Here is a 57,671-nt window from a genome sequence, read left to right on the forward strand (position 1 = left end):
GGTCTTGTCCGACCGGTGGGTCCGCGGCGTGATGTACGCCTCGGTGCCGATGATCGGCTTGACGCCACCGGCCTTCGCGGCCTTCCAGAACTCGAACGCGCCGAACATGTTGCCGTGGTCGGTGACCGCGACGGCCGGCATGCCCTGCGCGGCGGTCTCGGCGACCAGGTCGCTCAGCCGGGCGGCACCGTCGAGCATCGAGTACTCGCTGTGCACGTGCAGGTGGACGAAGGAGTCGGAATCCGACACGGGACCTCCGGTTACGACGGGGACTGCTGCGGGGCGGGACAACTCTAACCGCCGGCACCGACGTCCCCCGCGTGTCCGGCGTGCCCGCCGACCGGCGTCCGGCGGCGCCGCATCGCGAGCGGGCGGGACACGCCGCGCGTGTTCCGCCGCTCGGGCGGAACACGTCGGGCGAGGGCACCGAGCGCGACAGATCTGGCCCGCTCGGCAGCCGACGCGGGACGCCACCCGATGGCGGACGGGAGGCACGCGGCGGGCCCGCCACGCGCCTCCAGTCCCGACGTACGCCGCTCCAGGCCCGAACGAGCGGGCAGGACACGCCGCGCGTGTTCCGCCGAGCGGGCGGAACACGTCGGGCGAGGGCACCGAGCGTGACAGATCTGGCCCGCTCGGCGCGCCGCCGCCGGCCTACGCCGAGGCGGCGCGGATGCGGTCGAGCGCCTGCTGCAGGTCGTCCGGGTACTCGGCCCGGAACTCCACCCACGCGCCCGTCCGCGGGTGCTCGAACCCGAGCCGCACCGCGTCGAGCCACTGCCGCGTCAACCCGAGCTCGGACGCCAGCACCGGATCGGCGCCGTACATCGTGTCGCCGACGAGCGGGTGCTTCGTCGCCGCCATGTGCACGCGGATCTGGTGCGTCCGCCCGGTCTCCAGGTGCACCTCGAGCAGGCTCGCCGACCGGAAGGCCTCGAGCGTCTCGTAGTGCGTCACGCTCGGCTTGCCGTCGGCCGTGACCGCGAACTTCCAGTCGCTCGACGGGTGCCGTCCGATGGGTGCGTCGATGGTCCCCGAGGTCGGGTCCGGGTGCCCCTGCGCCAGCGCGTGGTAGACCTTCTCGACGGTGCGCTCCTTGAACGCCCGCTTGAGGTGCGTGTACGCGAGCTCCGTCTTCGCGACGACCATCAGGCCCGAGGTCCCGACGTCGAGCCGGTGCACGATCCCCGCCCGCTCGGCGGCGCCGGAGGTCGCGATGGTGAAGCCGGCCGCGGCGAGCCCACCGGGCACCGTCGGCCCGTCCCACCCGGGCGACGGGTGCGCGGCGACGCCGATCGGCTTGTCGACGACGACGATGTCCTCGTCGTCGTGCACGATCCGCATGCCCGGGACCTCGACCGGCACGATGCGCGGGGGCTCCTTCGGGGACCACTCGACCTCGAGCCAGGAGTCGGCGTGCAGCCGGTCGGACTTGCCGACCTCGACGCCGTCCACACGGACGCCGCCGGCCGCGACGACCTCGGCCGCGAAGGATCGCGAGAACCCGAGGAGCTTCGCGATGGCCGCGTCGACCCGCTCACCGGCGAGGCCGTCGGGCACGGGCAGGGAACGCTGCTCGCTCACGTCGCGTCGTGCCCGAGGACGTCACGACCGTCGCGCGGCGCGCGCGGGTCGGGCTCCGCCACCACCGGACGGGAGGCGCGGGACGGCTCCGCCCCGTCGGCGACCGAGGAGCGGGCCGCCGCGTCCGCAGCGCGCTGCTGCTTCGCCGAGAGGGCACGGGTGCCGTCGAGGTTCACGCCGACGATGACGAGCAGGACGAAGACGACCATGCTCACGCAGATGAACGAGTCGGCGATGTTGTAGATCGCCGGCATCATCCACGGCGTCGAGATGAAGTCCACCACGTGACCGCGTCCGAAGCCCGGTTCGCGGAAGAGCCGGTCGAGCAGGTTGCCGAGCGCCCCGCCGAGGAGCATGCCGAGCACGATCGCCCACCACATGGACCGGATGCGACGGGCGAACACGATGATGCCGACGACGACCGCGGTCGACACGATCGAGAACACCCAGGTCATGTTGACCGCGAAGGAGAACGCGGCGCCGGGGTTCCGGACGTAGAGCAGCTGGAGCGCGTCACCGAGGACGGGGACCACCTGTCCGTAGGGCAGGTGCGCGACGACGAGCGCCTTGACGCCCTGGTCGAGCGCCACCACGACGACAGCGGCGAAGGCCAGTGCCGCGATCGCGCGGACACTGACCTTCGCCGTTGGTGCTGGTCGGACCAACGTCAGTTGCCGAAGCCCTGCGCCGATGCCGGCGCGGGCGTGAGGCCGGACTCCTGCGAGCCGGACCCGTCGAGCTCGGCGAGCTGACCCTGGATGTAGCTCTTGAGCTGCGCACGGTAGTCGCGCTCGAACGTGCGGAGCTCGTCGATCTTGCCCTCGAGCTGACGCTGCTCGCCCTCGAGCACGGCAACGCGCTGGCGGTTGGTGTTCTCGGTGTCGGCGATGATCTGGCGCTGCTTGGCCTCGGCCTCGGAGACCAGGCGAGCTGCCTGTGCGGTGCCCTCGGCGATGAGCGCGTCGCGCTTCTCGATGCCCTCGCGGACGTGCTCCTCGTGCAGACGACGAGCGAGCGTGAGGAGGTTCGTGGTGCCCTCGGTGTCCTCGTCGGCCGGGACGGTCGACGGCGCCGGAGCGGCGGCGGCGACCGGCGCGGGCTCCGGAGCAGCGGCGACGGGGGCCGGCTCGGGCTCGGGGGACGACTCGGGCTGCTGCTCGACGGACTGCTCGGCGGCGGCCGGCTTCGGCGCCGACTCGGCGGCCTGCAGGCGCTGGCGGAGCTCGTCGTTCTCGGCCGTCAGGCGGCGGAGCTCGACGACGACCTCGTCCAGGAAGTCGTCGACCTCGTCCTGGTCGTAGCCCTCGCGGAACTTCGTCGGCTGGAACCGCTTGTTGACTACGTCTTCCGGCGTCAAAGCCATTGCCGTCACCTCAATAGAACTGCTGAACGTGTGGAACCACTTGCGTCGCGACCGAACCTACCAGCCACCACGAGCGGTGCGGATGCCCGCCGGAGCGGACATCGATCCCGACCACCGTACACCGCGGCCGGAGGGGAACCGCGACGTTCGCCGCGGCGTGGCGCGTGTCGCGGTGGGCGCGGGCTCAGAACCCGCGTGCGAGACCGCCGACGATCACCCGGAGGATGATCACGACGAGCATGACGATCGTCCAGCCGAAGTCGAGCGCGACCGGCCCGAGCCGCAGGGGCGGGAGCAGCCGTCGGACGAACCGGATCGGCGGGTCGGTCAGGGTGTAGACGACGTCGGCGAGGACCAGCAGGGCGCCGCGTGGACGCCATCCGCGGCTGTACGCCTGCACGATGTCGAACGCGAACCGGCCCCACATCACGAAGAAGTAGAGCAGGAGGGCGAAGGAGAGGATCCCGAAGACCAGTGACACGATGGGGCTCGCTCGGCTCGGGTGCGTCCGCCGTCACGGCGACCGCACGGGGCGGGGTGAACCGGGGTACGGCTCAGGACTGGGCGAAGAAGGACGCCTCGATGTCGGACTCTACCTCAGCAGGCTCACCGCTCACCGCGACGTGGGCCGGCGACAGCAGGAAGACCTTGTTCGTCACGCGCTCGATCTTGCCGTACAGGCCGAGCGACAGGCCCGACGCGAAGTCGATCATGCGGCGGGCGTCGGACTCGGTCATCTGCGAGAGGTTGATGATGACGGGGATGCCGTCGCGGAAGCTCTCGGCGATGGACTGGGCGTCCTTGTACTCGCGCGGGTGGACGGTGAGGATCTCGTTCATTTCCTGGACCGGGGTCGCCTTCTGTGCGGTCGTGTGCGAGCGGCGGAGCGGGGTGACCTGGGCGCCGCGCTGGTGGGTGTGCGTCTTGGGCTCGGCGGGGACCGCTGCGGGAGCTGCTGCCGCCGGGGCAGCGGCGGCGGGCGCAGCGACGGCCGGAGCCTGCGCGGCCGGAGCTGCAGCGGGAGCCGCGGCAGGGGCGGCGGCCTGGCGCGTCGGCGCGGCCTGCTGCTGCTGCTCGTCCTCGTACAGTTCCTCGTCGGCGAGGCCGAGGTAGACCATCGTCTTCTTGAGCGGGTTCGCCATGGTTCCTCCGGAGGTCGGTGCTCGTGGGTGCCCTGCAACGAGGCTAGGGCGCGGCCGGCCGGTTTCCCGTGATTGCGGTCCCGATCCGCAGGTGTGTCGCGCCCTCCGCGATCGCCTCGGCGTGGTCCCCGCTCATGCCGGCCGAGATGTCGGTCGCGTCGGGGGCGATCGCCGCGACCCGGTCGGAGACGTCGCGGAGCCGCGCGAAGGCCCGTCGGGGCTCCTCGTCGAGGGGCGCGACCGCCATCACGCCGCGGAGTCGGATCGTGCCGGTGCGCAGGACCCGTTCGACCATCGCCTCGACCGCGTCGGGCTGGACGCCACCACGATCGGGGTCGTCGGTCAGGTTGACCTGCACGAAACCGTCGACCACCCGGGGATCCGGCTCGGTCTCGGTCGGCGCGAAGGCATCGACGACGGAGTCGCGGTCGAGCGACTGCACGACGTCGGCGTAGCGGCGCACCTGCCGCGCCTTCTTCGACTGCAGCTGACCGACGAAGTGCCACGTCAGGTCGAGGTCGGCCAGCTCGGCGGCCTTGGCCTGCGCCTCCTGGTGCCGGTTCTCCCCCACGTCGGTGACCCCGAGTGCGGCGAGCTCGCGGACCAGCGACGCCGGGTGGTACTTCGTCACGACGACGAGCGTGAGGTCGTCGGCCGAGCGCCCGGCGGACCGGGCGGCGTCGGCGACGGACGCGCGGACGGACGCGAGACGCGCCTCCAGTCCGTCGCGGTCGACGGTCTGGAGGCGCGCATCACCTGCCATGGATCGGCTTACTTCAGGAAGTCGGGGACGTCGAGCTCGTCGTCGTCGTCGAACGCCGGGTCGGCGGCACGACGCACGGGCGCCTCGTGCTCCTGCGTCGACCAGGACGGCGCGCTGGTCGCGGTGTCCTCGATCGCGCCGGTACCGGCCGACGACGCCGCGGACGACGCGCCGGAGTCCGCCTCGACCCAGCTGGAGCGACGCTCCTTCTGCTGCGCGCCCGGCTCGCCGCCGTCGAAGCCCGCGGCGATGACGGTCACGCGGACCTCGTCGCCGAGGGTGTCGTCGATGACGGCACCGAAGATGATGTTCGCCTCGGGGTGGACGGCCTCCTGCACCAGGCGGGCGGCGTCGTTGATCTCGAAGATGCCGAGGTTCGACCCACCCTGGATCGACAGGAGCACACCGTGCGCGCCGTCGATCGAGGCCTCGAGCAGCGGCGACGCGACGGCGAGCTCGGCCGCCTTGATCGCACGGTCCGCCCCGCGGGACGAGCCGATGCCCATGAGGGCCGAACCGGCACCCTGCATGACGCTCTTGACGTCCGCGAAGTCGAGGTTGATGAGACCGGGGGTGGTGATGAGGTCGGTGATGCCCTGCACACCGGCGAGCAGCACCTGGTCGGCGGTCGCGAAGGCCTCGACCATCGAGATGCCACGGTCGCTGATCTCGAGCAGGCGGTCGTTCGGCACGACGATGAGCGTGTCGACCTCGTCCTTGAGTCCGGCGACGCCGTTCTCGGCCTGGGACTGCCGACGCTTGCCCTCGAAGCTGAACGGCTTCGTGACGACGCCGATGGTGAGCGCACCGATCGACTTCGCGATCCGTGCGACGACGGGCGCACCGCCGGTGCCGGTGCCGCCGCCCTCACCCGCGGTGACGAAGACCATGTCGGCACCCGCGAGGGCCTCCTCGATCTCCTCGGCGTGGTCCTCGGCGGCACGACGGCCGACCTCGGGGTCCGCGCCGGCGCCGAGGCCCCGGGTGATCTCACGACCGACGTCGAGCTTGACGTCGGCGTCGCTGAGCAGCAGCGCCTGCGCGTCGGTGTTGATCGCGATGAACTCGACCCCACGGAGGCCCAGCTCGATCATGCGGTTCACGGCGTTCACGCCGCCGCCGCCGACACCGACGACCTTGATGACGGCGAGGTAGTTGTGGTTCGTGGTCACGTCAGTCGGGCCTCCGGTCGAACCCTCAACCTCTACTTGAAGTTCAGGGGCAATGCTGGTAGTTGCGGTGCTTCCACGACGCTACGGGTGCGCTCCGCGGGCTGTCGCCCCGCCACGCCGCGTGTCGCGGATCGCGTCGCCGAGATTCCCGCCGCGAGCGGCTCGGCGGTGGTCGTCGGACCCTCCGCTCGTCACTGCGCCGGTCGGACGATGCCGTTGTCCGGTGCCGAGACGTCGAACTCGACCTCGGTGTCGGGATCGCGCGACGCGTGGTCCGCGACGAGGGCCGCGAGCAGCGATGCCTTCGCGTCGGAGGCGTCCGGGCTGCCCCAGACCACGGTCGACCCGTCGTCGAGCGTGAGCGTGACGTCGTCGGCAGTGGTCGCCCGGAGGTCCGTGACCTGCCGACGGACCGTCGACGGCAGCGACAGCACGACCTCGGTCATCGTCCGGAACACCGGCGAGCCGAGCTCGGCGCGCTGCACGTCGGCGACCGGCACGCCCTCCGGACGGTCCGGCGACGACTGCACCACGATGCCCGCCGGGTCGACCAGGTCGAACGAGTCCCCCGAACGGACGGCGACGACGGGTGTCCGCTCCGTGACGGTCACGACGAGGGTGTGCGGCGGGACCTCCTCGGTGACGTAGCTCTCGATCAGCGGGAAGCCGGCGATGTCGCGCTTGACCTCGCCGAAGTCGATGCGGGCCAGCGGGGTGCCCACCTGGTCGGAGAGCGCCTGGCGGAGCGCGGTCGCGTCGACCCGCTCGGTGCCGCGGACCTCGATCGTGCGCAGGGCCATCAGCGGCGAGTAGACGGCGACCAGGATCGACGCGCCGAAGACCACCACGACGGTGCCCGCGGTGATCCAGGCAGCACGGCGGTGTCGTGCACGCCGGGTGAAGCGCCGCACCTCGGCCCGCTCGAGCAGCCGACGGCGACGTCTCGCCACCCGTGCCTCGCGCGCGGTCTCGGCAGCGCGGACGCCGGCACCGATCGGAGACCCGTGCTCGTCGTCGGCCGTCGGGCGGGCAGCACCGGGCGCGTCGATCACGTCGGTGACGGTGGCCGCACCGGTCGCGTCGTCCGGGGTCGACTCCTGGGTCGTCGGGTCGGTCGTGGTCGCGCCCGCACCGCGGGGCGCGGTGTCCGCACCGGTGCGCGACGCGGCGCCGCCGTCCCGGGCAGCGGCGGACGTCCTGCCCGCGTGCTCCTCGTCCGGGGTGTACTCGCGCAGGCGCTCGGCCACGCTCGACCAGCCGGCACCGAGGCGGCGGCCGGCGGCGTTGGCGAGGGCGCCCGCGCGCTCGCGCTGCCCCTGCGCAGACGCCGGCTTCGACGAGGGTCTCGACGTCGCGCGGTGCTCGTCGGGGCTCGGCGCGGCGGTGGAGGCGACCGGCTCGTCGGCGGGAGGTGGCGGGGCGGTGGCGGGGCGCGCCTCCCGGCCGTCCGCCGCCGCTCCGCGTGCCGGTCGACGCGACGTCAGGGGACCACGGCGCTGCCGCGGTGCGCGGGCACCGTCGGCCGGGGCCTCCGGTTCCTCCGGACGCCCGTCGAAGCCCTCGGGACGCTTCACTGCGCGCGGTCCCCGTCGCCGTCGTGCCGCAGCGCACCGAGCACCTGCGGGATGATCCGGTACACGTCGCCGCAGCTGAGCGTCATGACGATGTCGCCGTCGCGGGCGACCTCGGCCGCGCGTGCAGCGGCGTCGTCCCAGTCCGGCAGGAACTCGACCCTGGACTGGTCCACGAAGCGCTCCTGCACGAGGGCACCCGTGACGCCGGGCTCCGGGTCCTCGCGGGCGCCGTAGACGTCGAGCACGACCGTGTGGTCGGCCAGCTCCTCGTAGACGCGGGCGAAGTCGCCGGCCATGAGCCGCGTGCGCGAGTACAGGTGCGGCTGGTGGATCGCGATGATCCGACCGTCGCCGACGACGTTGCGTGCTGCGCGGAGCGCGGCCGCGACCTCCGTGGGGTGGTGCGCGTAGTCGTCGTACACCGAGACCCCGCGCTCGACACCGTGCAGCTCGAAGCGACGCTCGGTGCCGCCGAACGCCTCGATACCCCGGATCGCGTCGGCGGGCGCGACACCCAACCCGGTGAGCACCGCGAAGGCGCCCACCGCGTTGACGGCGTTGTGGCGGCCGGGCACCCGGAGCGTCATGTGGTGGTGTTCCCCGCCGGCGCGCAGGTCGACCTCGACGCTCGCCGCCTCGACGATGCGCTCGATGCGGACGTCAGCGTCGGCGGCCTCGCCGAAGGTGACGACCTCGGGTGCGTGCTCGCGGGCCCGCACGCCCTCGGTGACGCGCTTCGCGCCCGCGTCGTCGCTCGACACGACGATGCGCTCGCTCGCCTTCGCGGCGAACTCGACGAAGGCGTCGATGAAGGCCTGCTCGCTGCCGTAGTGGTCGAGGTGGTCGGCGTCCACGTTCGTGATGAGCGCGACCGCGACGTCGTAGAGCAGGAAGGACCCGTCGGACTCGTCCGCCTCGACGACGAACAGGTCGCTGGCGCCGGGGGCCGAACTCGTGCCGAGCGACTGGATGACGCCGCCGTTGACGAAGCTCGGGTCGAGGCCGAGTTCGACCATGGCGGTCACGATCATGCCCGTCGAGGTGGTCTTGCCGTGCGCGCCGGCGACCGCGACGAGGCGGTGCTCGGCGATCAGCGCGGCGAGGGCCTGGGACCGGTGCAGCACCGGGAGCCCGCGACGCTGCGCCTCGAGGAGCTCGGGGTTGTCCGGCCACAGCGCGCTCGTGACCACCACGGTGTCGGCATCGGCGAGGTTCGCGGCGTCGTGGCCGATGTGCACCTCGGCGCCGAGGTCGCGCATCGTGCCGGTCGTCGCGGTCTCGCGGGAGTCGCTGCCCGTGACCCGGTGCCCGGCGGCCAGGAACATCCGCGCGATGCCGCTCATCCCGGAGCCGCCGATGCCGACGAAGTGGACCGTGCCGAGGTCGTCCGGGATCGGCTGGGTCAGGTCCGGCTTGATGGTCATCGTTCCTCCGTGGTGCTGGTGCTGGTGCGCTGCGCGGCCTCGCGCACGAGGGCCGTCATCCGGTCCGCCCCGTCGCGGTGTCCGACGCTGCCGGCTCGGACGGCCATGTCGGCGATCCGCGCACGGTCACGCAGGATCGGCAGCAGCTGGAACGTCACCCACTCGTCCGTGAACGCCGCGTCGTCGACGAGCACCGCTCCCCCGGCGCCGACGACGTCCGCCGCGTTGTGCCGCTGCTCGCCGTTGCCGACCGGGTACGGGACGAGCACGCTCGGCAACCCGACGGCCGTCAGCTCGCACACCATGCCGGCACCCGAGCGGGACACGACGAAGTCGGACGCGGCGTAGGCCAGGTCCATGCGGTCGCAGTACGGCAGGACGTGGTACCCGTCGAGGTCGCTCGGTCCGATGTCGGACTTGCCGCCGACGACGTGCAGGACCTGCCACCCGGCGTCGACGATCGCCGTCGCCGAGCGGTTCACCGTCGTGTTGATGCTCCGCGCACCGGACGAGCCGCCCGTGACGAGCAGCACCGGGCGGTCCGCGTCGAGGCCGAACTCGGCCAGGCCCTCGGCCCGCGCGGCACGGCGGTCGAGCGTCTCGACCTCCCTGCGGAGCGGCATCCCGACCACGCGTCCGTGGCGCAGGTGGGTGTTCGAGAACGTCAGGCCCACGTGCCGGGTCAGCAGGGCGGCGAGCCGGTTCGCGAGCCCGGGCTTGGCGTTCTGCTCGTGCACGACGATCGGCGTCCCGGTCCGCTTCGCAGCGATGTAGGCCGGCGCCGCCGCGTAGCCGCCGACGCCCAGGACGACCTCGACGTCGTGCTCGCGGATGAAGCGCTCGGTGCGTCGGACCGCACCGAGGAAGCCGGCGGGGAACCGGAGCGCCCGGGCGTCGAGCCGGCGCGGGAAGGGCAGGCGCGGGATCGTCAACAGCTCGTAACCGCGCATCGGCACGAGTCGCGACTCGAGCCCCTCGGCGGTGCCGAGGACGAGCACGCGGGCGTCCGGGTCCTGCTCGGTCAGCCGGTCGGCGACCGCGAGCAGCGGGTTGACGTGTCCGGCGGTGCCACCGCCGGCGAAGAGGTAGGTGCTCACCGGAGCACTCCGTTCTGTGGTGCGGAGCCGGCGCGCGGTGCCGCGGTCCGGCCCTTGCCGGGCAGTTCGCGGGCGAAGGACAGCACCACGCCGATCGCCACGAGGGTCATGATGAGGGCCGATCCACCGGCCGAGATGAGCGGCAGCGGCACGCCGAGGACCGGCAGCAGGCCGAGCACCACCGCGATGTTGACGAGCGCCTGCCCGATGATCCAGGCCAGGATCGCGCCGGTGACCGTCCGGACGAACGGGTCGTCCGACTGGCGGATGACCTTGATCATGCTGACCGCGAGGACGATGAACAGCGCCAGCACGACCACGGCGCCGATGAGCCCGAGTTCCTCGCCGATGATCGCGAAGATGTAGTCGTTGTCCGCCTCGGGCAGCCACGACCACTTCGCCTTCGAGTTGCCCAGGCCGACGCCGAACACGCCACCGGACGCCAGGGCCCACATGCCGTGCACGGGCTGCCAGCAGAGGTCCTGGTACTGGTTCGAGTCGGTGCATCCGGAGAGCCACGCGTTGATGCGGTACTGCCGCGAGGCCGACGCCATCGTGACGAACGGCAGCACGACGGCGACAACCCCGAGGATGACGAGCAGGTGCTTCGCCCGCGCGCCCCCGATGAAGAGCGCACCGAGCAGCAGGACCAGCATGATCATCGCGGTTCCCTGGTCACCGCCGAGCAGCACCATCCCGAGCGGCAGCACCGTTGCGATGCCGACCGGCACGAACAGTTCCTTCCACTCCCGCAGCCGGTCACGCTTCACGTAGATGATCGCGCCGACGGCCAGGGCGATGCCGAGCTTGACGGCCTCGGACGGCTGGGCGCTGAACGAGCCGAGCTTGATCCAGTTCCGGTTGCCCTGGATCTCGATGCCGAGCGGCGTGTAGACGAGCAGCTGCAGGACCAGCGCCGCGGCGAGGATCCGCATCGCCCACTTCCGCCAGAGCCGCGCGGGGACGCGGCTCGCGACGAGCATGAGCGGGACGCCGAGCACGGCGTACAGCCCCTGCTTGGACGCTGCGCCGAAGAAGTCGTGGGTGGCGGCGTACTGCTCGACGCTCGACGACGACAGCACCATCACGACGCCGAACACGACGAGGAAGAGCGTGACACCCAGGATCGTGTAGAAGGTGCTCGACTCGGCGACGAAGACGTTCTTGACCGCGACGACGGCGCCCCGCGCACGGCGCTGCGAACCGGCGTGCTCGCCGCCCGCGGACGCGGTTCCCGTGTGTCCGGTGCTGCCCGTCGTGCGGCCGCCGCTACGGCCGCTCGGGAGATCCGTGGTCGCCATCGGCTGTGCCTCCCAGGTGTTCGTGGACCGCCGCCGCGAACCGGCGCCCCCGGTCCGCGTACGAACCGAACTGGTCGAACGACGCCGCCGCGGGGGCGAGGAGGACCGTGTCGCCCGGTCGTGCGACCGATGCGGCATGCCGGACCGCCTCGGGCATGACGTGATCAGTCTCCGTCGCCTCGACCTGCAGGACCGGGACCGTCGGCGCGTGTCGCGCGAATGCCTCGAGCACCGGTGTCCGGTCCGTCCCGATGACGACGACCGCTCGGGCCGTGGGGCCGAAGCGCTCGACGAGGCCGTCGATGTCGACGCCCTTGAACTGCCCGCCGACGATCCAGACGACGGTCTCGAACGATGCCAGCGATGCCGTGGCGGCGTGCGGGTTGGTCGCCTTCGAGTCGTCGACCCAGGCGACGCCGTCCGCCGTCGCGACGTGCTCGGTCCGGTGGTGGTCGGCGCGGAAGCCCTGCACGGCAGCGCGGATGTGCGCGGGCTCGACGGCGGCAGCACGCGCGAGGGCGGCCGCGGCGAGGACGTTCATGGTCATGTGCGGACTCGCGAGCCCGGCCTGGTCGAGGTCCGCCACGGTGGCGAACTCGAGCGCGCTGTTGCGCCGGTCCTCGGTGAAGGCGCGGTCGCAGAGCACGTCGTCCACGATCCCGACGTCGCCCGGCGCGGGGACCCCGGGCGTGAAGCCCACGGCACGGCACCCCTCGACCACGTCGGCACCCTCGACCATGCGACGGGTCGCCTCGTCCGAGGTGTTGTAGACGCAGGCCGTCACGGTGCGCTCGTAGACCTTGGCCTTCGCCGCGCGGTACGCCTCGGCGGAGCCGTGCCACTCGAGGTGGTCGTCCGCGATGTTGAGGCAGGTGCTCGCGAGCGGCACGACGGCACCGTCGCCCGAGGTGGGCATGTAGTGCAGCTGGTGGCTCGAGAGCTCGACGACCAGCACGTCGAAGCCCTCCGGGTCGCGGACGACGTCGAGCACCGGTACGCCGATGTTCCCGCAGGCGACCGCGCGGAGCCCGGCGGCCGCGAACATCGCGGTCGTCAGCTGCGTGGTCGTGGTCTTGCCGTTCGTCCCCGTGATGGTCACCCACGGTGCGGCGATCGGGCCACGGACGACCTTGTCGCGCACGCGCCAGGCGAGCTCGATGTCCCCCCACACGGTGCTGTGCTCGACCGCCCAGCGGACCGTGGCGTTGTGGGGCGGCAGACCGGGCGACACGACGACGACGTCCGGGGCCTGGGCCACGAGGGCGGCCGGCACGGTGTCGAGCGACGTGCGCTCGAACCGGGCGCCGATCACGTCGAGCAGCTCCACGGTGTCGGCGGGTCCGTCCGGCGCGAGGACGACCACGTCGCTGCCGAGCTCCACGAGCGTGTCGGCGACGGAGAAGCCGGTCGAGCCGAGGCCGAGCACGGCGACCCGAAGCCCCTTCCAGCCCTCGGCGTACCAGCTGTCGAGTCCTTCGAGACGGGCGTCAGCCGACACGGGCGATCCACTCCAGGTAGAAGAGCCCGACACCGGCCGCGACGCAGAGCCCCGCGATGATCCAGAACCGGACGACGACGGTCACCTCGGCCCACCCCTTCAGCTCGAAGTGGTGGTGCAGCGGGCTCATCCGGAAGATGCGCTTGCCGTGGGTGATCTTGAAGTAGGCGCGCTGCAGGATGACCGAGCCGGTCACGATGAAGAACAGCCCACCGATGAGGATCAGCAGGAGCTCGGTGCGGCTGAGGATCGCCAGGCCGGCCAGCGCTCCGCCGAGGCCGAGCGAGCCGGTGTCGCCGAGGAAGATCTGCGCCGGCGAGGTGTTGTACCAGAGGAACCCGATCAGGCCACCGCAGACCGCGGCCGCGACGACCGCGAGGTCGAGCGGGTCGGACGTGCTGTAGCAGGCGTGCGCGGTGCTCTCGTCGAGTCGGACGCCGCCGCAGATCTGGTTCGACTGCCAGAAGCCGATGATGACGTACGACCCGATCGCCAGGATGCTCGAGCCGGTGGCGAGGCCGTCCAGCCCGTCGGCGACGTTCACGCCGTTCGACGTGGACACCGTCAGCAGCACGATCCACGCGAGGTACAGGATCGTCCCGATGACGGTTCCGAGGACCATGAAGTCCAACCACGGGACGTCGCGGATCGCGGAGATCATCGTCGATGCCGGGGGCTTGCCGTTGCCGGTCGGCACGACGAGGGCGATCGTCGCGAACACGACGCCGACGATGACCTGCCCCAGGACCTTCGCCCAGCCGCCGAGCCCGAGGCTCCGCTGCCGACGGACCTTGAGGAAGTCGTCGATGAACCCGACGAACCCGAGCCCGACCATGAGGAAGAGCACGAGCAGTCCGGACAGCGTGACCGAGTCGCGGCCCACCAGGTGTCCGACGAAGTAGCCGAGCACCGCGCCGATGATCAGGACGATGCCGCCCATGGTCGCGGTGCCGCGCTTCGTGTGGTGCGACTGCGGGCCGTCGTCACGGATGAACTGTCCCCAGCCGAGGCGGTGGAACAGCTTGATGAAGAGCGGTGTGAGCAGCAGTGTGAACACCAGCGCCACGGAGCCGGCGACGAGGAGCGCGATCATTCGGTGACACCTCCGAGGCGGTCGCCGAGGAATCGCAGTTCGGCGGACTTCGAGGACTTGACGAGGACGACGTCGCCGGGGCGGACCATCTCCTGCAGGGCGTGGACGGCTGCGTCGACGTCCTCGATGTACACAGACTCGCCGTCCCACGATCCCTCGAGGGTGGCGGCCTGGTGGATCGGCGCGGCCCCGGGTCCGACGACCACGAGCTGTCCGATGCCGAGACGGACGACGAGCCGACCGATGCGGTCGTGCTCCTCCGTCGAGAACTCCCCGAGCTCCGCCATCTCGCCGAGCACGGCGACGGAGCGCTCCCCCGGACGCACGACCTGCGCCAGGGTGCGGAGCGCGGCGGCCGTCGAGTCCGGCGACGCGTTGTAGGCGTCGTTGATGACGGTCACGCCCTCCGGTCCGCCCTGGAGGAGCTCCATGCGCCAGCGCTCGGCCCGCGTCATCGACGCGAGCGCCTCGGCGCCGGCGGCGAGCGGGACGCCCCACAGGTGGGCGACGGTGAGGGCGGCCGACGCGTTCATCGCGTGGTGCTCGCCGAGGATGGCGAGGCGGACGTCGACGGTCTGCGGGACCGGGGACGTGCCTCCAGGACGGTCCGCGGCGGCCTCGGCCGGGACGGGAGGCGCGGTGAGCGTGAAGCGCGTACCGCTGCGGTCCGTCTCGATGCCGGAGACGCGGTAGTCCGCGCCGGCGGACGTGCCGAAGCCGACGACGGTCGCGTCGGTGAGGGCACGCATGGACGCGACGCGGTCGTCGTCCACGTTGAGCAGTGCGGTCGCGGTGGCGGGCAGGTCGGTGACCATCTCCGACTTCGCGCGCTGGGTCGCCTCGATCCCGCCGAACTCGCCGGCGTGCGCGAGCCCGACCTTCAGGACGACACCGACGTCCGGCTCGGCGATCGCGACGAGCTTCGCGATGTGCCCCTTGCCGCTGGCACCCATCTCCACCACGAGGAACCGCGTGTCGTGGGTGATGCGGAGCATCGAGACGGGGGCGCCGACGTGGTTGTTGAACGATCCCTGCGGCGCCACGGTCGCACCGTGCTGCTCGAGGATCGTGCGGAGCATGTTCTTGGTGCTCGTCTTGCCGTTCGAACCGGTGATGCCGACGACGCGCAGCGGCGCCGGCAGTCCCTGCTCGTCGACGCGGTGGGCGCTCGAGGCGCGGACCCGCGCCACGACCTCGTGCGCGAGGGCGGCGAGGGCGGCGTAGCCGTCGGACACGACGACCTGCGCGGTGCCGGCGCCGTCGGGCAGGTCCACGGCGCGCTCGGTCACGACCAGGGCCGCACCGGCCTCGACCGCGTTCGGCACGAAGCGGTGGCCGTCGGTCTCCTCCCCGAGCAGCGCGAAGAACACGCTGCCGGTGTCGACGAGGCGCGAGTCGGTCTCGACGCTGCCGTCGACGACCTGCTCCGGGGCACCGCTGACGAGCTCGCCGCCGATCGCGGCGGCGATCTCGGCGAGGGTCAGGGCGATCATCGGGTCTCCTCCGCCGGGCCGGAGTTCGGCTCCCAGCCGGCCTCGCGCAGTGCCTGCCGGGCCTCGTCACGCGCCGAGTAGGGCGTCCGGACGCCCGCGATGTCGCGGTAGTCCTGGTGGCCGGGGCCGGCCCAGAGGATCGAGTCCCCGTCGCCGACCAGGCTCACGGCCGTGCGGATCGCCGCCTCCGGCGGGCTGACCTCGTACGTCTCGTGGTCCGGGTAGGCCTCCCGCGCGGCGTCGAGCAGGGTCTTCCGGATGGACGCGGCGTCCTCGAAGCGAGGGTGGTGGTCCGTGACGACGAGGATGTCGCTCCCCGCGGCGGCGACGCGCGCCATGTCGCCGCGCTTCGTCGTGTCGCGGTCGCCGTCGGCGCCGAAGAGCATGAGGACCTTGCCCGGCGTGAACTGCCGGACGGCCGCCAGCGTGTTCTCGAAGGCGTCGGCGCTGTGACCGAAGTCGACGTAGACGCTCGGGCCGGCGTCCCCCGACACCCGCTCGGTCCGACCGGGCAGGTAGCACTCGATGGCACTGACCGGCTGCTCGTCGGTCTGGTCCGCGTAGTGCCGGTGGTTCGAGCCGAGGGCGTGCGCGATGGCACCGAGCTCGAACCCGCCCTCGACGAGCATCACGATCGCGAGCGCCGCGTTGGCCGCCATGTGCCAGCCGATGAGCGGCACACGGGTCGTGAGCTCGCGCCCCTCGGGCCCGGTGAGGCGGAACTCGGTGTAGGCGGCGTGCGCCTCGACGATGTCGACGTGCCACTCGGCCTCGACCTCGGGGTGCACCGTGATCGTCGTGACGGGGATGCGGGAGTCCTGCACCACGCGGTGCCCCCAGTCGGTGTCCAGCGAGACGACGCCGCGACGGGCGTGCTCGGGCTGGAACAGCGGGAGCTTCGCCTGGTAGTACTCCTCCATGTCGGCGTAGTCGTCGAGGTGGTCGTGGGACAGGTTCGTGAACCCGGCGACGTCGAACACGATGCCGTCGACGCGGTGGCGGCTCAGGGCCTGGGCGCTGACCTCGACGGCGACGGCGCGGACCTCGGACTCGCGCATGCGGGCCAGGAGCGCGTGCATCTCGCTCGCCTCGGGGGTGGTCAGGCGGCTCGTCACGCTGAGCGAGCCGATGTGGCGCTCCGCGGTCGAGCTGAGGCCGGTGACCAGGCCGAGCTGCTTGAGGATGCCCTCGAGGATGTACGACGTGCTGGTCTTGCCGTTCGTGCCCGTCGTCGCGAAGAGCTGCGGCAGGTCGGTGGCCTCGTCCGGGTGGGTGCGGTAGACCCACGCCGAGACGTCGCCGAGCGCGGCGCGCGGGTCCTCGACCACCAGCACCGGCAGGCCGGAGGGCTCGGCGAGTGCGACGCCGTCGGCGTCGGTCAGCACCGCGACGGCACCGCGCTCGGCGGCCTCGGTCGCGAACTGGGCGCCGTGTCGGTTCGCGCCGTGCACGCCGACGAACAGGTCACCCGGCTGCACCTCGGCAGCGCTCAGCGTGACGCCCGTCGTCTCGACGGCGTCGACGGAGCCGTCCACGCGCATGCCGAACGCGTTCGCGAGTTCGGCGACGCTCCTCGGGGTCGGGTGTTCGGGTCGGAGGACCGGGGGGATCCGTGCGGACAAGTGCTCCTTCTTCCTCACCACGTGGACGGGTACAGCTGCGCCTCGGCCGTGGAGGGGGCTACTCGGTACTTCTCGAGCACCTGGGACATGAGAGTGCGGAACGCCGGAGCCGCTCCGCTGGACCACTTGTTGGTCTGCGGCTTCGTGAACGTCACCGTGACAACATACTGGGGGTCCTCGGCGGGTGCCATTCCGGCCACCGAGGTGATGCGCTGGCCGCCGTAGCCCTTCCCGCCCTCGGCGACCTCGGCGGTACCGGTCTTCGCCGCGATGTTGTAGCCGGAGATCGGCTTCATCCCGACGAGCGTGCCGCCCGTGACCACGCTCTGCAGCATCTTGACGGTCTGGTCGGCTGCCGCAGCGGACACGACGCGCGTGCCCTGCACGTCGGGCGCGTCGATCACCTTGCCGTCGGAGGTCTTGCAGCCCTTCACCATGTGGAGCGGGATCCGGACACCCTGGTTGGCGAGGGTCTGGAACACGCTCGCGACCTGGACGGCGGTCGTCGAGATTCCCTGCCCGAACATCGAGTTGATGTTCGTCTGCTGGTCCCAGTCCGGGCTCGCGCCGTACTGCATGCCCGGCTGGCCGGGGTACTGGATCGCCGACTCGCGCTCGAACAGGCCGAACTTCTTCATGTAGTCGTACCGCTGCTGGGTCGACAACCGCTCGCCGAGTTCGGTGATGCCGACGTTCGAGGAGTTCTGGAGGATGCCGGTCAGCGTCAGGTTCTCGGTCGGGTGGAGCTCGGAGTCCTGGATCTTGCCGCCCCACGGGAAGGACCGCGAGTACGGCACCACCGCTCGGTCGGTCGGGCTCGACTTGCCCTGGTCGATGAGCGCGGCCGCGATCGCCGCCTTGATGGTCGAACCGGGCTCGTAGGTCGAGGTCAGCGCACGGGAGCCGTACGCCCCCTTGTCCGTGGTCGCGTCGACGTCGTTCGGGTCCACGGTGGGCCAGTCGGCGACGGCGAGGAGTTCACCGGTCTTGACGTCGACGACGGTCGCGGTCGCGGACTCCGCCTGCAGCGACTGCGCCGCCGACGCGATCGTCTGCTGCGCCATGTACTGCAGGTCGCTGTCGATGGTGGTCTCGAGCGTGCCGCCGTCCTTGGCCTGCTCCGTGGTCCGGGTGCTCCCGGGGAGCTGCACGCCGTCCTCGCCGCGCTCGTACGTCTCCGAACCGTTCTTGCCCGCGAGGCACTGGTCGTACGAGTACTCGAGGCCGGCCTGGGCGCCGTCGGTGCCCATGAACCCGGTCAGCGCACCGCCGGTGGCGCCCATCGGGTAGACGCGGGCGGACTGCTGCTCCTTGTAGACCCACGGGATGCCGAGGGCGACGACCGCCTCGTAGTGCTTCACGTCGAGCCCCTTGACCAGGTAGGCGAAGTCCGACTTCGGGTCGGCTGCGATCGCCTTCTGCATCGCCTGCACGTCACCGCCGGACGCCTTCGCCAACGCCTGCAGGGCGTCGTCCACCGAGACCTTCTTCGTGCGCTCGCCGCCGAGCTTGCCGTCGAAGCCCGCGACGAGTCGTGGCGAGGTGACGATGTTGTAGCGGTTGACGCTCTCCGCGAGTTCGGTGCCGTTGCGGTCGACGATCGCACCGCGGTTGCCGTAGATGGTGACCGGGATGCTCCGCTTCGCCTTCGACGCCTCGTTCAGCGCCGCTGCCTGCACCACCTGGATGTCGACCAGTCGGATCACGAAGACCGCGACGAGGGCGATCACGGCGATGATCACCACGCTGTAGCGCAGTCGAGGGTTGCGGATCGTCTTCGTCACGCGGTGCGGTCCTTCCCGGGTGGTGCGGCAGTCTGATCCCGCCCGCAGGTCACCGGGTGGTGGGTGCCTGGAGCGGGTTCGCGTCGGACTCTACGTCGGTGGTCGAGCCGGTCCGTCCCGACTCGCTGGTGCCTGCGCTCTTCTCAGTGTCGGCCGTCGCAGCGCCCTGCTGGGCACCGGTCGCCGACGTCCCGCCCGCGCTGGTGTCCGTGCTGCCGCCGGTCGTGCTCGTGGTGCCGTCGGCCGGGGTCGCACCGGTGCCGGCGGCACCGTCGGTCGTGCTCGCCCCGCCGGCGGACGCGTCCGGGCCGGCGGCGAGCGGGACCGGGTCGAGGAGCGCGTTCGGCACCTGGTTGTCGCCGCTCGCGGTCGCCTCGTCGGGGGCCGCCGGGGTCGGCGTGCCGTACACGTGGCCGGTCTTCGGGTCGAGGTACACCGGGGTGGAGTTCGCGATCATCCCCAGTGCCTTGGCGTTGCGCGCCAGGTTCTGGGGCGAGTCGAGCACCCGGAGCTCCTCGGACAGCGACTGCTGCGTCCGGGAGAGCCCCGTCTGCTCGGCGCCGAGCGAGTCCAGCGTGTACGCCCCCTGGCTCAGCACCATGCTGATGCCGAGCTGCGCGAGGAGCAGCACACCGAGCGACACGACGCCGACCACCGCGTAGGCGATCTTCGGCCGTGCTCGGCGCTGCGCCCTCGAGGGCGCGACCTCGACGAGTTCGGGTCGCTCCCGGCGCGGTGGGTGCGGGGCACGGGTCGGTGCGCCGACGGGGTCGACGAGTGCGAGGTTCGTGCTCATGTCACTTCCGGATCCGCTCGGCCGCGCGCAGGCGCACGGGGATGGCTCGGGGGTTGGCGGCGCGTTCGGCCTCGTCGGCCAGTTCCGCGCCCTTGACGACGAGGGAGTAGGTGGGAGCGTGCTCCGGCAGCTCGACGGGTAGTCCTGCCGGGGCGCTCGAGGTGGTGCGCTCGACCAGTGCCCGCTTCACGAGGCGGTCCTCGAGCGACTGGTACGACTCGACGACGATCCGACCACCGACCGCGATCACGTCGAGCGCGGCGGGGATCGCCCGCTCGAGCACGGCGAGCTCGGCGTTGACCTCGATGCGGAGCGCCTGGAACACGCGCTTGGCCGGGTGCCCCTGCCGCTGCACGGCCACGGGTGTCGCGTCGTGCAGCACCTGGACGAGGTCACCCGACATCTCGAACGGGCGCTCGGTGCGACGCTCGACGATCGCACGGGCGTACCGACCGGCGAGCTTCTCCTCGCCGTACCGCTGGAAGATCCGGCGCAGCTCGCCCTCGTCGTAGGTCGCGAGGACGTCGGCAGCGGTCTGCCCCTCGGTCCGGTCCATCCGCATGTCGAGCGGGGCGTCCTGGCTGTAGGCGAACCCGCGCTCGGCGCGGTCGAGCTGCAGCGAGCTGACGCCGAGGTCGAACAGCACGCCGTCGACCTGGCGGAAGCCCTCGCCCTCGACCGCGTCGACGATCCCGTCGTACACGGTGTGGACGAGGCGCACGCGGTCGCCGAAGCGAGCGAGCCGCTCCCCCGCGATGCCGAGGGCGTCGGTGTCGCGGTCGAGCCCGATGAGCGTGAGCTCCGGGAACCGTCCGAGCAGCGCCTCGGAGTGGCCGCCCATCCCGAGGGTCGCGTCGACGACGACCTTGCCCGGGCCGTCGAGGGCCGGGACGAACAGGTCGACGATGCGCTGGAGCATCACCGGCGTGTGCGGGAACTTCGGCTGGTCTTCGGCCATGTGCAGCCCCTGTGACCGTCTGGGCCACGCACCCGGATCCCCATCCATGCGACCTGACACCGGGGAAGGTGTGTCAGGGCACCACGGCTGGGAGTCCCGATCCGCGGATCAGAAGATCCCCGGGATCACCTCCTCGTCGTTGTCGGCGAAGCCCTCTTCGACCTCGGCGTAGTAGGCCTCCCACGCGGGGGTCGACCAGATCTCGGCACGGTCACCGCTGCCGATGACCGTGAGGTCCCGTTCGAGCCCCGCGTACTCACGGAGGTTCTGCGGGATCGTCACGCGGTTCTGCTTGTCCGGGGTCTCCGCGCTCGCTCCGGAGAGGAACAGGCGCATGTAGTCCCGGGTGCGCTTCGACGTCATCGGAGCCGTCCGGATCCGTTCGTGCAGTTGCTCGAACGTGTCCGCACTGAAGACGACGACGCAGCGCTCCTGCCCACGGGTCATCACGAGTCCGCCGGACAGTTCGTCCCGGAACTTGGCGGGGAGGATCACGCGACCCTTCTCGTCGAGCTTCGGGGCATGGGTACCGAGCAGCACGTCGGGACCTCCCCTCCGCTCCACCGGACCGTCGTGACCCCCACTTTACTCCACTTCGCTCCCCGCGGAACGATCGGCGCTCCCGAATCCGCTCCGATCCCCCGATCTGGGGTGGACACTGGGGCTCGCAGCTCGCTGCTCTGCGCGTCACATCCCCGGAAGCACGCGGACGTGGAGCGGAGTGGAGGGGGTGGAGGGAAGTGGAGGACATTCGCAGACTCGGGAGCAGCCGAGGGCGCGCCGGACGGGAGGCTCGGCGCACGACCGCCCCGCGCCTCCCGTCCGCAGCGTTCCCGGCAGGCCCCTCGCCGCGCCCGTTCCTTCCCATCACGCCCGGAATGGAGCACCGATCCGCGCGAAGGACGCCAGAAGGAACGTGCGCCTACGCGCGGATCTACCTCCTCCGCGCGGATCGCGCCCGCTGCGCGCGGAGACGGACGACTGCGACCCGGACACGACGACGGGGCCGGTCCCGAAGGACCGGCCCCGTGGAGGCGTGTGGAGGGAGTGCGGCGCGGCTACTGCTGCCCCGGGTCGTTGCGCTTGTCCCAGCGCTCGTTCATCCGGTCCATGAAGGAGCCACCGGAGGAGGACGGCCGCGACGGCCGACCCGCGGACTGCCCCTTCGCCCGCGGCGCCTTCGCCCCGGACTTCGACATCCGCATCCCCGGGCGCAGTGCGTACAGCACACCGGCGAGCATCACCACGAATCCCGGCAGTCCGAGCCACGGCTGCTTCACGACGAGCGCCACGATGACGATGGCGATCCCCACGAGGGCACCGAGCACACCGATCGTGATGGACGTGTAACTCGCGCGTCCCTCGCGGCGCGTGACACGCGCCACGAAGTCGGAGTCGTTCTGGTAGAGGCTCCGCTCCATCTCTTCGAGGAGTCGCTGCTCTTGCTCCGAGAGTGGCATCTCGTTTCCCTCTTGTTCCTGGGGATGCTGTCTGACGACCGCTGGTGTGCCGCGCTACCGCCGGGTTGTGGCATCGCTGAAGTGGACCGATTCTATGACTCGACCGCTCCACTAGGGTAGGAGTCGTGGCTGAGAGTACGCGATTAGTGGACCTCGTTTCGGCACGGGTCGGACGGGCACTCGACGAGCAGCGTGATCGGCTCCTCGCGATCAGCCCGGACCTCGCGCCGTTCGACCGGTACGCCCGTGACCTGCTGTCCGGCGGCAAGCGCTTCCGAGCGCTGTTCTGCTACTGGGGATGGCAGTCCGTGGCCGGCCGCTCGGGGTCCTTCGACCCCCTCGCCGAGGGCTCCCGCCAGACCACGGCCGAGGCCGTCGTCACGGTGGCCGCCGCGCTCGAGATCTTCCACGCCGCCGCCCTGGTGCACGACGACATCATGGACCGCTCGGACACCCGTCGTGGTCGTCCTGCCGCGCACCGCCGCTTCGAGTCCCTGCACGAGGAGTCCGGCTGGGTCGGCGACCGCTCGCTGTACGGCACGAACTCGGCGCTGCTGCTCGGGGACGTCCTGCTCTCGTTGAGCGACTCCGTCTTCGACGAGGGGCTCGCGCTCCTCGACCCGGCGCGCGCACGCATCGTCCGCCAGGAGTTCCACGCGATGCGGCTCGACGTGACCGCGGGGCAGTACCTCGACGTGCACGAGGAGACCGCCTGGCCGACGATCGACGAGACCGAGCACCTGGTGCGGGCACAGCGGGTCATCGTCTTCAAGTCGGCGAAGTACTCGATCGAGGCACCGCTCGTCATCGGCGCCCTGGTCGCCGGCGCCTCGGAGGCGCAGCTCGACGGCCTGCGGTCCTTCGGCCTGCCGCTCGGCGTCGCGTACCAGCTCCGCGACGACGTGCTCGGTGTGTTCGGCGACCCCGAGGTCACCGGCAAGCCCGCCGGCGACGACCTCCGCGAGGGCAAGCGCACCGTCCTCATCGCCTCGGCCCGCAAGGCGCTCCCGCCCGGCCCGAGGCAGCTGCTCGACGAGCTGCTCGGCGACCCCGACCTCGACGAGGAGCAGGTGCAGATGCTGCGCGCCACGCTCACCGAGTCCGGGGCGGTCGCCGCCGTCGAGCGCTCGATCGACCGGCACGTGCAGCGCGCGAAGGCAGCGCTCGAGGCCGCGCCGTTGACGCCGTCGGCGCGCGACCAGCTGCTGTCGCTGGCCGACACGGTCAGCAGCCGCGTCGCCTAGACGCCGACCACGACGACGGACGGGAGGCCCGTGGCGACACCGCCACGGGCCTCCCGTCCGTCACCCGACCGTCCTCACCGGGGCGGCTCCTGCTGCGCGGGCCAGCCCGCCGGGACGGGTCTCCGGTCCAGGGCGCCGGGTCGGCTCCCGGGCTCAGAGCAGGGACTGTGCGACGCGGCGCACCTCGGCCTTGCGGCCGGCGCGCAGCGCGGCGATCGGCGAGGTGCGGAGTGCGGGCTCCTCGGAGAGCATCCAGCGGACCGCCTCGTCGTCGGAGAACCCGTTGTCACCGAGGACGATCAGCGTGCCGCGCAGCTCCGGCATCGGCTCGGAGCCGTCGAGGAACTCGCTCGGCACCCGCAGCACGCCGCCCACGCGGGCAGCCAGCAGCGTCTTCTGCTCGAACAGGCGGTGGATGCGCCCGGGGCTCACCCCGAGCAGGTCCACGAGGTCGGGCACCGTCAGCCAGCGCTCGGAGAGGGTCGTGTCGTCGGTGGGTCCATCACTCACCCGCCCCATGTTGCCAGAGCACCGGCCTGCGTCGTGCCGTCACGCTGATCACACGAGTCACACGCGCAACACGCGGCTCTCTGGTTGACTTGGGAATCACGCCATGTCAGCGTGGAGCCACCTGTGAGTACCCGCTCCCGCGCACGGCTCACCCAGGACAGGAGACAACCCGTGGACAACGCTGCAGACGACGCCGCCCGGCGCGCTCGATCCGCCCGGTTCGCCACCATGCCCATCGTCCTCGCGGGCACGATCGCCGTGACCGCCGGCCTCACCGGCCCGGTGGCGCACGCCGAGCCCCGGCACGACGACGCCGCGAAGAAGCGGCACGTGGACGAGGACCGGAACGTGGGCCAGCGCCCGGTGTTCGGCACCGCCGTCGCCCGCCCGTCGACCACCACCGTCACCACGGTCGCCGCGGTGTCGAAGGCCCCCACCACCTACACGGTGCGTCAGGGCGACACCGTCTCGGGCATCGCCGCGCGCTTCGGGCTCTCGGCGCAGGAGGTCCTGGTCCGCAACGGCCTCGGCTGGAACACGATCATCCACCCCGGGCAGACGCTGCACCTGTCCTCGACACCCGCCGCCCCCGCAGCAGCACCGGCGACGTCGAGCACGAGCGGCAGCTACCACGTGAGGTCGGGCGACACCGTGTCCGGCATCGCCGCCCGCGTGGGCGTGTCGACCTCGGCGATCCTCGCCGCGAACGACCTCTCGCAGCGCTCGCTGATCTACCCGGGCCAGACCCTGACGATCCCCCGCGCCGGGACGGCACCCGCCGCGAAGCCGGCGCCTGCCGTGAGCACCGCGCCGGCCGCACCCGCCCGGGCGTCGAGCGTGAAGATCGTCGCCGGCGACACCATCGGGGCGATCGCGGCGAAGCACGGGGTGTCGGTGAAGGCCCTCCTCGCGGCGAACGGCCTCAGCTACACGAGCACGGTCTACGCGGGGAAGACCCTCGTGCTGCCCGCTGCGACCTCGAAGCCGACGACCACCCCGACCGGGAGTGCCGTGACCACGGCCGTCGGCAGCGTCAACGGCGTCGAGCTGACCGGTGAGCAGCGGCGCAACGCGGCCACCATCGTCAGCGTCGGCCGGACCCTCGGCGTCCCCGACCGCGGCATCGTCATCGCCCTCGCAGCGGCTCTGCAGGAGTCGAGCCTGCGCAACCTGTCGCACGGCGACCGCGACTCCGTCGGCTTGTTCCAGCAGCGTCCGAGCCAGGGCTGGGGCACGAAGGCCGCACTGCAGGACCCGGCCACCGCCGCCGAGCTGTTCTTCGTCGGCAACCCCGGCAAGACCCGCGGCCTGCTCGGCGTGCGTGGGTGGTCGTCGATGGCCCTGACCGACGCCGCCCAGGCGGTCCAGGTCTCCGCGTACCCGAACGAGTACGCGAAGTGGGAGCAGACCGCGCGCGCCCTGCTGGCCTCGCTCTGAGCTCCCGCCCGCCTGGTCGGCCGGACAGCCGACTCATCCTCGAGATCGAGATTGGGTCACGGTCGGTGCGTCAGGTCGGACCGTACCGGCAGCCCTTCGTAGAATGCCGCCGATGACCACGAACGCCGCAACGGACCCGATGATCGGTCGCATGATCGACCAGCGGTACCGCGTGCGCTCGCGCATCGCGCGCGGGGGCATGGCGACGGTGTACCTCGCCACCGACGTCCGGCTCGAGCGTCGCGTCGCGATCAAGATCATGCACGGGCACCTGGCCGACGACCAGGCCTTCCGTGAGCGCTTCATCCAGGAGGCCCGCTCGGCCGCCCGGCTCTCCCACCCGAACCTCGTCGGCGTGTACGACCAGGGCGCCGAGGACGACACGGCGTACATCGTCATGGAGTACATCCCGGGCATCACCCTGCGCGACCTGCTGCAGGAGCACCGGGCGCTCACCCCGGAGCAGGCCACCGACATCCTGCGCGCCGTGCTCGCCGGCCTCGCGTCGGCGCACCGGGCCGGCATCGTGCACCGCGACCTCAAGCCCGAGAACGTCCTGCTCGCCGACGACGGGCGCATCAAGCTCGGCGACTTCGGCCTGGCGCGGGCGACCACGGCGAACACGGCCACCGGAGCAGCCCTGCTCGGCACGATCGCGTACCTGTCCCCCGAGCTCGTGACGCGCGGCGCCGCCGACTCGCGCAGCGACATCTACGCACTCGGCATCATGCTCTACGAGATGCTCACCGGCGAGCAGCCCTACAAGGGCGACCAGCCGATGCAGATCGCCTACCAGCACGCCAACGACACGGTCCCGGTGCCGAGCGCCGCGGAGCCGGGCGTCCCGCCGGAGCTCGACGACCTGGTCGCCTGGGCCACCGCCCGCGACCCCGCAGACCGTCCGCGCGACGCCCGCGAGATGCTCGACCACATGTCGGGCAACCAGCAGCGCGCGACCGGCCAGTACCGCACCGCGGTGCTGCGTCCGGAGAACGCCACCGCGATCCTGCCGGCCGGCAGCGCGTCGCCCTCCTCGGCCGATGCGTCCGGACGGTGGGACGGCCCCGAGCAGGACGACGCCACCCGGGTGATCGCCGACTCGACGGGCGGTGCGCCCGCTGCTCCGGCCCGCCGCGGTGCGCCCGGCCCCCGACGCACGGGAGCCCAGCCCGGGACGCTCTCCCCGGCGGCGCAACGCCTCGCCGACAAGTCCGTCAAGCGTCGGAAGCGCGGGTGGATCCTGCTCGCGGTCGTCGTGGTCCTCGCGATCATCGCCGGCGTCGCCGGCTGGGCCCTCGGTCCGGGGCCCTGGGGCAACGTCCGCATCCCCGAGGTCGCCGGGAAGTCCGTGGCACAGGCCCGGCAGCTGCTCCAGGCACAGGGGCTCCAGCCCACGGCCGGGACCGACAGCCGGTACGACGCCGTCGTGGCGAAGGGACAGGTGTCGACGACCAAGCCGGCGGCCGAACGCGAGGTCCGCAAGGGCACCCCGGTGCGGATCGTCGTGTCGGACGGCCCGCGGATGATCGCCCTGCCCGCGATCGTCGGGCAACCGCTGTCGACCGTGACGGCCGCACTGGACGACGACTTCCAGCTGCAGGACGACCAGTACGAGTTCTCGGCCGACGCTCCGGAGGACACCGTGATCGCGGCGAAGGGCCTGGGCACCGACGGGCAGACGGTCGACCTGTCCTCCGTCGGCGAGTACGCCGAACGCGGGCCGGTCACGCTCACGGTCTCGCTCGGCGCCGTCCCGGACGTCACGGGCAAGACCCTCGACGGCGCGACCGCCGCGCTCGACGCCGTCGGTCTGGTCGTCGGGGCGCAGCAGGAGCGCTACAGCGACGACGTGCCGAAGGGGCAGGTCATCTCGTCCAGCGTCGAGGACTCCCCCGCCGTGCAGGGCTCTGCCGTCGACCTCGTGCTCTCGAAGGGCCCGACGCCGATCACGCTGCCCGACGTCGCCGGCAAGACCATCGACGAGGCCTCCTCGACCCTGGAGAACCTCGGCCTCGACGTCTCCGTCCCGGACTGCACGAACGTGCTCTGCCGGTTCTACGACTGGAAGTCAGCGCTGCCGGTGACCGCGACGGACCCGATCCAGGGATCGACCGTCCACCGGGGCGACACGATCACGCTCTCCTACGAGCAGTAGCCGCCAGGTCGTGCGACCGGAGACGGGCAGGACGGGCGACCGGAGCCGGGCAGGACAGGACAGGCGACCGGAGCCGGGCCGGAGACGAGCGGACGGACGGACGGGAGGCGCGGTGCCGGCTGGCACCGTGCCTCCCGTCCGTCGTACGGTCGCGACTACGGCCGCTGGTAGGGGTGGGCGCTCAGCTCCTCGGCCACCAGGAAGGCGAGCTCGAGCGACTGCATGTGGTTGAGCCGCGGGTCGCACAGCGACTCGTAGCGCGTCGCCAGGGTCGCCTCGTCGATCTGCTCGGAGCCGCCCAGGCACTCGGTGACGTCGTCACCGGTGAGCTCGACGTGCATGCCGCCCGGGTAGGTGCCGACCTGGCGGTGCGCCTCGAAGAAGCCGAGGACCTCGTCCACGACGTCGTCGAAGCGACGGGTCTTGTAGCCCGTCGGGGTCGTCAGGCCGTTGCCGTGCATCGGGTCGGTCACCCAGAGCGGGTTCGCGTCCATGCCCTTGATCGCCTCGAGCAGCTTCGGCAGCTCGTCGCGGATCCTGCCCGCACCCATCCGGGTGATGAACGTCAGACGACCGGGCTCGCGCTCCGGGTCGAGCGTGTCGACCAGGGCCTTCATGTCGTCCACGGTCGTCGTCGGGCCGAGCTTCACGCCGATCGGGTTCCGCACGCGGGACAGGAAGTCGACGTGGGCGCCGTCGAGGTCGCGGGTCCGCTCGCCGATCCAGATGAAGTGGCCGGAGGTGTCGTAGGCGAGACCGGAGCGCGAGTCGATACGGGTCATCGGCCGCTCGTAGTCCATGAGGAGCCCCTCGTGCGAGGCGTAGAACTCGGTGTGCTTCAGCGCCTCGAAGTCGGCTCCGCAGGCGTCCATGAAGCGGATCGCGCGGTCGATCTCCTTCGCGAGGTGCTCGTAGCGGGCGTTCGCCGGGTTCGACGCGAAGCCCTTGTTCCACGAGTGCACCTGCCGCAGGTCGGCGAACCCGCCCTGCGTGAAGGCACGGACCAGGTTCAGCGTCGACGCGGCCGTGTGGTAGCCCTGCACCAGGCGGCGGGGGTCGGCCTGGCGGCTCTCCGGGGTGAAGTCGTAGCCGTTCACGATGTCGCCGCGGTACGCCGGCAGCGTCACGTCGCCGCGCGTCTCGAAGTCACTCGACCGCGGCTTGGCGAACTGCCCCGCCATGCGTCCCATCTTGATCACCGGTGTCGAGGCACCGTAGGTGAGCACGACGGCCATCTGGAGGATGGTCTTCACACGGTCACGGATCGAGTCCGCCGTGGCTCCGGCGAAGGTCTCGGCGCAGTCGCCGCCCTGCAGCAGGAACGCCTTGCCCTGCGCCGCTGCGGCGAGCCGGTCACGGAGCTTGTCGACCTCGCCCGCGAAGACGAGCGGCGGCAGCGTCGCGATCTCGGCGGACGCCGCCTCGGCCGCGGCGCGGTCGGGCCAGGTCGGCTGCTGCTTGATCGGCAGGGTGCGCCAGTGGTCGAGACCCTCGATCACGTCCGGATCCTGCAGGGCGACGACGTCGGTCGACTCGATCAAGGCGGTACCTCGGTGTTCTGGGTCGGGCGGGAGCGGGAGGCCTGCGCGCAGGCCGGTCCGGCCGGGGCCGGAGTCCTCAGATCCTACCGTCCGCGCCCGACCCGCCGCTCCCGCGTGACGCGGGGGCGACGACGGCGGTCGCCCGTCAGGCCGTCGGCGTGCGGCGGTCCTTCATGACCTGCTCTCGAGCGCTGCTGGCACGCTCCTTGACGCTCGTCGCGTAGACGTCGACGTACTCCTGGCGGCTCAGACCGGCGAGTTCGTGCATGACCTCGTCGGTGACGCTGCGCAGGATGAACCGGTCGGTCTCGAAGCCCTCGAAGCGCGAGAAGTCGAGCGGCCTGCCGAAGACGACGCCGACGCGCTTGAACTTGGGGAACTTCTGGCCGATCTGCTGCACCTCGCGCGTGCCGACCATCGCGACCGGCACGACGGTCACCCGGCCCTCGAGGATCATCCGGGCGATGCCGGTGCGGCCGCGGTAGAGCTTGCCGTCCGGGCTGCGGGTGCCCTCGGGGTAGATGCCGAGCTGCTCGCCGCGTGCCAGGACCTGGAGCCCGGTGTGGAGCGACGCCTCGGACGCCTTGCCGCCGGAGCGGTCGATGGGCAGCTGCCCGATGGCGTTGAAGAAGGTCTTCGTCGCCCAGCCCTTGAGGCCACGACCGGTGAAGTAGTCGCTCTTCGCCAGGAAGGAGATCCGCCGGTCGAGCACCGCCGGCAGGATCACCGAGTCGATGAACGAGATGTGGTTCGACGCGAAGATCACCGGGCCCTTCGCGGGCACGTGCTCACGGCCGACGACCCAGGGTCGGAAGAGCGTCAGGATGAGCGGGCCGAGCAGGAAGTTCTTGAGCAGCCAGTAGGTCATCGTCGACTCCAGTTCGGGACGCGCGTACCGTCGGGGTGACCCTACGCCGTGCGGGCGTGGATGCGGGCGAGGTCGGCGGCGCCGACGACGCCGGCGTCGTTCACGAGCTCGGCGATCACGAAGTCGGGCTCCGGGTGGTACCCGCGCGCCGGCAGGTTGTTGAGGTACGCCTGCTTGATCGGCTCGAGCAGACGGTCGCCGGCGCTCGCGACACCGCCGCCGAAGACGAACAGCTGCGGGTCGAGCACCGCGGACAGTGACGCACAGGCCTCGCCGAGGTGGCGACCGAGGCGACGGAGCGCGGCGAGGGCGCCCGGGTCGTCGGCCAGGATCAGGTCGCCGACGATCGCGCCGTCGAGCTGCCCGCCGTTCTGCTCGCGCGCGTCGGCGAGTGCCGAACCGATGCCGCCGGCGTCGGCGACGTCGTTCGCCATGCGCTGCAGGGCACGGCCGGAGCCGTACTGCTCGATGCAGCCGCGGGCGCCGCAGCCGCAGGGCAGGCCGTTCGGGACGATCCGCAGGTGACCGATCTCGCCGCCGGTGCCGAAGCCGCCGCGGAAGAGCCGGTCCTCGGTCACGATCGCGCCACCGACACCGGTCCCGATCGTGAGCATCGTCATGTCGGACACGAGGCGACCGGCACCGAAGCGGAACTCCGCCCAGCCGGCGGCGTTCGCGTCGTTGTCGACGGTGATGTGCAGGTCGCCGAGGCGCTCCTGGAGCTTCTGCCGGAGGGGCTCGTTCCGCCAGCGGATGTTCGGCGTGTAGTAGACGATCGACTGCGACGCGTCGATGAAGCCCGGTGCCGCGACACCGACCGCTCCCACGTCGTGGGCGGCTCGCAGACGGGTGACCATCGTCACGACGTCGTCGAGCATGGCGTCCGGGTCCGCCGCGTTGGTGGCGACGCGGTCCTCGGCGAGGATCTCGCCGAGCTCCGAGACGACCGCTCCCGCGATCTTGGTGCCCCCGATGTCGATTCCGATGGCATGCACGAGGGTCGAGCCTACCGTCTCCGCGTGGCGACGCCGAACGCCGGCAACGCGACCGAGGCGGGTGCCGGGCACCGCTCGCCCGCTCGGCGCCGGCCGACGCCGCCCGACGGCTGACGAGGTGCTGCGAACCGCACCGGAGCCCGTCCGTCCCGTGCCGCTCCGCCCGTATGCTGGCGGTGACGTCTCATCGTCGAGGCGTCCTCGTATCGCACCGGCCGACAAGGGAGTCAACCGTGAACGATCAGCGGCAGCCCGCACCCAACTCCGCACCCGACCACGGCTCCGCCGCCCGACTGCTCTCCGACCGGGCGCGTCGGACGCCCGACCGGCCGATCCTCGCCCAGCGGCACGGCGACACCTGGACGACCGTCAGCGCCGCGGACACCCTCGCGCGCGTCCGCGGGATCGCGAAGGGCTTCGTCGCCGCCGGGCTCGAACCGGGTGCGCACGTCGCGATCCTGTCCCGCACCCGGATGGAGTGGACGCTCGTCGACTTCGCCGTCTGGACCGCGGGGCTCGTGTCCGTGCCGGTCTACGAGACGAGCTCCCCCGACCAGGTGCGCTGGATCCTCTCCGACTCGGAGACCGTGGCGATCGTGGTCGAGCAGGAGGAGCACGCACGCCGGGTGGCGTCGATCGCCCCGGACCTGCCGCACCTCGGACAGCACTGGACGATCGACGGCGGCGGTCTCGACGACCTGGTCCGTCTCGGCGAGACGGTCACCGACGCCGAGCTCGACGCCCGCACGGCGGACGTGCACGGGCACGACGACGCGACGATCATCTACACGTCGGGCACCACCGGACGCCCGAAGGGGTGCGTCCTGCGGCACGACAACTTCACCGGCACGGTCGAGGGCGCCACCGAGGCGATGCCCGAGGTCGTCGCCGACGGGTCCTCCACGCTGCTGTTCATCCCGATGGCCCACGTCTTCGCCCGCTTCATCGCGGTCATGTCGATCTCGACCGGGGTGCTCGTCGGCCACGAGCCGGACACCCGCGACCTCATGCGGGCCGTGTCGACGTTCAAGCCGACCTTCCTGCTGGCGGTGCCCCGCGTCTTCGAGAAGATCTACAACTCGGCCGAGCAGAAGGCCGACCTCGGCGGCAAGGGTCGGATCTTCCGTGCCGCAGCCGACGTCGCGGTCGCGCACTCCGAGGCGGTGGCCGCGGGACGGGTGCCCCTCGGCCTGAAGCTGCGGTTCGCGCTGTTCGACAAGCTGGTCTACGCCAAGCTGCGCGACGCGATCGGTGGACGCGTGCAGTACGCGATCAGCGGCTCCGCTCCGCTCTCCCCCCGCCTGTCGCACTTCTTCCGCTCGATCGGCGTGCACATCCTCGAGGGCTACGGCCTGACCGAGACGACCGCGCCCGCGACCGTGAACCGGGCGCGCGAGCTCCGCATCGGCACGGTCGGTCGAGCACTCCCGGGCGTCGAGGTACGGATCGCCGAGGACGGCGAGATCCTGATCCGCGGCGTCGACGTGTTCGACCGCTACTGGCACAACGACGAGGCGACCGCGAAGGCCTTCAGCGACGGGTGGTTCCGCACGGGCGACCTCGGGCGGCTCGACGCCGACGGGGTGCTCACCGTGACCGGTCGGGCGAAGGAGCTCATCGTCACCGCGAGCGGCAAGAACGTCGCGCCGGCACCGCTCGAGGACGGCATCCGCGAGCACCCGCTGGTCGGGCAGGTGGTGGTCGTCGGCGAGGGCAAGCCCTTCGTCGCCGCGCTCGTCACGCTCGACCGGGAGATGCTCCCCGGGTGGTGCGAGGCCCGCGGCATCACCCCCGCGCTCACGCCGCGCGAGGCCGCCTACGACGAGCGCGTGCACGTCGCCGTGCAGGAGGCCGTGGACACCGCGAACCAGCGGGTGTCCCGGGCCGAGTCCGTGCGGTCCTTCACCATCGTCGACACCGAGCTGACGGAGGCCTCCGGCCACCTCACCCCGAAGCTGACGATCAAGCGCGCCGTCGTGCTGCGGGACTTCGCCGCGGACGTCGAGCACATCTACTCGGGGTCGAAGGTCCAGACCACGGCCACCCCCGTGGTCGCGTCCCGACGACGGGGCCGCGCGTAGGGACGACGGACGGGAGGCCCGGTGCCGGTCCGACGGACCGACACCGGGCCTCCCGTGTGTCGTCTGCGCGCGGGGCGCGACCCGTCGACGGGTCGCGGACGCGCTCCGGATCAGGCCTCCGGGGCCTGCACCTCCGGCGCGTCGAGGACGGCGACCGACGACGTCGTCGGCGCGGGGTCGGGGCGGCGGTTGGTGCGGGTGCGGTGCGAGCTGAGCTCGTCGTTCTGAACGGTCATGCTGGGTGTCCTGAGGGTGTGGGAGCCGTGTCGGTGGGAAGCCGACGCGGACACGGTACCTCGCGACCGGGATGTTCGGACAATCCCGCGAAGGGGTGTCACGCACGGACCTCCGGCGAACACCCCGGGGACGGTCACTTCCGCATCGCGATGACCGCCGTGGAGGACGCGCTGGCGGTCGCGACACCCGGGTGCGTGATGGCGACACGGACGCGGTACTTCGCCGCGGGACGGCTGCCGAGGTCGAAGCGCACCGAGTTCGTGCCCTGCTGGACCGCGACACCGGACCGGATCGTCTGCCACTTGCCGGAGCCGCTCTGCGCGACGGAGACGGTCGCCGTCGCGCCGGCCACCCAGGCTGCGTCGTGGAACTTCACCGTCGTGGTGCGCGTGGCGCTCGGGTCGGTCCGCAGGTGGATCGCCTCGAGGTGCCAGGTCAGGGCTCCCGGGTCCTCGTTCGGGTCGAACCGCAACCGGGAGATCGTCCGGCCGTTCCACCCGAGTTCCGGCGACAGCGCGTCCTCGTCGAGGTCGTCCTGCTTGCTGAGGTCGATCTCGATGCGCCGCGCGTTCTGCCCCGACCAGGTCAGCACGTCGTTCCCGATCTGCGGCGTCGTGGACGACGGGTCCCACCAGATGAGCCGGGCCATCTTGCCACCGCCGGGAGTACCGGCGAGCGAGAACGGTCCGTCGTAGGTGTACTCGAGCGAGAGGTGGTGGTAGGAGTCCGCCTTGAACCTCGAGACCGGGAGCGACAGCTGCGAGTCGCCGGGGTGTGCTCCGGAGTTCCGGGCCGTCATGCCGCTCGCGCCGTAGCCCAGGATCGTGGCGTTCTCGATGCCGATGCCCCGCGCCGCCGATGCGTTCGTGAAGACCCACGGTGTACCGCGCTGCCGGGTCGCCAGGTCGACCCCCTGACGGACGTTCGGCGAGTCGACGACCGGGCGCGGTCGTCGGGCGACGACGGCGTCGCCGTACGTCCCCGGCGGGTACGCAGCGTGCGAGCCGCCGCTGCCGCGCAGCCTCGTCCAGTCGATGAGCGCGGTGCCGGACTTCCCCGCGGGCAGGACCACCGGGTCGAGCCGGAACGCGACGATCTTCCCCGACCAGGGCCGCCCGGCCTGCAGCGTCGACGCCTTCGTCAGGGGCAGGTCGTACACCTGCGAGCCCGGGGTCACCGGGAAGGTGATGCCGCCCCCGCACGCCGAGGTCTTCTCGCGGCAGGTCCACCAGTAGACCGCCCCGATCTGGCGGTCGAACGGCTGGTCCATCTTGAAGGAGAGCCGCTTGTACCGCGAGGCGTCGACCGGCAGCACCGCACCGTCACGGCCGTACGGCAAGCTGCCGCTGACGGTGTCGACGAGCGACACCGAGTCGCCCGAGCGGAGCGCGACCCGGAGCTTGCCACCGCTGATCGACGCCGACGTCCCGACGGCGTCGGTGTTCTGGTCGGTGGTCTGCGAGTAGTCCCACGGATCGCCGTACACCTCGGACGCGAAGTCCGGAGCCTCCACCTCCTGGGTCGCCCCTGCCGCAGGAGCCGCCTGCGGCACCACGCTCACGGTGGTGCCGACGACGGCCGCGACGGCTGCGGTGATGACGACGAAGGCGGCACGACGTGTCGCCCGCTGACGGTGCTGCATGCTGGTGATCCCCTGCCCTGCACCGTCACCGTGACGGCACGTCAGCGACCGTACCCAGCGCCCGGCGGCGCGTCAGTCCGCATTCACGGGGACAACCGCACCCGTCTTCGGGGGCAGGACGCCCCTGCCCCGCTCAACCGGATCGTGGTCAGTGGAACCAGGACTGGGCGCGGACGTCACGCAGTGCGGCGCGACGGACCTCAGGGGCGAGGGTCATCACGTAGACGGTGCCGTCGAGGTGGTCGACCTCGTGCTGCAGCGCCTCCGCCATCAGCCCGGTGCCCTCGAGGACGACCTCGGCGCCGTCGACGTCGACGCCGCGGACCCTGGCCCACGGGTGGCGCGGGGTCGGGTAGGAGAGCCCGGGGACGGACAGGCAGCCCTCGTCCATGAGCTCGACCTCGCCGCGCACCTCGACGACCTCGGGGTTGAGCACGTACCCGACCTCGCCGTCGACGTTGTACGAGAACGCGCGCAGGCCGACACCGATCTGCGGAGCGGCCACGCCGGCACGACCGGGCTCGCGCACGGTGTCGAGGAGGTCCTGCACGAGGTCGCGCACGCCCGGCGAACCGAGGGCGTCCGGTGCGATCGGGTCCGCGGGGGAACGGAGGACGGGGTCGCCGAACAGGCGGATGGGACGGACGGTCACGTTACTGCAGCACCACCAGGAGGTCGCCGGCGTCCACTTGCTGGGTCACCGGGATCGCGAGACGGCCGACGGTGCCCGACACGGGCGCCGTGATGGCCGCTTCCATCTTCATCGCCTCGATGCTCGCCACGGGCTGACCAGCCCGGACGACGTCACCGACGGCGACCTTGAGCGTCACCACACCGGAGAACGGTGCGGCGACGTGCTTCGGGTCGGACGGGTCCGCCTGCTCGGCGACCTTCGTCGCGACCTCGACCGAGCGGTCACGGACGGCGACCGGGCGGAGCTGCCCGTTCAGCGTCGTCATGACCGTGCGCATGCCCCGCTCGTCGACCTCGCCGATCGCCTCGAGCCCGACGAGCAACTCCACGCCGCGCCCGAGCGGCACGACGTGCTCCTGCCCGGGACGCAGACCGTAGAGGTAGTCGAGGGTCGGCAGCACCGAGAGGTCGCCGTACTGCTCCCGCACCGCGGCGAACTGCCGGGTCGGCTGCGGGAAGAGCAGTCGGTTGAGGGCCTGCTGCCGCTCGGGTCCGGCGGTCGCGAGCGCGGCGCGCTCCGACTCCGGCACGGGGGTCGTCCCGACGTGCACCTCGCGGCCCTCGAGCACCTTCGACCGGAACGGCTCCGGCCACCCGCCGGGCAGGTCGCCGAGCTCGCCGGCCATGAAGCCGATCACCGAGTCGGGGATGTCGTACTGCTGCGGGTTCTGCTCGAAGTCGTCGGGGTCGGCGCCGACCGCGGCCAGCTGCAGCGCCAGGTCGCCGACGACCTTCGAGGACGGCGTGACCTTGGTCGGGCGGCCGAGGATGCGGTTCGCCGCGGCGTACCAGTCCTCGACCTGCTCGAAGCGGTCGCCGAGTCCCAGGGCGATGGCCTGCTGCCGGAGGTTCGACAACTGCCCGCCGGGGATCTCGTGCTGGTACACGCGGCCGGTCGGACCGGGCAGGCCGGACTCGAACGGGGCGTACGCGCGACGGACCGCCTCCCAGTAGGGCTCGAGCGCGCCGACCGCGGTCAGGTCGAGGCCGGTGTCGCGCTCGGTGTGCGCCAGCGCCGCCACGAGCGCGGACATGCTCGGCTGGCTCGTCGTCCCGGCCATCGGCGCCGCCGCGACGTCGACCGCGTCGGCGCCGGCCCGGCTGGCCGCCAGGAGCGTCGCGAGCTGCCCGCCGGCGGTGTCGTGCGTGTGCACGTGCACGGGCTGGTCGAACCGCTCGCGCAGCGCGCCCACGAGCCGCTCGGCCGCTCCCGCGCGGAGCAGACCGGCCATGTCCTTGATGCCGATGACGTGCGCGCCGGCCTCCACCATCTGCTCGGCGAGCCGCAGGTAGTAGTCGAGCGTGTAGAGGTCCTCTGCCGGGTCGAGGAGGTCGCCGGAGTAGCAGAGCGCCGCCTCGGCGACGGCCGTGCCGGTCGCGAGCACGGCATCCAGGGCGGGACGCAGCTGGCTGACGTCGTTCAGCGCGTCGAACACGCGGAAGACGTCGACGCCGCTCGCGGCGGCCTCGGCGACGAAGGCGTCGGTGACCTCGGTCGGGTACGGGGTGTAGCCGACCGTGTTGCGCCCGCGCAGCAGCATCTGCACCGGGATGTTCGGGATCGCCCCGCGGAGTGCCGCCAGGCGCTCCCACGGGTCCTCGCCGAGGAAGCGCAGGGCGACGTCGTAGGTCGCTCCGCCCCAGGCCTCGACGCTCAGCAGCTGCGGGGTGAGCCGGGCCACGTGCGGCGCCACGGCGACCAGGTCCTTCGTCCGGACGCGCGTGGCGAGCAGCGACTGGTGGGCGTCACGCATCGTCGTCTCGGTGACCGCGAGCGCGGTCTGGGCGCGGAGCCGTCGCGCCCACTCGGCGGGGCCGACCTGCAGCAGCAGGTCGCGCTGCCCGGACGGCGGCGCGGCGGACAGGTCGACGGCCGGGAGCTTCTCGACCGGTTCGACGGTCTGCGGGCGACGCTCGCCGTTCGGCTTGTTCACCGTCACGTCGGCGAGCCACCCGAGCACCTTCGTGCCGCGGTCCTTCGACACGTGGCCGCCGAAGAGCTGCGGGCGCTCCTCGATGAACTGCGTCGAGACGTCACCGCGGGCGAAGTCCGGGTCGTCGAGCACGGCCTGCAGGAACGGGATGTTCGTGCTCACGCCGCGGATGCGGAACTCGGCCAGGGCACGCTTCGCCCGGGCGACGGCCGCCGGGAAGTCCCGCCCGCGGCAGGTCATCTTCGCGAGCATCGAGTCGAAGTGCGGGCTGATCTGCGCACCCGTCGCGACCGTGCCGCCGTCGAGCCGGACGCCCGCGCCACCCGGACTGCGGTAGGTCGTGATGCGTCCGGTGTCCGGACGGAAGCCCTGCGTCGGGTCCTCGGTCGTGATGCGGGTCTGCAGCGCCGCACCGTGCACGGCGACGGTGTCCTGCGCGAGCCCGAGGTCGGCGAGGGTCTCCCCCGCGGCGATGCGCATCTGCGACTGCACGAGGTCGACGTCCGTCACCTCCTCCGTCACGGTGTGCTCGACCTGGATGCGCGGGTTCATCTCGATGAAGACGTGCTGGCCGGCACGCTCGCCCTCGGTGTCGAGGAGGAACTCGACGGTGCCGGCGTTGACGTAGCCGATCGACCGGGCGAAGGCGACGGCGTCACGGTGGAGCGCCGCAGCGATCGCCGGATCGAGATCGGGCGCCGGTGCGATCTCCACCACCTTCTGGTGGCGGCGCTGCACGGAGCAGTCGCGCTCGAAGAGGTGGATCGTGCCGGCGTCCGTGCCCGTGGCGTCCGCGAGGATCTGCACCTCGATGTGCCGCGGACGCAGGACGGCCTGCTCCAGGAACATGGTCGGGTCGCCGAACGCGCTGTCGGCCTCGCGCATCGCGGCCTCGAGCGCCTCGCGGAGTTCGGCCTTCGTCTCCACGCGGCGCATCCCGCGCCCACCGCCGCCGGCGACCGCCTTCGCGAAGACCGGGAACCCGACGGCGTCGGCGCCCGCGAGCAACTCGTCGACGTCGCGGCTCGGTGGGGTGCTCGCGAGGACCGGGACACCGGCGGCGATCGCGTGCTCCTTCGCGGTGACCTTGTTGCCGGCCATCTCGAGGACGTGCTCGCCCGGCCCGATGAACGTGATCCCCGCAGCGGCGGCAGCGGCGGCCAGCTCCGGGTTCTCGGAGAGGAAGCCGTACCCCGGGTAGATCGCGTCGGCACCCGACTCGCGGGCGACACGGATGATCTCGGAGACGTCCAGGTAGGCGCGGACCGGGTGCCCCGGCTCGCCGATGACGTAGGCCTCGTCGGCCTTCAGCCGGTGCAGGGATCCGCGGTCCTCGTACGGGTAGACGGCCACCGTCCGGGCCCCCAGCTCGTACGCGGCACGGAACGCGCGGATGGCGATCTCGCCACGGTTCGCCACGAGGATCTTGCTGAACACGACGTCCCTTTCAGCCCGGGTTGAGGTGTCACAACCTTACTGGCGGTAACGTGGCTCACCGTGCATGTACTCAGCGTGAGCTCCCTCAAGGGTGGTGTCGGCAAGACGACGGTGACGCTCGGCCTGACATCGGCCGCGTTCGCCAAGGGACTGCGCACGCTGGTGGTGGACCTCGACCCGCAGTCCGACGTCTCGACCGGCCTCGACATCGACATCTCCGGCCACCTCAACGTCGCCGACGTCCTCGAGAACCCGAAGGAGAAGATCGTCCGCCAGGCGATCGCCCCGTCCGGGTGGACGAAGGGCTCGCAGGGCAAGGTCGACGTGCTCGTCGGTTCGCCGTCCGCCATCAACTTCGACGGCCCCCACCCCTCCATCCGGGACATCTGGAAGCTGGAGGAGGCGCTGGCGAACGTCGAGCAGGACTACGAGCTGGTCCTGATCGACTGCGCCCCGTCGCTCAACGCCCTGACGCGTACCGCCTGGGCGGCCTCTGACCGCGTGACCGTGGTCACCGAGCCGGGTCTGTTCTCCGTCGCCGCCGCGGACCGCGCGCTCCGTGCGATCGAGGAGATCCGCCGCGGGCTCTCCCCCCGCCTGCAGCCGCTCGGCATCATCGTGAACCGGGCACGCGTGCAGTCGCTCGAGCACCAGTTCCGCATCAAGGAACTCCGGGACATGTTCGGCCCGCTCGTGCTCTCGCCGCAGCTGCCGGAGCGCACGTCGCTGCAGCAGGCGCAGGGCGCGGCGAAGCCCCTGCACGTGTGGCCCGGCGAGTCGGCGCAGGAGATGGCGAAGAACTTCGACCAGCTGCTCGAGCGCATCATGCGCACGGGCAAGATCGGTCCCTACGCCGAGGGCGGCGTCGCCTAGGCGCTGCCGCCTCTCCGGGCCGGCTTCCTCCCCCGGACCGGCTTCGCGCTGGGCCGGCCGTCGAGCGCGCACCATCTGTCACGGTCGAGGTCCCCGGACGACGGATCCCGCCCACGCCGTGACGACCCGGCGGCACGTCGTGCTCGCTCGGATCGGCGCGTGCTCGAGCCGCTGCGCACCGCGGCGAGCCCTCGACCGCTCGGGCCCGTCATCCGCTGAACGGGCCGGATCTCGCACGCTCGACTCGATGCAATCGTCGACGGTCCTGGTCCCACGACATGCCGTCCGCACGGGAGCTGAGCGGCAAGTCGTGCGACCGAGACGGACACTCGCGGCAGTTCGCGCGACCGGAACCACCCGCGCGGGAAGTCGGGGCCCGGGTCGGGGCTCGCGTCCCGGGGGTCGGGGCTCGGGTCTCAGCAGCCGAAGGTCGGTGCTCGAACGCCGAGTGGGCAGGACACGCGGGTCGTCGGCCGCCGGGCGGGGTCTGCCGGGTGCCGAGTGGGCACGACTCGCCGCCGGTGGGACGCCGAGTGGGTCAGGGACGTCGTCGAACGGCGCGAGCGTGACAGATCTGGCCCGGTCGAGGGCACCGGACGACGCACCGACGACTCTCCGGCGGAGCCGGACGAGCGGGAGGGCGAGGAACGGCTAGGACGCGCGGTTCGCCCGGCGGGCCGCGAGCTCGTCGGCGGGGTCCGCAGCAGGGGTGGCGTCGAGCTCGACCAGGGAGCTCTCGACCTCGCGCAGGACCTTGCCGACCGCGATGCCGAACACGCCCTGGCCGCGGGACACCAGGTCGATGACCTCGTCGTCCGAGGTGCACAGGTAGACGGACGCCCCGTCGGACATCAGCGTCGTCTGGGCCAGGTCGGACACGCCGGACTCGCGGAGCTGGTTCACGGCGGTGCGGATCTGCTGCAGCGAGATCCCGGTGTCGAGGAGTCGCTTGACGAGCTTGAGCACCAGGATGTCCCGGAAGCCGTAGAGCCGCTGCGACCCCGACCCGGCAGCGCCGCGGATGGTCGGCTGCACGAGCTCGGTGCGGGCCCAGTAGTCGAGCTGTCGGTACGAGATGCCGGCTGCGCGTGCGGCGACGGTGCCGCGGTAGCCGTTCTGCTCGTCGTGCTCGGGGAGGCCGTCGGTGAAGAGCAGGCCGAGGTCGTACCGAGTCATCTCGGACTCGGTACCGGGGGTGTCAGTCCCACTCATGTGCATGCCTTCCACGACGTTCGAGCTCCCACCAGAAGGTTCAACGACGGGTTGAGAGTTGTTCCGAGGTCCACGGTAGCGACTCGGACACGGTCTGCCCGGCACATCCGCACCGGCGCGTCCGGCGTGTCGAGGATACGCCCCGACCACCGACGGTCGACAGGGCGCAGCCCCGCTCCGGACGCCGACCGATCGCCGGTCATGCGTCGAGTCGGCCGATCGCCGTGCGGATCAGGTTCGACCGGACGACCTCGAGCTGTCCGGCGATCTCGCGCGCGAGCTCCGTCGCCTTGGCCCGCGAGGTGGCGTCGCCCCGGCGGGACACCGGCATGAGGGCCGACTCGATCAGGCCGACCTCGCGCTCGACGACACCGCGCATGGTGCGCAGATGCCGCGGCTCGATGCCGGTGCGCTGCAGTTCGACGAGGGCCTTGAGCACCGCCACGGCGTCGTCGCCGTAGGTGTCGGCCGCGGGCAGCAGCGACGCCGAGACCGCGTCGGTCAGCAGCATCGGCGAGGCACCTGCAGCGCGGACGGTCTCGTCCCGCGTGTACCGACGCTCGCGGCCGAGAATCGACGGTCTCGGGGCGTCACCGCCGCCGGGCAGGACGGGCTCGCGCCCCGCGTCGAGATCGGCGAGGTAGTCCTTGATGACCTTGAGCGGCAGGTAGTGGTCACGCTGCAGACCGAGCACGATCCGGAGCCGCTCGACGTCGGCCGCCGAGAACTTCCGGTACCCGCTGGCGGTGCGGATCGGCGTGACGAGCTCGCGTTCCTCGAGGAAGCGGAGCTTCGAGCTCGACAGGTCGGGGAACTCGGGCTTCAACCGGGCGATGACCTGCCCGATGGTGAGCAGGTCCGGTACCGCAGCACCGGCCCGGGCTGCGGCGGACCGCGCAGCCACTACGCGGTCGCCAGGCGCGCCAGGTCGACCCGGGATGCGTAGAACGTGAGGCGGAACTTGCCAACCTGCACCTCGGCGCCGTCGGCGAGGAGTGCCTCGTCGATGCGTACGCCGTCGAAGTAGGTGCCGTTCAGCGACCCGTTGTCCTTGACGCTGAAGGCCGTGCCGTGGCGGAGGAACTGCGCGTGCTTCCGCGACACCGTCACGTCGTCGAGGAAGATGTCGGCAGCGGGGTGCCGACCGGCCGTCGTGACGTCGGAGTCGAGGAGGAACCGCGCGCCGACGTTCGGACCACGCCGGACCACCAGCAACGCCGAACCCGAGGGCAGGGCGTTGATCGCCTCGCGCTCCTCGGTCGAGACACCGGACTCGGCTGTCAGGGCCGCTCCCATGTCCATGCTGAAGGTCAGGGTCGTGTCGACCAGCCGCTGTTCCGGAGTCTTCTGACCACCCGGCTGCGGGACCACTGGCTCTGGCATCGTGGACCTCCTCCTCTTGGCGCACCAGCGTATCGGAAACGGGTGACCTCGCGGGAGCCCCGAACGGGGCTGGGGAGAACTCAGGAGCACGCGCACAGCGAACACACCGCCGTGATCCAGCCGACGGACGGGAGGCACGGGGCGGACCCGCACCGTGCCTCCAGGCCGGACCGGATCACGAGGTGCGTCGTCACGGTGCCGGCGTCGCCGTCGCGGTGGCGGTCGGCGCCGGCTCGCCCGAGGCGAGCCCGTCGAGGATCCGACGCACCTCGGCATCCTTCAGACGGACCCAGGGCGACCCGTCCGGGTCGCTCGTGGACGCCTCGGGGCTGTCGCCGGTGTTCCACCACTTCGACTGGTACGGGATGCCGTGGAACAGGACGCGGGCGCCCGTGTCGTACTGCTTCGTCCCCGACCACGCGGCGTAGGTCCCGTCGGGCAGGGTCAGCGGTTCCACGGGCTTCTCCCCCGGCAGGACCGGACCGATGATCTGCCACGGCGTCTCGTACGCGCTGAGCACCGGATCGTCCGGCAGGTCGCCCGACGTCCACCACTTCGCCTCGTAGACGTTGCGGTGCCACACCACCTTCGTGCCCTCGAGGTAGGACGCGTCCTGGTCCCAGACCGGGTAGGGACTGGTCTTCGGGTCGTCGGTGGGCTGCTCGGTGGCGGAGGGCTCGGCCTCGGTGACGTCGGAGGCTGCCGCGACGATCCCGCCGCCGAACCCCTTGCCGAGCACGTCGGCGAAGAGCAGTCCGTCCTGGTCGACGCCGGAGCACGAGTTGGAGACGGTCGACAGGTTCACGTAGTTCGACCCACACGTGGTGTCCCGGTTGAGCGACCACATCGACATGCGCCCCAGCCCGCGGTCGCGCGCCCAGGCGTTGAGCTTCCGGGCATCGCTGAGCGAGAACACCTCGTCACGGACGTCGTTCTGCCCGATCATGGGCGTCGCCCCGACCTTGTGCCAGAGGGTGCCGTCACCGAGGGGCGTGCCCGCGCGCTGGTACAGGACACCGAGCTGTCGCTGGACCTCCTGCAGCGCCTGCACCGATGCCGAGTACATGCTCTGGCTCGACCCCTTGGCCTCGCCGTAGTCCATCGTCATCGCGTTCACCCCGGCGAGGTCCACGCCGGCGGCGAGGAACTGCGCGACCGCGGTGGTCCCGTCAGTCGTCAGCCCCGAGGGCGCGGCCGGCAGGGTGAGCCACACCGCGAGCGGGTGACCGGCGGCCCGACGCTCGTCCTGGAGCGCCGCCACCGCCTTCGCACGCCGTTCCCCCGCAGCGCGGTTCGTGAGGTCGTCGCCCTCGACGTCGAAGTCGACGGTCGACAGGTCGTAGCGCTGCACGACCTGCCGGTAGGCACCCAGCAGGGCCGACGTCTTCGTGCAGGTGGTGGCGAGCTCGTCGTTCGCCAGGCCGCCGAACGACACCCCGACCTCGCCGTGCTGCTGCTGCAGACGGGCGACACGGCGGTCGAGGTCGAGCTGGTCCGCCGCACCCTGCAGCGAGTAGTACGAGCCCCAGGTCGGCGAGCAGGCGTCGTCGTGGTCGGCGACGACGAAGGACAGCATGACGTTGCGTCCCTTGGCCGACTTGACGTCCTCGAACGCGAAGACCGGGGTCGCGGTGACGTCGGTGTAGGCGGCGAACCACGCTGGTTGCCGTTCGGTCGCCTGCGCCGAGTGCCAGCGGTCGAAGCCGGCGTACCCGGCCACGGCGACGGCGGCGGCGACCACGACCGCGATGGTGACCCGGACCGGGGAGAGTCGTCTCGTCGTCGACATCAGGCTGCGCTCCGTTCCTGGCGCGGGCCGGTCGCGTCGGTCTGGGCAGACGCGCTGCCACCTGCGCCCGCCGCCCCGACGACGTCGGCGTCGTGCCGGACGGGGAGGTTGCCGCCGCCGTGTCCGAAGTACAGGACCGCGTGCCAGTCCTCGAGGACGGGCTCCGGGACCGGGCGGACGCCGCCGCGACGACGTCCGCGCCGACGGTCGGCACGGGCGGCCGCACGAGCGGTACGACGAGCAGCACGACGGGCTGCGCGCGCCGACGGGTCGTAGTACATCCAGCGCGTGGCCCACAGCCAGACGTCGACCACGGAGTTCCACACGCCGATGTAGGCGACGATCGCGTAGGTGGCGAGGAGTGCGTTGAAGGCGGCGAAGACCGCGTTCCCCCAGTTCTGCGCACCGTAGTCGCGGACGAAGGTGAAGACCGAGAAGGCGACGATCGCGTAGGGCGCGAGGACGTAGAGCGCCGGCGAGGCGGTGCGGTCCCGCACCTTGGGCGTCCGCGCGAACGGGATCTTCTTCGCCGTCAGGGCCTGCTGGATGCTCTTGAGCACGCCCGCGACGTTCACCGGCGTGAGGATGAGGTTGAAGCCGTAGATGCGGAAGACGTCCGTGCGCTTGTAGCCGCAGTACCGCAGGTCGCTCGACAGCAGCCAGAAGTAGGGCAGCGCTGCGAGCAGCACCATCGGGCTGAGCAGCCGCGAGTCGTACGGGTACGCGAGCAGGAAGACGAGCCCGAACGACGCCCAGGTGATCGACGCCATGTAGTTGACGCGCAGCGCCATCTCGACGAGACCGACCCGCTCGCCTCGTGCCCGGCGCTCACGGACCTGGCGGACGTACTTCGGCAGGATGAGGAGGCCGCCGTTCGCCCAGCGGCGGCGCTGGACGACGAGCGACCCGAAGTCCGGCGGCGTGGCGCTGTACGAGAGCCGCTCCGGGTAGTTGACGAGCGTCCAGCCGTGCATGCCGAGGTCGACGCTCGACTCGGTGTCCTCGATCACGGTGCGGTCCTGGACGTAGCGCTTCACCTCGAAGCCGCCGACGGTCTCGACCTCCTCGATGTCACGGAGCGCCTGGGTGCGGATGACGGCGTTCGCCCCGACCCAGAACGTCGCGTCGTACCGGGACATCCCCTGGTGGAGGATGTGCTGGATGTCGGTGGTGGCCCCCGCGAGCCGCTCGATGCGCGTGGCAGCGCCGCGGAAGGACGAGTACGGGGTCTGCGTCACGGCGACCCGGGCGTTCTCCGGCTGCTCGAGGAAGTAGACCAGGCGCAGGCAGTAGTCGCGGAGCAGGACGGAGTCGGCGTCGAGCGTCAGGAGGTAGTCCGACGCCGGGACCACGAGGTCGGCCGCGTCGGCGTCGTCCACGGTGCGCAGGACGGTTCCGGACGCGGTCTCGTCGAACGCGTACGCCCCGCCCATGAGTCCGATGTAGGCGTTGAGGTTCATCGCCTTGTTGGCCTCGTCGGAGAGGTTCACGTACCGCTTCCGCTCGAACGTGGTCAGCTCCGCGGTGAAGGTCCAGGCGAGACGGCGCTGCAGCTCGAGCGCCCGCGCCGAGGTCACCTCGCTGAAGTCCTGACCGAGGGCGACGGCGTCGGCGATGGCCGCTTCGAGGGCCTCGGCGGTCAGCCGGAACTCGTCGGCGAGCCCGACGAGCACCTGGTCGTGGAAGAACCGGTCGACGTGGTCGGCGACCTCGTGCTCCCGGGCGTTCCGGCGGAGCCACGCGTCGGCCCAGCGGTGGTGCTCGACGAGGGTCCGGAGCGCGTGCGTGCTGGCGAACGGTGCAGCGTCCGCTTCGACCTCGGCCGAGAAGAGCGCTTCCTGGAACCGGCGCGAGGGGACCTCGAGCTGCGCCTGGATGCGGTCCGCGACCGCGCGCGTGCGCTCCAGCTTGTCGAGCGTCGCCGGGTCGGTCGGGAACGGCGCGTCGTCGACGAGCAGGACGACGCGCAGGGACGGGTACTCCTGGAGCGCTGCCGACCAGAGCGTGGTCGCGACGACGTCCGGCTCCTCGGCGTAGCTCGGGACGAGGACGGTCATCGGCGCCTCGTGGCCGGAGGCGAAGTGTCGGTCGAGCTCGGCGCGCGGGACCAGCACGTGGCTCGCGAACCGCTCCATCGCACCCTGGCGGGCCACCAGGTGCATGAGCGCGGAGAAGGTCAGGAAGGTGACGACGACGAGGTACGAGATCGCCTCGGTGGTGAAGCGGAAGCTCTCGGTGCCGTAGTCGAGGAACTGGCGGATCACGGTGTAGACGACGTACGCCAGCCAGAAGGCGACGGTCAGGATGATCGCCACGCGACCGGAGACGAGCTTCCGGTCGGAGGGGCGTGCGTGCAGGGTGTCGAGCGGACGGGTCCGGCGCTCGGCACCCCACTGACGACGGCGCGTCGGTGCGCCGGCAGACGGATCGGGCATGGCAGTCCTTCGTTCCTTCCGGACCAGCGCTCCGTCGGGTCGGGCGCTGTCGGGGGTCCGGTCGGTCGGGACGACGGTACGAGAGATCCCGGAGGCCGCCGACACCCGAACGGGGGGCCAGGGCGGTTGTGTGCGGCATCACGCAGCGCGGTGCGGCATCGCGGGACCGCGCGCGGTTTCCCGCACGGGGGGGCACGCCCCGCCGCTTCGGCCGGCAGCGCCCCGGGTCACCAGCGCCACCAGCGCCACCAGGGCCGCCAGGGCCGCCAGGGCCGCCAGGGCCGCCAGCGCGACCATGCGACGGACGGGAGGCGCGGTGCCGGCCCGCACCGCGCCTCCCGTCCGTCCGTGCATGCGTCGATCCCCGACACCCGTTCCGTGCGCCCGTTCCTTCCCAGAACGGGTGGGATGCCTTGCGGGAACGGGCGTACCTGGTGGATCAGGACGACCAGGTACGCCCGGATCGACCAAGTACGCCCGAGCCGACCAGGCATGCCCGGACCGACCAGGCACGCCCGGCAGGGCCGGGTACCGCGCCTACCGCCCGCGTGCGAGGAGCCAGAGCAGGTACGGCGCCCCGACCACGCCCGTGACCACACCGACCGGCAGGGCGTTGCCGGGGATCGCGAACTGCGCCAGCAGGTCGCTCGCGAGCGTGACGACCGCGCCGACGGCCGCGACGACGCCGAGCGCGACCCTCCCGTTGCCGACGAGGCGGCGCCCGATCGGTGCCGCCATCAGCGCGACGAAGGCGACCGGGCCCGCCGTCGCGACCGCTCCCGCGGTGAGGCCGACGGCGGTGAGGAGCAGGAGCGACTTCGCGCGGTCGGGCCGGAGTCCGAGGGCGGCGGCCACCTCGTCCCCGAGCGCGAGGACCGTCAGCCGGCGGGACTGCGCGAGCGCAGCGGCCAGGAGCAGGACGACGGCGACCGCGAGGATGCCGACGAGGGTGCGGTCCACCGCGTTCAGGCTACCGGAGAGCCAGAGGAGCGCGGTGCCCGCCTGCTGGACGGTGCCCGCGGTCAGCATCCAGCCGGTGATGCTGAGGCAGATCGCCGCCACCCCGATGCCGACCAGGACGACGCGGTTGCCGGTGATCCCTCGACGCCAGGAGAGCGCGGCGATGACGACCGACACGAGCAGGGCGCCGACGACGACGGACCCGAAGAGCACACCGCCGCTCGCCCCGAAGAGCACGATCGCGGTCAGCCCCGAGGCACTCGCGCCCGAGGTGATGCCGATGACGTCGGGGCTCGCGATCGGGTTGCGGACGACGCTCTGCACGATGCCGCCGGCGGCGCCCAGCGCGGCACCGACCAGCACGGCACCGGCGACCCGGGGGCCGCGGAGCTGCCCGACCACGAAGTCCGACACGGTGTCGCCGTGTCCGACCAGGGCGCCGGCGACCTGCAGCGGCGAGAGCGGGATCTCCCCCACTCCGAGCCCGACGAGCACGAGGGCGACCAGGAGCACGAGCACCGCGCCGAGGACGGCGAGCTCGCGACGGACCGCGGTCATAGGCCGGTCACCACCCGCGACCGGACGAGCCAGATGAACACCGGCGCGCCGATGAGCGCGGTCACGATGCCGACCTGCAGCTCCCCCGGGTACGCGACCACCCGCCCGATCACGTCGGCGACGAGCAGGAGGGCGGGTGCGACGAGGGCGGACAGGAGGATCGTCCAGCGCTGGTCGGGCCCGCTCAGTCGGCGGACGGCGTGCGGGACGGCGAGGCCGACGAACGCGATCGGTCCGGCGGCTGCCACCGCGGACCCCGCGAGCAGGACCGTCACGACACCGCCGACGACGCGGACGAGCACGACCCGCTGCCCGAGCGACGCGGCGAGCTCGTCCCCGAGCGCGAGGGTGTTCAGGGAGCGCCCCAGGCCGGCGGCCACGACGAGTCCGACGAGCACGGGGACGGCCACGACGCCGGCGGTGCCGAGGTCCTTGCCGGCGAGCGCCCCGACCTGCCAGAAGCGCAGCTGGTCGAGCAGGCTCTGGCTCGACACGAGGACCGCCGTGGTGACCGACGACAGGGCGGCGGCGACGACCGCTCCGGCGAGCGCGAGGCCCACCGGCGACAGGCCCCGCCGGGCGACGGCCGCGATGCCGTAGACGAGCAGCGCCGCGAGCCCGGCCCCGACGAAGGCGAAGGGCAGGTACGCGGCGGTCCCGCTGATGCCGAACACCGCGATCCCGACGACCACGGCGAGGGCTGCTCCGGCGTTGATGCCGAGGATGCTCGGGTCGGCCAGCGGGTTGCGGGTCACGCCCTGCATCACGGCGCCGGCCACCCCGAGCGCGGCGCCGGCGAGCAGCCCCACGACGGTGCGCGGGACGCGGTTGCCGAGCACGATGAGTCCCACCTCGTCGTCCCGGTGCGGGTGCAGGACGACGTCGAGGACGGTGCCGAGCGGGATCGGGCGCGAGCCGAACGCCACGGAGAGCGCGACGGCCACCACGAGGACGGCGACGGCGAGCAGCGCTGCCCCGACGAGACGGGACCGCGAGGCGGGTGCCGGGCGGGGCCGGACTGCAGGGGTGACGGGTGAGGACGCGCGCATGGGAAGTGCGGCAAGCCTAATCCCGCCCCTCGTTCGGCGGCCCCCGAGGAAGCCCGGAGCCGGCGCAGGGTCCGTTCATAGGGTCGTCATGGGTTCGGCTCCTGTACTGGTCTCCGTCGACGCCCGACCGGGTCGTCGAGGAACGAACCGCCACCCCTCGGGTGGTCGAGGGACGACCGGAGAGCACCCATGAACGAGAACCCCGCCGACGACCAGCGCGCGACCGACCGTCCCGGCTGGGAGGCCCCGCACGCCGACCGCGACGCCCTCCGCCCGGCGTACGCCTTCGACGGCAGCGGCCCGTGGCTGTACGGCACCGACGGCTCGGGGCCGTACGCCTACACCCCGGACGGTCGCGGCCCGTACCTGCTCGGCAGCGCGGCCCTCGGCGGTCCCACGGACCCGCGTCCCGGTACCGCGAGCACGAGCACGGCGGCAGCAGGCGCGACGGCCGGCAGCACCCCCTGGGGCTGGACCTCGGGCGCGGCGGCAGCGAACCACCCCGGCGCGAAGCGCCCCCGGCGGCTCGGACTCGTCATCGGCTCGGGCGTCGCGGCGCTGGCGATCATCGGCGCGGCCGGTGGGACGGCGCTCGGCCTGTCCTCGCAGGGCACCACGACCACGTCGAGCCAGTCGCAGGGCACCACGACGCTGCCGGGCGGTGGCTCCGGCACGAGCGGCGGGACGAACGGCTTCACCGTGCCCGGGTACGGGAACGGCTCGGGCAGCGACGGCAGCAGCGGCAGCGGCAGCGGCAGCGGCAGCGGCAGCGGCAGCGGCAGCGGTACCGGCACGGGCACGGGCACGCAGACCGCCGCGACCCCGGCGACCGCGGCCCAGACGAAGGGCGTCGTGACGATCGACACCGTGATGAACTACGACACCTCGTCGCAGGCCGCGGGCACCGGCATGGTCCTCACCTCGGACGGCTTCGTCCTGACGAACAACCACGTGGTGCAGGGCGCCACGAGCATCGCGGTCACCGACGAGACGACCGGCAAGCAGTACCGGGCCGAGGTCGTCGGCACCGATGCCACGCACGACGTGGCCGTGCTCAAGCTGCAGGACGCGTCCGGCCTGTCCACGGTGACGCTCGACGACGACGGCGAACCGTCGACGGGTGACGCGGTGACCGACGTCGGCAACGCGGAGGGCACGGGCAACCTCGTCGCCGCCGCGGGCACGGTCACCGCCCTCGACCAGGACATCCAGGTGCAGAGCGAGTCCGGCACGGGCACGGAGTCGTTGCAGGGCCTGATCGAGGTCGCCGCGCAGATCGTCCCCGGCGACTCCGGCGGTCCGGTCCTGGACAGCGAGGGCGAGGTGGTCGGCATGGCCACCGCGGCGTCGTCGGGCTCCGCCGAGGTCACCGGGTACGCGATCCCGATCACGACCGCGAAGGCCATCGCGGACAAGATCCTCGCCGGGGAGTCCTCGGACACCGTCACCATCGGCCTGCCGGCGTTCCTCGGCGTCGAGGTCGGCTCGACCGCGACGACGCAGACCACCGCGGGTGTGCCGGTCGCCGGGACGGTCGACGGTTCGGGCGCCGCAGCAGCGGGACTGGTCGCCGGCGACACCATCACGAGCCTCGACGGCACGGCGGTCACGAGCAACGACGCGCTGACGTCCGCGATCCGCTCGCATGCCGTCGGTGACCGGGTGCAGGTCGGCTACACCGATGCATCGGGCACGGCGCACACCGTGACGGTGACCCTGACCGCAGGCCCCGCCGCCTAGCGAGGGCGCCGCGCGAGCGGCAGCGGCAGCGGCAGCGGCAGCGGCAGCGGTCTCAGCCGAGCAGCGCGCGCACCACGGACCGGTACACGTTCGCCGGGGAGTCGGACCGGAAGGCCGTCTCCCCGGCCTCCGTGCGTCCGACCCGGGCGAAGCCGATGCCCTCGGCGTGCACGACGACGACGGGGGCCGGTCGGCCCGGGCGACGGATCGACGAGACCGTCCACGGCGCGGCCCAGAAGCGCGCGAGCCGCGGGTCGGCCTCGGCGACGGCCACCGGCAGGTCCGGCGCGGTGTCGGCCGCACCCGTCCTGCGGGCCAGCAGGTCCGCGTGGAGCGACCCCGTGCGGAAGGGGAAGGTCCACGACGGGCGGATGCCGAGCCTCCCGGCCGCCAGCGCGACCACGCGCTCGACCGGCAGCCGGGCCACGGTGCCGCCCGTCTCGTCCGTCCCGTCCACGACGGTCTCCGACCAGGCCTGGAGGCGCGTGGTCCGCCCGTCGGGCAGGCGCTGTTCGAGGGTGACCGGCCGGGTGTCGTCGGCCCACGGCGCGAGGAGCTCCTGGGTGGTCTCGGGGAGCGTCCCGAGGCGGCCGACGAGCCCCGTCTGCACGAGCTCGCGACCGGCGGGCGAGCGCAGGAGCATCGGGTCCCACCGGCGTCCTGCCAGGCTGCGCAGGGTCGTGAGCGCGTCGGGACCGAGGTGCGTCCCGTCGAGCTGCGGGACCGGCGCCGCGACCGGCAGGGCCTCGAGCTCGCGCTGCGGGCGGGAGGGTGCTGGCTCGGTGGCACGGACCGACTCGAGCACGGTCGAGACCAGGTCGTCGGTCGTGAGCATCCGGGTGAGCGGCCGCTCGACGGTCAGGTCGACCCGGTGCCGACCGGTCACGAAGAGCAGGTGGGCGCCCGCGACGTCGCCGTCCTCGTCGGGGCGGACGTACTCGACCAGGCGTGCCGGGGCGCCCGCGGTCGTCCACGGGTCGCAGCCGATGAGCCGCAGGCCCTCGACCGACCCGGGCAGGCGTTCGAGCAGGCTGGTGTGCTCCTCGGCGACGGTGCGCTCCGAGGGGCGGGACCGGACGGTCAGGACGACGTCGTCACCGGTCAGCCGGAGGTCGGCCTGCGGGGAGTCCTCGCGGTGCCAGCGGTCAGGGCGGCGGAGCGTCAGGCGGGAGGTTCGGTCCTCGGTACCGAGCGGGACGGGGACGGCCATGGGTCGAGGCTACGTGGCGACGGCTGCGGGGACGGCGACGGCTCGCCGGTGCGCCGCGCGGGCGGAGCCTGCTCGCCGACGGGCGAGGGGTGGGGCTGCGTCCTCGGCTGCGTCGCCGGGATGCGTCGCCGGCTGCGTTGTCGGGCTGCGTCGCGGGGCTGCTTTGCGGGGCCCTTCACGGGCGGCGCGTCCGCGGCGTCGGCGGCGGGGGCACGTGCTTCGCCGCGACCACGTCAGCGAGCGGGACGTCGACGGGCCCCCGTCGCGTCTCGATCGTCACCGTGTCGACGGTCCGTGCGGACAGGGTGCCGAGGGCGTCGCGAGCGCCGTCCCCGACCCGTGCCCGCACGACGAGCCGCTCGCCGAGGGACGCCGCACGCAGCACGCCGAGCGCCAGCGCCCGGGCGAGGGCGTCCTGCTCGTTCGGTGCCCGGCCGTCGGGGTCCTGCTGCCGCGGTTCCTGCACCCGTCGAGCGTAGGGCCCGGTCGCACGGCTCGGGTGTCGGCCCGCTCGGGTCCCCGGCGCGGGCTGCTCGCAGGGCTGCGCCGCCTAGGGTGGTGGGATGGAGAAGGCGCGCGTCGACAGCTGGATCTGGGCGGTGCGGATCACGAAGACCCGGTCCGCCGCGACCAGTGCGTGCAAGGCCGGCCACGTCCGCGTGAACGGGGAACGTGCGAAGCCGGCGCAACCGGTCGCTCCCGGGGACGAGGTGCGGGTCCGTCAGCACGGGTTCGACCGCATCGTCGTCGTGCGGGGCATCATCCTCAAGCGGACGAGCGCGACCGAGGCGGCGAAGCACTTCGAGGACCGGACTCCGCCCCGGCTCCCTCGCGAGGAAGTCGGGTTCGTCCCGACCCGGGACCGAGGCGCCGGTCGTCCGAGCAAGCGGGAGCGCCGCGACCTCGAGAAGCTCCGCGGCCACTGACGCGACCGGGGGTCGCGCCGCCGTCAGACGAAGCGGACGGTCTGCTGCAGGCGGTCGCGGACGTCGAACACGTCGACCGAGCCCTCCGGGGAGAACACCCCGTTCAGGACCTGACCGAGGGCGCTGCGACGGACCACGAGCGCGGTGGGCTTGCGCGCCGACCCGACGACCTGAACGTCCTCGTCGACGGCGGAGTCCGGCACGACCATCAGCCGTCCGGTGAACTTCACGCGGGTCTGCTTCTGCACCGCTCGGGCCGCCCGCACGAGCTCCTTGACCGGACGCTCGCCCGGCGCCAGGGTCTCGCCGGCGATGTCACCGTGCTCGATGCGCACGGGAGCGCCCCAGTCGATCGACTCGACGGCCCAGAGTCCGCTCGGGGTCAGCACGGCGTGGTCGAGCTTGCCCTCGGCACCGGCGTCGAGGTCGTGCCACACGGTCACGCCGATGCCCATCTCCGCGATGATCGACGCCGTCGCCTCCTCCGCGAGGGCCTCGGCGAGCAGTCGGCGGATGTGCCGCGGCGCGGAGCGGACCAGCGCCGGGTCGTACGGGTCCTCGACGGGGTCGCCGAGGCCGACCCACTCGCGTTCGGCCTGCAGGAAGACCTCGCGGGAACGACCACCCGGGTGCCCGTACGAGCGCGCCCGCGGCCGGGAGTCGCGCCGAGCCGTCGGGGGCGCGAACCCCTCGCCGTCGTGTGACCAGACCGAGGACCCGGACGGACCGGACGCCGCGCTGGGGGTCGACGCGCGGGAGCCCGCGTCGTACGCCCGGCGGGCAGCAGGGGTCCCGATGCGCTCCCACGCGATCTGCACCTGGCGGAAGCGCCGGGCGTCACCACCGAGGTCGGGGTGGGTCTCGCGGGCGGCACGACGGTACGCACGGCGGAGCGCGTCGTCGTCGGCGGTCGCGGGGACGCCGAGGACCTCGTACGGGGTGGCGTCGGCCGGGCTGTCGGTCATGGCCCTGCGACACTACCCGCTGGAGCATCGGAGTCCGCCGCGTGCGGGCTGGGAGCTGCCGGGAGGCCCGGTGCACGTCCGACGCGCGCGTCGCGCCCCGGGACGCCGGCGTCTGCGTGGGACGCCGCGGTCCGACGCGCGCCCCCGCGCCGGCGAGACGACGGCGTCTGCGCGAGACGCCGCGGGATCCGGCGGCGTCTCGACGGCTCTGCGGCGTCCGGCACCGACGCCGGCGTCTCGCGTGCACAGCGGCGTCTCGCACCGAGGCCGGCGTCTCACGCGCACGGCGGTGTCCCGCACCGACGCCGGTGCGCCGCGCAGCTCGTCCGCGCGGACGTCAGTCGGCGGTGACGGCCGCGCGGATCAGGTCCGCGTGGGACTCGATCCACGCCACGTCGGCCCGGTACAGGTCGGCGTGCCCGTGCTCGAGGTCGCTGAGGAACTTCGGGTTCCCCGCGGCGGCCTCGGTCTCCATCGTCGTGACGAGGGCGACGAGCGAGGCCGTGATCGTCTCGACGAGCACCCCGCGGGAACGGTCGTCGAGCCCGTAGGCGCGGCAGAACTCCGCCGCGCGGTCGAGGCGTTCGTCGAGTCCCGGCGCCGAACTGCCCTCGACGAGACCGGTGGTGAACGGCGCGAAGCGGTAGACCGCGCTCGCGACGTCCCAGACGCGCGGACCGGGGTGCGCGGTGTCGAAGTCGATGAGCCCGACCGCGGCGATGCCGTCGTACACGCAGTTGTACGGCGCGAAGTCACCGTGCACGATCGTCTCGACCGGCAGCCGTTCGGCCTGCGACCAGACGTCGACCGCGTCGTCCCGCGGGTAGGTCGCCGCGACGTCGTGGTACTGGCGCAGCAGTCGCGCGGACGTGACGAGGGCCGCCTCGCTCGCGATCTCGGTGCTCCAGGGGTAGTTGCCCGCCGTGCCCGGCACGAAGCTCACCGTCTCGAGGGCGTCCCCGACGGCGATCGGTTCGGGTGCCGCGACGAAGCCCTGCTCGTGCAGGTGCGCGAGCAGCCGGTGCACCGTCGGTGTCCAGGGCCCCGCAGGGCGGTGCACACGGTCGTCGGCTCTGGTGACACGCTCCATCGTGACCTCCTGATCGGTACGTCTCCGTTGACGTGAGGGTCAGCGTAGCGACGCCGGGTGGGCGATGTCTCGATCCGGTCACGACGGCCGCGTGACGATCTCGCTCCACAACGTGTGCAAGCTTGCATGCAAGGCGTAGGATCGGCTGCCGTGAGCGACACCAGCACCGAGGTCTCCGCCGCAGGACGGGCGTACGAGCACGTCAAGCGGGCGATCATCCGCGGCGACCTGCCGGGCGGCACGGCGATCAGCGAGAACGTGCTCTGCCGGGAGATCGGCGTCTCGCGGACACCCGTGCACGAGGCGTTCCTGCGCCTGGCGGCCGAGGACCTCATCCTGCTCGGCGCCCGCCGGGGCGCCGTCGTGCGCCCGATGTCCCCGAACGAGGCGGCGGACGTGCTCGAGGTGCGTGAGGCGATCGAGTCGACCGCGGCGACCCGCGTCGTCACCGACGGCCGCGTGCCGGAACTGGCACCGCTCCTCCAGGCCGAGCTGGCGGAGCAGGAGGCGGCGGTGGCCGCCGGGGACGTCGACCGCTTCGTCGAGCGGGACGCGGCGTTCCACGGCGCCGTCGTCGCGGCGTCGCGGAACGCGATCGCCGTCCGCTTCGCGCGGACACTCGGCGACCGGCAGCAGCGGCTGCGGCACCAGCTGATGCGCGTGCGACCGGAGCAGTTGCAGGCGTCGCTCGACGAGCACCGGGCGCTCGCCGCGGCCCTCGACGACGGGGACGCCGAGCGGTACGCGGCGGTCCTCCGAGCGCACGTCGCGTCCCACCGGGGCGCGCTGTGAGCGGCGCGACCGGGAGCGTCCCGACCACCGGCTCCGTGCCGGTGCCGGCCAGCCGGGTGGCCCCGTGGGCGATGGTCTGGGGCGCGGTCTTCGTGTGCTCGTGGGGCGGCAACCAGTTCTCGCCGCTGCTGCTCATGTACGAGGAGCGGTCGCACTACACGTCCGTGCTCGTCAACGTCTTCCTCGGGGTCTACGTCCTCGGGCTCGCACCCGCGCTGCTCGTCGCCGGGTCGCTCTCGGACCGGCACGGGCGGAAGCCGCTCATGCTCGTCGGCATCGCCGCGGCCGTCGTCGGCAGCGGACTCCTGGCACTCGGGCCGTTCGGACCCGGCTTCCTCGCGGCCGGCCGGCTGTTCTCCGGCATCACGGTCGGCATCGCGATGGCGGTCGGCAACAGCTGGGTGAAGGAGCTCTCGCAGGGCCGCCACGACCCCTCGGCCGATGCCGGCTCCGGGGCACGGCGCGCGTCGCTGGCCTTCACGCTGGGATCCGGGATCGGTGCCCTCGTCGCCGGTGGGATCGCGCAGTGGGGGCCGGTGCCCGAGGTCCTGCCGTTCCTCGTGCACATCTGCGTCGCGGCACCGTTCGCCCTCGTCGTGTGGCGAGCGCCGGAGACCGCGGTGAACGGTGGCCTCGCCGGTCCGTGGTGGCGGCAGCTCGCGATCCCGAGTGCCGGGCACCGACGCTTCACGCGGGTGGTCGTCGTCGCGGCACCGTGGATCTTCGGGTCCGCTGCGATCGGCTACGGGTACCTGCCGACCCGGCTCGCGGGAGCGACCGGTCCGTGGGGCCTGGTGTTCGCGACCGCCGCGACCGTCGTCGCCCTCGGGGTCTCGAGCGCGGTGCAGCCGCTCGCCAAGCGCGTGCACTCGGTGTCCTCGGCGCGCGGGCTCGTCACCGCCGTCGCCGTGATGACCGTCGGGATCGGGGTCGTGCTCCTGGCGGTGGAGCTGCAGTCGGTGTGGGTCGGGCTCGCGGCGAACGTGGTGATCGGCGTCGGGATGGGGACCGCGCTCGTGTCCTCGTTGCTCGAGGTCCAGCGGATCGCCGGGTCGCGCGACCTCGCCGGCCTGACGGGAGCGTTCTACGCGGTGGCGTACAGCGGGTTCCTGGCGCCGGCGGTCATCGCGGCGATCGCGGGCGGTGCCGGGGTCCCGGTGTCGGTGATCCTGGCCGTCGTGGTCGGGCTCGGGGTGGTGTCGTGGGTGGCGCTGCTGGTGTCGTCGAAGCGGTACGTGCCGGAGGGCTGACGCCGCACCGGACCGACGCAGCAGCGGACCGATGCAGCGGCGGCGGGCTACTGCTCGCGGAACCAGCCGGGGCCGCGGACCTCGGCGCCCAGGGCCTCGACCCGGGTGCGGAGCTCCCGGTCCGCCGTGACGACGACGACCGGTGCGTGTCCGTCGCCGAGCGCCGACCGGGCAGCCTCGACGATCGCGTCGTCGCCGGAGCCCTCGGCGCGGACGACCCCGACCGAGTCGGCCGCACCGCCGAGGTCGCCGGCACCGACGGCACCCGCCGCCGTGCCCGCAGCACCGGCACCCGCGCCGGCCGCCCGCGCCTCGCCCTCGAGCACCACCGTCCACCGCGGCCACCAGCGGGCGAAGGGCAACCCGAGCTCCCCCGCGCCCACGCCCCGTCCGGCGAGCGCCGCCACGGACGACAGCAGCCGCTCCGCCGCGCCCGCACGGTCCTTCCACCAGCCGTCCGGCACGCTGCCGACGACGTTCGCCGCGTCCACCACCACGTGCGGGACCGTCTCGATCGCGCCGCGCAGCGCCGGCCACGAGG

At 72.4% G+C, this 57,671-nt stretch carries 50 protein-coding genes (2 of these 50 cut by a window edge); 9 read left to right on the plus strand and 41 right to left on the minus strand.

All coding sequences use genetic code 11. The features are described 5' to 3' along the window. The 21 genes from dnaE to J2X59_RS07285 all read right to left on the minus strand — a co-directional run. Positions 1–198 carry the 5' portion of a DNA polymerase III subunit alpha gene (gene dnaE, locus J2X59_RS07185; RefSeq protein WP_442781417.1) on the minus strand. Its footprint begins 3,285 nt before the window's first position, so the window shows 198 of its 3,483 coding nt (coding positions 1–198); it begins with the start codon at positions 196–198; the stop codon falls past the left edge of the window. 456 nt (positions 199–654) lie between these two features. Next, entirely contained in the window at positions 655–1,584 is a 930-nt protein-coding gene (locus J2X59_RS07190) for an RluA family pseudouridine synthase (RefSeq protein WP_326496194.1), read from the minus strand. Beyond that, positions 1,581–2,249 (minus strand): signal peptidase II, encoded by a 669-nt coding sequence (gene lspA, locus J2X59_RS07195; protein ID WP_326496195.1) that lies wholly within the window; start codon positions 2,247–2,249, stop codon positions 1,581–1,583. Before lspA ends, J2X59_RS07190 begins: the two co-directional genes overlap by 4 nt. 2 nt (positions 2,250–2,251) lie before the next feature. After that, on the minus strand, positions 2,252–2,947 hold the full coding sequence (locus J2X59_RS07200) for a DivIVA domain-containing protein (RefSeq protein ID WP_326496196.1): 696 nt from the start codon (positions 2,945–2,947) through the stop codon (positions 2,252–2,254). A gap of 184 nt (positions 2,948–3,131) precedes the next feature. Next, positions 3,132–3,428 (minus strand): YggT family protein, encoded by a 297-nt coding sequence (locus tag J2X59_RS07205; RefSeq protein WP_326496197.1) that lies wholly within the window; start codon positions 3,426–3,428, stop codon positions 3,132–3,134. A 73-nt stretch (positions 3,429–3,501) separates the two neighbouring features. After that, the gene (locus tag J2X59_RS07210) at positions 3,502–4,089 is read right to left on the minus strand and encodes a cell division protein SepF (protein WP_326496198.1); all 588 of its coding nucleotides are present in this window, start codon (positions 4,087–4,089) and stop codon (positions 3,502–3,504) included. A 43-nt stretch (positions 4,090–4,132) separates the two neighbouring features. Then, positions 4,133–4,852, minus strand: a complete 720-nt coding sequence (locus J2X59_RS07215) for a YggS family pyridoxal phosphate-dependent enzyme (RefSeq protein WP_326496199.1) — start codon at positions 4,850–4,852, stop codon at positions 4,133–4,135. 8 nt (positions 4,853–4,860) lie between these two features. Next, the gene (gene ftsZ / locus J2X59_RS07220) at positions 4,861–6,024 is read right to left on the minus strand and encodes a cell division protein FtsZ (RefSeq protein WP_326496200.1); all 1,164 of its coding nucleotides are present in this window, start codon (positions 6,022–6,024) and stop codon (positions 4,861–4,863) included. Positions 6,025–6,215: 191 nt separating this feature from the next. Further along, positions 6,216–7,598, minus strand: a complete 1,383-nt coding sequence (locus J2X59_RS07225; RefSeq protein ID WP_326496201.1) for an FtsQ-type POTRA domain-containing protein — start codon at positions 7,596–7,598, stop codon at positions 6,216–6,218. Beyond that, positions 7,595–9,022, minus strand: a complete 1,428-nt coding sequence (gene murC, locus J2X59_RS07230; protein ID WP_326496202.1) for a UDP-N-acetylmuramate--L-alanine ligase — start codon at positions 9,020–9,022, stop codon at positions 7,595–7,597. Before murC ends, J2X59_RS07225 begins: the two co-directional genes overlap by 4 nt. Beyond that, positions 9,019–10,119, minus strand: a complete 1,101-nt coding sequence (locus J2X59_RS07235) for a UDP-N-acetylglucosamine--N-acetylmuramyl-(pentapeptide) pyrophosphoryl-undecaprenol N-acetylglucosamine transferase (protein ID WP_326496203.1) — start codon at positions 10,117–10,119, stop codon at positions 9,019–9,021. Before J2X59_RS07235 ends, murC begins: the two co-directional genes overlap by 4 nt. Then, positions 10,116–11,420, minus strand: coding sequence for a putative lipid II flippase FtsW (gene ftsW / locus J2X59_RS07240; RefSeq protein ID WP_326496204.1), 1,305 nt, complete (start codon positions 11,418–11,420; stop codon positions 10,116–10,118). The genes J2X59_RS07235 and ftsW overlap by 4 nt, the downstream gene beginning before the upstream one ends. Continuing rightward, entirely contained in the window at positions 11,389–12,918 is a 1,530-nt protein-coding gene (murD, locus tag J2X59_RS07245) for a UDP-N-acetylmuramoyl-L-alanine--D-glutamate ligase (RefSeq protein ID WP_326496205.1), read from the minus strand. The genes ftsW and murD overlap by 32 nt, the downstream gene beginning before the upstream one ends. Continuing rightward, positions 12,908–14,011, minus strand: coding sequence for a phospho-N-acetylmuramoyl-pentapeptide-transferase (mraY, locus tag J2X59_RS07250; protein WP_326496206.1), 1,104 nt, complete (start codon positions 14,009–14,011; stop codon positions 12,908–12,910). Before mraY ends, murD begins: the two co-directional genes overlap by 11 nt. Then, positions 14,008–15,504 carry a UDP-N-acetylmuramoyl-tripeptide--D-alanyl-D-alanine ligase gene (locus J2X59_RS07255; protein WP_251160127.1) on the minus strand — a complete coding sequence of 499 codons (1,497 nt, stop codon included), beginning with the start codon at positions 15,502–15,504 and terminating at the stop codon, positions 14,008–14,010. The genes mraY and J2X59_RS07255 overlap by 4 nt, the downstream gene beginning before the upstream one ends. Then, positions 15,501–17,126, minus strand: a complete 1,626-nt coding sequence (locus J2X59_RS07260) for a Mur ligase family protein (RefSeq protein WP_326496207.1) — start codon at positions 17,124–17,126, stop codon at positions 15,501–15,503. The genes J2X59_RS07255 and J2X59_RS07260 overlap by 4 nt, the downstream gene beginning before the upstream one ends. A gap of 14 nt (positions 17,127–17,140) precedes the next feature. Further along, positions 17,141–18,910 carry a peptidoglycan D,D-transpeptidase FtsI family protein gene (locus J2X59_RS07265; RefSeq protein WP_326496208.1) on the minus strand — a complete coding sequence of 590 codons (1,770 nt, stop codon included), beginning with the start codon at positions 18,908–18,910 and terminating at the stop codon, positions 17,141–17,143. 49 nt (positions 18,911–18,959) lie between these two features. After that, a complete protein-coding gene (locus J2X59_RS07270; protein WP_251154930.1) occupies positions 18,960–19,706 on the minus strand; it encodes a hypothetical protein in 747 nt (248 codons plus the stop codon). A 1-nt stretch (position 19,707) separates the two neighbouring features. Beyond that, positions 19,708–20,664 carry a 16S rRNA (cytosine(1402)-N(4))-methyltransferase RsmH gene (rsmH, locus tag J2X59_RS07275; protein ID WP_326496209.1) on the minus strand — a complete coding sequence of 319 codons (957 nt, stop codon included), beginning with the start codon at positions 20,662–20,664 and terminating at the stop codon, positions 19,708–19,710. 108 nt (positions 20,665–20,772) lie between these two features. Next, a complete protein-coding gene (mraZ, locus tag J2X59_RS07280) occupies positions 20,773–21,204 on the minus strand; it encodes a division/cell wall cluster transcriptional repressor MraZ (protein WP_058729729.1) in 432 nt (143 codons plus the stop codon). 518 nt (positions 21,205–21,722) lie between these two features. After that, entirely contained in the window at positions 21,723–22,124 is a 402-nt protein-coding gene (locus tag J2X59_RS07285) for a DUF3040 domain-containing protein (protein ID WP_326496210.1), read from the minus strand. A gap of 125 nt (positions 22,125–22,249) precedes the next feature. On the opposite strand from J2X59_RS07285, the gene J2X59_RS07290 reads away from it, so the two are divergent. Further along, entirely contained in the window at positions 22,250–23,368 is a 1,119-nt protein-coding gene (locus J2X59_RS07290) for a polyprenyl synthetase family protein (RefSeq protein ID WP_400337774.1), read from the plus strand. 153 nt (positions 23,369–23,521) lie between these two features. Here the strand turns inward: J2X59_RS07290 and J2X59_RS07295 are convergent, their stop codons facing one another. Next, positions 23,522–23,878 carry an Rv2175c family DNA-binding protein gene (locus tag J2X59_RS07295; RefSeq protein WP_251160128.1) on the minus strand — a complete coding sequence of 119 codons (357 nt, stop codon included), beginning with the start codon at positions 23,876–23,878 and terminating at the stop codon, positions 23,522–23,524. A gap of 228 nt (positions 23,879–24,106) precedes the next feature. Here J2X59_RS07295 and J2X59_RS07300 point away from each other — a divergent pair, with 228 nt between their 5' ends. Continuing rightward, on the plus strand, positions 24,107–25,315 hold the full coding sequence (locus J2X59_RS07300) for a LysM peptidoglycan-binding domain-containing protein (RefSeq protein ID WP_442781418.1): 1,209 nt from the start codon (positions 24,107–24,109) through the stop codon (positions 25,313–25,315). A gap of 112 nt (positions 25,316–25,427) precedes the next feature. Next, the gene (gene pknB / locus J2X59_RS07305) at positions 25,428–27,470 is read left to right on the plus strand and encodes a Stk1 family PASTA domain-containing Ser/Thr kinase (RefSeq protein ID WP_326496213.1); all 2,043 of its coding nucleotides are present in this window, start codon (positions 25,428–25,430) and stop codon (positions 27,468–27,470) included. Between the two features lie 155 nt (positions 27,471–27,625). Here the strand turns inward: pknB and J2X59_RS07310 are convergent, their stop codons facing one another. From J2X59_RS07310 to J2X59_RS07320, 3 genes are all read right to left on the minus strand, one after another. Next, positions 27,626–28,969, minus strand: coding sequence for a class II 3-deoxy-7-phosphoheptulonate synthase (locus J2X59_RS07310; protein WP_326496290.1), 1,344 nt, complete (start codon positions 28,967–28,969; stop codon positions 27,626–27,628). Between the two features lie 187 nt (positions 28,970–29,156). Next, the gene (locus J2X59_RS07315; RefSeq protein WP_066653708.1) at positions 29,157–29,879 is read right to left on the minus strand and encodes a lysophospholipid acyltransferase family protein; all 723 of its coding nucleotides are present in this window, start codon (positions 29,877–29,879) and stop codon (positions 29,157–29,159) included. Between the two features lie 41 nt (positions 29,880–29,920). Continuing rightward, a complete protein-coding gene (locus tag J2X59_RS07320; RefSeq protein WP_066653706.1) occupies positions 29,921–30,874 on the minus strand; it encodes an ROK family glucokinase in 954 nt (317 codons plus the stop codon). A 233-nt stretch (positions 30,875–31,107) separates the two neighbouring features. Here J2X59_RS07320 and J2X59_RS07325 point away from each other — a divergent pair, with 233 nt between their 5' ends. Further along, the gene (locus J2X59_RS07325; RefSeq protein ID WP_326496214.1) at positions 31,108–32,955 is read left to right on the plus strand and encodes an AMP-dependent synthetase/ligase; all 1,848 of its coding nucleotides are present in this window, start codon (positions 31,108–31,110) and stop codon (positions 32,953–32,955) included. A gap of 110 nt (positions 32,956–33,065) precedes the next feature. On the opposite strand, the gene J2X59_RS07330 is transcribed toward J2X59_RS07325, so the two are convergent. The 4 genes from J2X59_RS07330 to J2X59_RS07345 form a co-directional block, all read right to left on the minus strand. After that, positions 33,066–33,191 (minus strand): hypothetical protein, encoded by a 126-nt coding sequence (locus J2X59_RS07330; RefSeq protein WP_268746771.1) that lies wholly within the window; start codon positions 33,189–33,191, stop codon positions 33,066–33,068. Between the two features lie 134 nt (positions 33,192–33,325). Further along, positions 33,326–34,834, minus strand: coding sequence for a hypothetical protein (locus J2X59_RS07335; RefSeq protein WP_326496215.1), 1,509 nt, complete (start codon positions 34,832–34,834; stop codon positions 33,326–33,328). 148 nt (positions 34,835–34,982) lie between these two features. Further along, positions 34,983–35,486, minus strand: a complete 504-nt coding sequence (locus tag J2X59_RS07340; protein ID WP_066653701.1) for a peptide deformylase — start codon at positions 35,484–35,486, stop codon at positions 34,983–34,985. Position 35,487: 1 nt separating this feature from the next. Then, positions 35,488–38,898, minus strand: coding sequence for a pyruvate carboxylase (locus tag J2X59_RS07345; RefSeq protein WP_326496216.1), 3,411 nt, complete (start codon positions 38,896–38,898; stop codon positions 35,488–35,490). Between the two features lie 60 nt (positions 38,899–38,958). Here J2X59_RS07345 and J2X59_RS07350 point away from each other — a divergent pair, with 60 nt between their 5' ends. Beyond that, the gene (locus J2X59_RS07350) at positions 38,959–39,771 is read left to right on the plus strand and encodes a ParA family protein (RefSeq protein WP_326496217.1); all 813 of its coding nucleotides are present in this window, start codon (positions 38,959–38,961) and stop codon (positions 39,769–39,771) included. 651 nt (positions 39,772–40,422) lie between these two features. On the opposite strand, the gene J2X59_RS07355 is transcribed toward J2X59_RS07350, so the two are convergent. The 7 genes from J2X59_RS07355 to J2X59_RS07385 form a co-directional block, all read right to left on the minus strand. Continuing rightward, positions 40,423–40,983 (minus strand): MerR family transcriptional regulator, encoded by a 561-nt coding sequence (locus J2X59_RS07355; RefSeq protein WP_066658032.1) that lies wholly within the window; start codon positions 40,981–40,983, stop codon positions 40,423–40,425. A gap of 199 nt (positions 40,984–41,182) precedes the next feature. After that, complete coding sequence (gene ftsR / locus J2X59_RS07360; RefSeq protein ID WP_311205281.1) at positions 41,183–41,887, minus strand: transcriptional regulator FtsR; 705 nt, start codon at positions 41,885–41,887, stop codon at positions 41,183–41,185. Continuing rightward, positions 41,887–42,366 carry an FHA domain-containing protein gene (locus J2X59_RS07365; RefSeq protein WP_326496218.1) on the minus strand — a complete coding sequence of 160 codons (480 nt, stop codon included), beginning with the start codon at positions 42,364–42,366 and terminating at the stop codon, positions 41,887–41,889. The genes ftsR and J2X59_RS07365 overlap by 1 nt, the downstream gene beginning before the upstream one ends. Positions 42,367–42,556: 190 nt before the next feature. Further along, a complete protein-coding gene (locus tag J2X59_RS07370) occupies positions 42,557–44,155 on the minus strand; it encodes a chitinase (RefSeq protein ID WP_326496219.1) in 1,599 nt (532 codons plus the stop codon). Next, on the minus strand, positions 44,155–46,590 hold the full coding sequence (locus J2X59_RS07375; RefSeq protein WP_326496220.1) for a glycosyltransferase family 2 protein: 2,436 nt from the start codon (positions 46,588–46,590) through the stop codon (positions 44,155–44,157). The genes J2X59_RS07370 and J2X59_RS07375 overlap by 1 nt, the downstream gene beginning before the upstream one ends. Before the next feature lie 537 nt (positions 46,591–47,127). Then, a complete protein-coding gene (locus tag J2X59_RS07380) occupies positions 47,128–48,108 on the minus strand; it encodes a FecCD family ABC transporter permease (protein WP_326496221.1) in 981 nt (326 codons plus the stop codon). Next, the gene (locus tag J2X59_RS07385; RefSeq protein ID WP_326496222.1) at positions 48,105–49,157 is read right to left on the minus strand and encodes a FecCD family ABC transporter permease; all 1,053 of its coding nucleotides are present in this window, start codon (positions 49,155–49,157) and stop codon (positions 48,105–48,107) included. The genes J2X59_RS07380 and J2X59_RS07385 overlap by 4 nt, the downstream gene beginning before the upstream one ends. Before the next feature lie 189 nt (positions 49,158–49,346). Here J2X59_RS07385 and J2X59_RS07390 point away from each other — a divergent pair, with 189 nt between their 5' ends. Next, positions 49,347–50,897 (plus strand): S1C family serine protease, encoded by a 1,551-nt coding sequence (locus J2X59_RS07390; RefSeq protein ID WP_326496223.1) that lies wholly within the window; start codon positions 49,347–49,349, stop codon positions 50,895–50,897. Between the two features lie 52 nt (positions 50,898–50,949). Here J2X59_RS07390 and J2X59_RS07395 read toward each other — a convergent pair whose 3' ends face one another. Continuing rightward, a complete protein-coding gene (locus tag J2X59_RS07395) occupies positions 50,950–52,107 on the minus strand; it encodes a hypothetical protein (protein ID WP_326496224.1) in 1,158 nt (385 codons plus the stop codon). Between the two features lie 175 nt (positions 52,108–52,282). Continuing rightward, positions 52,283–52,573 (minus strand): hypothetical protein, encoded by a 291-nt coding sequence (locus J2X59_RS07400; RefSeq protein ID WP_326496225.1) that lies wholly within the window; start codon positions 52,571–52,573, stop codon positions 52,283–52,285. Positions 52,574–52,670: 97 nt separating this feature from the next. Here J2X59_RS07400 and J2X59_RS07405 point away from each other — a divergent pair, with 97 nt between their 5' ends. Further along, complete coding sequence (locus tag J2X59_RS07405; RefSeq protein WP_326496226.1) at positions 52,671–53,033, plus strand: RNA-binding S4 domain-containing protein; 363 nt, start codon at positions 52,671–52,673, stop codon at positions 53,031–53,033. A gap of 23 nt (positions 53,034–53,056) precedes the next feature. On the opposite strand, the gene J2X59_RS07410 is transcribed toward J2X59_RS07405, so the two are convergent. After that, complete coding sequence (locus tag J2X59_RS07410) at positions 53,057–53,998, minus strand: J domain-containing protein (RefSeq protein WP_326496227.1); 942 nt, start codon at positions 53,996–53,998, stop codon at positions 53,057–53,059. Between the two features lie 337 nt (positions 53,999–54,335). Next, positions 54,336–55,088 carry a phosphotransferase enzyme family protein gene (locus J2X59_RS07415; protein WP_081984784.1) on the minus strand — a complete coding sequence of 251 codons (753 nt, stop codon included), beginning with the start codon at positions 55,086–55,088 and terminating at the stop codon, positions 54,336–54,338. Between the two features lie 150 nt (positions 55,089–55,238). On the opposite strand from J2X59_RS07415, the gene J2X59_RS07420 reads away from it, so the two are divergent. Then, complete coding sequence (locus J2X59_RS07420; RefSeq protein WP_066653683.1) at positions 55,239–55,880, plus strand: GntR family transcriptional regulator; 642 nt, start codon at positions 55,239–55,241, stop codon at positions 55,878–55,880. Then, complete coding sequence (locus J2X59_RS07425) at positions 55,877–57,130, plus strand: MFS transporter (protein ID WP_326496228.1); 1,254 nt, start codon at positions 55,877–55,879, stop codon at positions 57,128–57,130. Before J2X59_RS07420 ends, J2X59_RS07425 begins: the two co-directional genes overlap by 4 nt. A 47-nt stretch (positions 57,131–57,177) precedes the next feature. On the opposite strand, the gene J2X59_RS07430 is transcribed toward J2X59_RS07425, so the two are convergent. Further along, a protein-coding gene (locus tag J2X59_RS07430) for an NUDIX domain-containing protein (protein ID WP_251160138.1) crosses the window boundary here: on the minus strand, positions 57,178–57,671 show its 3' portion. The gene runs 451 nt beyond the window's last position; only the last 494 of its 945 coding nucleotides appear in the window; its start codon lies off the right edge, out of view; it ends in the stop codon at positions 57,178–57,180.

The sequence above is a fragment of the Curtobacterium sp. 260 genome (assembly GCF_030803485.1).
Taxonomy (GTDB): domain Bacteria; phylum Actinomycetota; class Actinomycetes; order Actinomycetales; family Microbacteriaceae; genus Curtobacterium.

What these genes read in the sequence shown, in the direction of transcription:
- J2X59_RS07200 (WP_326496196.1), bottom strand. Translation starts at nt 2,947, where the DNA reads ATGGCTTTGACGCCGGAAGACGTAGTCAACAAGCGGTTCCAGCCGACG.
- J2X59_RS07210 (WP_326496198.1), bottom strand. Translation starts at nt 4,089, where the DNA reads ATGGCGAACCCGCTCAAGAAGACGATGGTCTACCTCGGCCTCGCCGAC.
- J2X59_RS07215 (WP_326496199.1), bottom strand. Translation starts at nt 4,852, where the DNA reads ATGGCAGGTGATGCGCGCCTCCAGACCGTCGACCGCGACGGACTGGAG.
- murC (WP_326496202.1), bottom strand. Translation starts at nt 9,022, where the DNA reads ATGACCATCAAGCCGGACCTGACCCAGCCGATCCCGGACGACCTCGGC.
- ftsW (WP_326496204.1), bottom strand. Translation starts at nt 11,420, where the DNA reads ATGGCGACCACGGATCTCCCGAGCGGCCGTAGCGGCGGCCGCACGACG.
- mraY (WP_326496206.1), bottom strand. Translation starts at nt 14,011, where the DNA reads ATGATCGCGCTCCTCGTCGCCGGCTCCGTGGCGCTGGTGTTCACACTG.
- J2X59_RS07255 (WP_251160127.1), bottom strand. Translation starts at nt 15,504, where the DNA reads ATGATCGCCCTGACCCTCGCCGAGATCGCCGCCGCGATCGGCGGCGAG.
- J2X59_RS07270 (WP_251154930.1), bottom strand. Translation starts at nt 19,706, where the DNA reads ATGAGCACGAACCTCGCACTCGTCGACCCCGTCGGCGCACCGACCCGT.
- rsmH (WP_326496209.1), bottom strand. Translation starts at nt 20,664, where the DNA reads ATGGCCGAAGACCAGCCGAAGTTCCCGCACACGCCGGTGATGCTCCAG.
- J2X59_RS07285 (WP_326496210.1), bottom strand. Translation starts at nt 22,124, where the DNA reads ATGCCACTCTCGGAGCAAGAGCAGCGACTCCTCGAAGAGATGGAGCGG.
- J2X59_RS07300 (WP_442781418.1), top strand. Translation starts at nt 24,107, where the DNA reads ATGCCCATCGTCCTCGCGGGCACGATCGCCGTGACCGCCGGCCTCACC.
- pknB (WP_326496213.1), top strand. Translation starts at nt 25,428, where the DNA reads ATGACCACGAACGCCGCAACGGACCCGATGATCGGTCGCATGATCGAC.
- J2X59_RS07315 (WP_066653708.1), bottom strand. Translation starts at nt 29,879, where the DNA reads ATGACCTACTGGCTGCTCAAGAACTTCCTGCTCGGCCCGCTCATCCTG.
- J2X59_RS07330 (WP_268746771.1), bottom strand. Translation starts at nt 33,191, where the DNA reads ATGACCGTTCAGAACGACGAGCTCAGCTCGCACCGCACCCGCACCAAC.
- J2X59_RS07335 (WP_326496215.1), bottom strand. Translation starts at nt 34,834, where the DNA reads ATGCAGCACCGTCAGCGGGCGACACGTCGTGCCGCCTTCGTCGTCATC.
- J2X59_RS07355 (WP_066658032.1), bottom strand. Translation starts at nt 40,983, where the DNA reads ATGAGTGGGACTGACACCCCCGGTACCGAGTCCGAGATGACTCGGTAC.
- J2X59_RS07365 (WP_326496218.1), bottom strand. Translation starts at nt 42,366, where the DNA reads ATGCCAGAGCCAGTGGTCCCGCAGCCGGGTGGTCAGAAGACTCCGGAA.
- J2X59_RS07370 (WP_326496219.1), bottom strand. Translation starts at nt 44,155, where the DNA reads ATGTCGACGACGAGACGACTCTCCCCGGTCCGGGTCACCATCGCGGTC.
- J2X59_RS07375 (WP_326496220.1), bottom strand. Translation starts at nt 46,590, where the DNA reads ATGCCCGATCCGTCTGCCGGCGCACCGACGCGCCGTCGTCAGTGGGGT.
- J2X59_RS07380 (WP_326496221.1), bottom strand. Translation starts at nt 48,108, where the DNA reads ATGACCGCGGTCCGTCGCGAGCTCGCCGTCCTCGGCGCGGTGCTCGTG.
- J2X59_RS07385 (WP_326496222.1), bottom strand. Translation starts at nt 49,157, where the DNA reads ATGCGCGCGTCCTCACCCGTCACCCCTGCAGTCCGGCCCCGCCCGGCA.
- J2X59_RS07390 (WP_326496223.1), top strand. Translation starts at nt 49,347, where the DNA reads ATGAACGAGAACCCCGCCGACGACCAGCGCGCGACCGACCGTCCCGGC.
- J2X59_RS07395 (WP_326496224.1), bottom strand. Translation starts at nt 52,107, where the DNA reads ATGGCCGTCCCCGTCCCGCTCGGTACCGAGGACCGAACCTCCCGCCTG.
- J2X59_RS07405 (WP_326496226.1), top strand. Translation starts at nt 52,671, where the DNA reads ATGGAGAAGGCGCGCGTCGACAGCTGGATCTGGGCGGTGCGGATCACG.
- J2X59_RS07410 (WP_326496227.1), bottom strand. Translation starts at nt 53,998, where the DNA reads ATGACCGACAGCCCGGCCGACGCCACCCCGTACGAGGTCCTCGGCGTC.
- J2X59_RS07415 (WP_081984784.1), bottom strand. Translation starts at nt 55,088, where the DNA reads ATGGAGCGTGTCACCAGAGCCGACGACCGTGTGCACCGCCCTGCGGGG.